Source organism: Streptomyces sp. NPDC088923 (assembly GCF_044749745.1).
In the GTDB taxonomy this organism is placed as follows: Bacteria; Actinomycetota; Actinomycetes; order Streptomycetales; family Streptomycetaceae; genus Streptomyces.
In genome coordinates this window covers 284,602-342,272 of sequence record NZ_JBIVIO010000007.1, presented here as the reverse complement: position 1 = coordinate 342,272, position 57,671 = coordinate 284,602, and the positions used below count along the sequence as shown (strand labels likewise).

Sequence of the window (57,671 nt, the reverse complement as noted above, 5' to 3'; positions counted from 1 at the left end):
GGAGCGACGGGGGAGGAGCCAGGAGAGTGCGCCGGTGCGCAGCACCGTGCTGTCGGGCGGGGTGACAGGGGCGCCCGCGCCGGGAGGCAAGGCATGGCCGGTGTCGCGCTCCGGCCGGGCCGGTTCGTACGTGCTCATGCCGCACCCGCCGTCGACAGGCGCGGCGAGCGCGCGATCCAGACGAGCAGCGGGCCCCCGACGAAGGCGAGGAGCACGCTCACCGGAGTCTCCCAGGGGCGGATCACCAGGCGGGCGAGGAGATCGGCGAAGAGCAGGATGTTCACGGCGAAGAGCGCCGACAGGACGAGTTGCGCCGCGAGCCGGGGGCCCGTCAGGGTGCGAGCCGCGTAGGGGGCGAGGAGACCGAGGAAGGCGATCGGGCCCGCGAGGGCCACCGCGCAGCCGGTCAGCAGCGAGACCGCGGCGGCGACCGCGAGCCGTACGCGCCCCGGGTGGTGGCCGAGCGCGCGGGCCGTGTCGTCGCCGAGCCCCAGCGCCGAGAGCGGTCGCGCGCACAGCAGCGCGCCGGTGAGACCGAGCGCGGCGAGCGGGGCGAGGAGCGCGAGGTCGCCGAGCCTCACCCCGGCGAGCGAGCCGATCGTCCAGTAGCGGTACGTGTCGAAGGTCGACTGCGTGCCGAGCAGCACGTACGCCGTGAGGCCGTGAAACGTCGCGCCGAGCGCCGAACCGGTGAGCACGAGCCGCAGCGGCGCGCCCGCCGCGCGCCCGCTCGCCGCGAGCAGCAGCACGATCGCGCTCGCCACCGTGCCCCCGAGCAGCGCGCACACCATGAGCCCCCCGGCCGAACCGACCCCGCCCCACGTCAGTCCGAGGACGACGGCGAAGGCGGCACCGGAGTTGACACCGAGAAGCCCCGTCTCCGCGAGCGGATTGCGCGTCGCGGCCTGGAGCAGGCAGCCGGAGACGCCGAGGCAGCACCCGACCACGAGCGCCGCGAGGGTGCGCGGCAGCCGTACGTCGTGCACCGCGAGCCGCACCTGCGCGTCGGCGCGCGCCGCCGGGTCACCCGTGAGGTAGTCCCAGGCGCGGCCCGGGCCCGTCGAGCCCGTACCGAACAGGAGCGACAGCAGTCCGAGCGCGAGTACGAGGACGAGAAGTCCCGCCGCGCTCCACCACACCACCGGCGCGCGGCCCGTGAGCGGTGCGGTGCGCCGGCCGGGGGGAGCCGGACGCCCTTGCGTAATGAACATGAGGTTAGCCTAACCTAAGTAACGCGCCGTCCGGTGGGCGGTGCGGCGGGCTGCTCGCTGCCCGAAAACCCTCCGTACGCAGGGGAAACGGCGCCTTGCGCCCCCTTTGTCCCTGCGGCGGCATGTCCCTCGTCCCCCCTTCACGGAGAACTCGATCCATGGCACACCGCCCGTCCGCCCCTCGCTCCTCCACCCGCCGCACGACCGTGCTCGCGGCGCTGCTCGCCGGGGCCGGTCTGCTGACCGCGACCGCCTGTTCGGGCGACGACTCCTCCGACGCGGCCGGTACGGCGAAAACGGACAAGAGCACCGTCAGCGTCACCGACGCGACCGGCACGGCGGTGAAGACGCCCGCCCACCCGCGACGCGTCGTCGTACTCAGCGAGATGGACCTCGACTCCGCACTCACCCTCGGCGTCGACCCGGTCGGCCTCACCGCCGCCCGCGGCCAGAAGGGCGCCCCCGGCTACCTCGCCGACAAGGCCGCGAAGATCCCGCTCGTCGGCACCGTGACCGGCCCCGACATCGAGAAGGTCGTCGCCGCGAAGCCCGATGTGATCCTCGCCGGGCAACTCGCCGACACCCAAGTGCTCGCCCAGCTCAGAAAGGTCGCCCCCACCCTCGTCACGATCGGGAAGGACAAGGACTGGAAGTCCTCGCTCACCCTCACGGGCAAGGCGCTCGGCAAGAGCAACGAGGCGAAGAAGTTCCTCACCGGGTACGACGAGAAGGCCGCCGCGCTCAAGAAGGACCTCGGCGCCCGCGCGGGCAGCGAGGTCTCCGTCGCCCGCTACTCCGCCAAGGGCACCGCCGTCATGCAGCAGGGAGTCTTCGTCTCCGACGTCCTCGAGGACCTCGGTCTCACCCGGCCCGGCATCCAGGCGGAGCAGGGCGAGGGCCACTCGACGCCGATCAGCAACGAGAACCTCAAGGAGATCGACGGCGACTGGCTCTTCATCGGCACCCTCGACCCCACAAGCGAGTCCGGACTGCTCAAGCAGCTCCAGGCCGAACCCGCCTACCGGGCCCTCAAGGCGGTCAAGGACAAGCACGCGACCGTCGTCGACGGCTCCAAGTGGACCAGCCTCGGTGGCGCCCAAGCCGCCGAATCCGTCCTCGCGGACATCCGGGCGGCGATGGTCAAGTGAGCGCGGCAGAGGGAGAGTTCGCGGGCCAGGCCGTCTTCGTCACCGGTGCCGCGCAAGGGATCGGCGCCTCGGTCGTGGCGGCCTTCGTACGCGAGGGGGCGCGTGTCTTCGCGACGGACGCCGACGCGGACAAGCTCCGCGCCCTCGCCGCCCGCCGTCCGGGCGCCATCACCGCGCACCCGCTCGACGTCACCGACGCGGCGGCCGCCGAAACGGCGCTCGCGCTTGCCGAGGACACCCTCGGCCCGCTCGACGTCGTCGCGTGCGTCGCGGGCATCCTGCGCACGAGCCCCGTCACCGAACTCACCGACGCCGACTGGTCCGCGAGCCTCGCCGTCAACACCACCGGCGTCTTCCACGTCACCCGCGCCGCCGCGCGCCGCATGACCCCGCGCGGCCGCGGCGCCCTCGTCACCGTCGCGTCCAACGCGGGGGGCGTGCCGCGCGCCGGGATGGCCGCGTACGCCGCCTCGAAGGCCGCGACCGTGATGTACATGAAGTGCCTCGGCCTCGAACTCGCCCCGCACGGCATCCGCTGCAACACCGTCTCGCCCGGCTCCACGCTCACCGCGATGCAGCGCGCCATGTGGGGCGAGGACCAGGAGGCGGGCGCCCGCCGCGTCATCGAGGGCCACCCCACCGCGTTCCGTACCGGCATCCCGCTCGGCCGCATCGCCGAACCCGCCGACATCGCGGACGCCGTCACCTTCCTCGCCTCGGAACGCGCACGCCACATCACGATGCACGACCTGTACGTGGACGGAGGCGCGACCTTGCGCGCGTGAGACGCCGCCCCGCTCCCGCGAGACGCCGCCCACCCCCCACACCCACGGCACCCCCCATCCCCAGGAGGCCCCCATGACCGCCCCCGTGCACGAACCCCTCACCCGCGCCCCGGAACCCCCCGCCGTCACCCCCGGCGGCGCCACGGCGCTGCTCGACGCCTATCGCCCGGGCGACCGCTTCCTCGCCACGCCCGGACGCACCCTGCTCGGCTCGGGAACGGCCGCCGAGATACCCCACGAACCGGCCGTCCCCCTCGGCGAGCGCGTCCGCCGGGTGCTCGACGCGCGGCGCGCCGCGGGAGACGCCGCCCCCGTCGTCATCGGGTGCCTCCCCTTCCTGCCCGACGCGCCCCCCGCGCTCGCCGTACCCGCCCGGCTGCGCCGGGGACCCGCGCTGCGCCACGACCCGCTCACCGCGCTCGAACCCCCCGTACCGGCCGCGCCCGGCGGCTGGGACCTGCGCGAGGTACCCTCGGCCGCCGCCTACGCACGCGCCGTCGACGCCGCCGTGGAGCGGCTGCGCGCCGGCGAGTTCGCGAAAGTCGTCCTCGCCCGCACCCTCGAACTCACCGGACGCGCCGCGCCCGGACTGCCCCGCATGCTCGGCCGCCTCGCCCGCCGCGACCCCGGCGGCTACGCCTTCGCCGTGCCCAGCGGCCCCGGACGCACGCTCCTCGGCGCGAGCCCCGAACTCCTCGTCGCCCGGCAGGGCGGCCGCCTCGTCGCCAACCCCCTCGCGGGCTCGGCCCCGCGCGGCACCGACCTCGCGGACGACGTGCGCGCCGCCGCCGCGCTCCTCGACTCGGCGAAGGACCTCCACGAGCACGCCGTCGTCGTCGACGCCGTACGCGACGCACTCGCCCCGTACTGCGCGCGCATCGATGTGCCCGCGCGCCCCACCCTCGTCCGCACCGCCACGATGTGGCACCTGTCGACCACCGTCACCGGAGACCTCGCGTCCCCCGCGACGACCGCGCTCGACCTCGCCCAGGCCCTCCACCCCACCCCCGCCGTGTGCGGAACCCCGACCGCGACCGCGCGCGAGGTCATCGCGGCGAGCGAACCCTTCGACCGCGGCGCCTACACCGGCATGGTCGGCTGGCAGGACGCCGACGGGGACGGCGAGTGGGTCGTGACGCTGCGCTGCGCCGAGGCGGAGGGCGACACGCTGCGCCTCTTCGCCGGGGCCGGGGTCGTCGCCGCGTCGACGGGCGAGGCCGAGGCCGCCGAGACCGCCGCCAAGTTCCGTACCTTCCTCGACGCCGTCGGAGCCGCCCTGTGACCACGTCCGCCACCGCTCGCGCGACCGCGCCGTACGCCACCACCCCCGGCACCGACGCGCCCACCTGGCCCGCCGAGACCGCCGCCCGCTACCGCGCCGCCGGGTACTGGCGCGGCGAGTCCTTCGGCGACCTCCTCCGCGCCCGCGCCGCCGCACACCCCGGGCACCTCGCCCTCGTCGACCCCGCGCCCGAACGCCGCACCTGGACGTACGCGGAACTCGACGCCCGCGCGGACACGCTCGCCGCCGGGCTCGCCGGTCTCGGCATCCGCAAGGGCGACCGCGTCGTCGTGCAACTCCCCAACATCGGCGAGTTCATCGAGACCGTCTTCGCGCTCTTCCGCCTCGGCGCCCTCCCCGTCTACGCGCTCCCCGCCCATCGCGAGCGCGAGATCGACCACTTCTGCGCGCTCAGCGAAGCCGTCGCCTACGTCGTCCCCGACCGCCACGCGGGCTTCGACCACCGCGCGCTCGCCACCCGGATGCGCGCCCGGCACCCCGCGCTGCGCCACGTCCTCGTCGTGGGCGACCCCGGCGGGCACACCGCGCTGCGCGACGTCACGGGCGACCCCGCGGACCTTCCGCCCGGCCCCGAAGCGAACGAACTCGCCTTCCTCCAGCTCTCCGGCGGCACCACGGGTGTCCCCAAGCTCATCCCGCGCACCCACGACGACTACGCCTACTCGCTGCGCGGCTCCAACGAGATCTGCCGCGTCGACGCGCGCACCCGCTTCCTCGTCGTCCTCCCCGCCGCCCACAACTTCCCGATGAGCAGCCCCGGCTGGCTCGGCGTGCTGCTCGCGGGCGGCACCGTCGTGCTGAGCCCGGCGCCCGACCCCGGGACGGCGTTCGCGCTCATCGAGCGGGAAGGGATCACGATGACCGGCATGGTGCCGCCGCTCGCCCTCGTGTGGACCGAGGCGGCGCCCTCGACCCCGTACGACCTCTCGAGCCTCGACCTGGTCCTCGTCGGCGGCGCGAAGTTCGGCGAGCGGGCGGCGCGGCGCCTGCGACCGGCGCTCGGCGCGCGGCTCATGCAGGTCTTCGGCATGGCCGAAGGGCTCGTCAACTACACGCGGCTGGACGACGACGTGGAGACGGTGCTCACGACGCAGGGGCGCCCCATCTCGCCCGACGACGAGGTACGGGTCGTGGACGACGCGGGGGAGGACGTCCCCGACGGCACGGTCGGGCACCTGCTGACGCGCGGCCCGTACACGATCCGCGGCTACTGGCGCGCGCCCGAGCACAACGCGCGCGTCTTCGACGCGGAGGGCTGGTACCGCACCGGGGACCTGGTGCGACGGCTATCGAGCGGGCACCTCGTCGTGGAGGGCCGCGCGAAGGACCAGATCAACCGGGGCGGTGAGAAGTTCGCGCCCGAGGAGGTCGAGAACGTGCTCCTCGGCCACCCGGCCGTGCTCGACGCCTCCGTCATCGGCGTGCCGGACGACTACCTCGGCGAGCGCTCCCTCGCGTACGTCATCGCGCGCGCCGGGGCCGAAGTGCCGCGGGCCGCCGAACTCAAGCGCTACGTGCGCGAGTCGGGACTCGCGGCGTTCAAGGTGCCGGACCGGTTCTCCTTCGTGGACGCCTTCCCGCAGACGGGGATCGGGAAGGTGAGCAAGAGGGGGCAGCGGGAGGGGGCGGGGGGTGGGTGAACAGCCCCCTCCCGCCCGGGGGGCGACCCCAATACCAGTCTCTCGCAACTCCCACCCCCACCCCGCCCCACCACCCAAATCTGTGGATAACTCCGGGAAAGCCGCCACACGCCTCACTCGAAAGGGTGGCAGGCGCCCTGTGGATAACCGCAGCTTTGGCCAAAGGCGGCCCACCTCTTGGCCCGTCCCCCCACGCACCCCCACCCCCACCGAAAGGCCCCCATGCCCCTCCCCACCGCCGTCACCTACCCCCACCCCACCCCCGCCGAGCTGCCCGCCAACCGCGTCGGCTGGCGGCTCGACCCCTCCCGCGCCGCGCTCCTCGTCCACGACCTGCAACACCACTTCCTGCGCTGCTTCCCCCCGGGCACCGAACCCCTCACCGGCCTCATCGACCGCACCGCCCGGCTCATCGAGGCAGCCCGCGCCGCCGGGATGCCCGTCATCCACACCGCCCAGCGCGGCGGCCAGACCCCCGCACAGCGCGGTCTCCAGCTCGACTTCTGGGGTCCCGGCGTACCCGCCGACCCGGCCGCCCACGGCAGCCCCGAGCGCGTCGCCCCCGCCGGGGACGACATCCGGCTCACCAAGTGGAAGTACAGCGCCTTCGCCCGTACCGACCTGGAGGAACGGCTGCGCGCCGCCGGGCGCGACCAGCTCGTCGTCACCGGCGTCTACGCCCACATCGGCGTCCTCATGACGGCGGCCGACGCCTGGTCCAGGGACCTGCGCGCCTTCGTCGCCGCCGACGCGGTCGCCGACTTCTCGCGCGAGGACCACGACATGGCGCTGCGCTGGGCGGCGGGCCGCTGCGCCCGCGTCGCCCCCACCGCCGAACTGCTGAAGGAATTCTGATGCCGCTCCCCACCCTCACCCCCGAACTGATCCGCGCCGACGTCGCCGACGCGCTCGGCGAGGACCCGGCCGACATCCCCCTCGACGAGAACCTCCTCGACCACGGGCTCGACTCCGTGCGCCTCATGAGCCTCCTGGAGGGCTGGCGCCGCGAGCACGGCGTCGAGGCGGGCTTCGCCGACCTCGCCGAGGACCCCGTCATCACCGCCTGGGCCGCTCTCCTGGGGGCACGATGACCACCATGACGAGGCGCGAGGCCGCCGTCCTCCCGCTCACCGCCGCCCAGACCGGCATGTACTACGCCCAGGCCCTCGACCCCGGCAGCCCCGCGCAGAACACCGCCGAGTGCCTCGCGATCGACGGCCCCCTCGACCCGCACGTCTTCCGCACCGCGCTGCGCCGCGTCGCCGCCGAGACCGACAGCCTCCGCCTGCGATTCACCGAGACCCCCGAAGGCCCTCGGCAGCACCTCGCCGCCGAGGTCGAACCCCCGCTGCTCGTACGGGATTTCCGCGACGACGGCGGTGAGGAGGCGGCCCGTGCGTGGCTGCGCGCCGACCTCGCCGAACCCTTCGACCTCGCCACCGGGCCGCTCTTCCGGCACGCCCTGCTCCGCGTCGGCGAGGAACGCTGGCTGTGGTACCAGTGCGTGCACCACCTCGTCATGGACGGCTACGGCTACTCGCTCCTCGTGCGCCGCACCGCCGAGGTGTACTCGGCACTCGCGGCCGGCCAGGAACCGGCACCGCGCTCCTTCGGCACCCTGGCCGAACTCCTCGCGCTCGATGAGGAGTACCGCACGGGACCCGACCGGGACACCGACCGCGCCTACTGGACGGGCGCCTTCGCCGACCGTCCCGAGGCCCCCCTCCTCGCCGGTCGCTCCGCGCTCCCTTCGCGCACCTTCCTGCGCCGTACCGCACACCTCGCCCCCGAGGACACGGCCCGCCTGCGCGCCCTCGCCCGCGAACTCAAGGCCACCTGGCCCGACGTCCTCCTCGCCGCGCAGGCCCTCCACGTCTCGCGCACCACCGCGCGCGAGGACGTCGTGCTCGGGCTGCCGCTCATGGGACGGCTCGGCTCGGCGGCACTGCGTGTGCCGGGCATGGTCATGAACGTCGTACCGCTGCGGCTGCGCGTCGACCCGGCGGAGAGCTTCGCGCGGCTCGTACGGCGTGTCGTCACCGCGGTGCGCGAGGCGCGCCGCCACCAGCGCTACCGGTACGAGGACCTGCGCCGCGACCTCGGACTGCTCGGTGCGGGCCGCGCCCTCACCGGGCCGCTCGTCAACCTCATGCCCTTCGACTACGGCGCGACCTTCGCCGGAGCCCCCACCCGCGCCGAGAACCTCTCGGCCGGACCCGTGGACGACCTCAGCGTGCACGTCTACGACCGCGCGGACGGACGCGGACTGCGCGTCGACCACGACGCCAACCCCGCCCTCCACGACGAGACCGCGCTCGCCGCCCACCAGGACCGCTTCCTCGCCCTCCTGCACCGCCTCGCCACGAGCGACCCCGAAACCCCCACGGCCCGGCACCCCCTCGCCACCGACGAGGAACTCCGCCTCGTCCTGGAGGAGTTCAACGCCACCGAGCGCGCCCTGCCGCCCACCACCCTCATCGGCCCGATCGAGGCGCGGGCAGCGCACACCCCCGACGCACCCGCCCTCGTCCTCGGCGCGACGGTCCTTACGTACGCCGAACTCACCGCGCGCGCCAACCGCCTCGCCCACCACCTCACCACGCTCGGCGCCGCTCCCGGGGCCACCGTCGCCGTCTCGCTCCCGCGCTCGGTGGACCTCGTCGTCGCCCTCCTCGCCGTCCTCAAGACCGGCGCCGCCTACCTGCCGCTCGACCCCGAATACCCCTCCGAACGACTGGAGTTCATGCTCTCCGACGCGGCCCCCGTGTGCGCGCTCACCGACACGGACGGGCGCCTGCCGCAGGACGCCCCGGTGCCCGTACTGCCGCTCGACACGCTCGACACGCGCGCGTACCCCGCCTGCGACCCGCCCCGTGCCCTCACGCGCCACCACCCCGCGTACGTCCTGTACACCTCCGGATCGACGGGCCGCCCCAAGGGCGTCATCGTGTCGCACGCGGCGATCGACAACCGCCTGCGGTGGATGCAGGGCACGTACCCGCTCGCGCCGGGCGACCGCGTGCTCCAGAAGACGCCCTCGTCCTTCGACGTCTCCGTGTGGGAGTTCTTCTGGCCGCTGCGCGAAGGCGCGACCCTCGTCCTCGCCGAACCGGGGGCGCACAAGGACCCCCGCCGCATCAGCGAACTGATCACCCGACACGCCGTCCAGGTGTGCCACTTCGTACCGTCGATGCTCCAAGCCTTCCTCGCCGAGCGGGAGTCCGCGCGCTGCGCGAGCCTGCGGGACGTCTTCGCGAGCGGCGAGGCGCTCTCGCGCGAGTCCGCCGACGCCTTCGCGCGCGCCCTGCCCGGAGCGCGCCTGCACAACCTCTACGGGCCGACCGAGGCGGCCGTCGACGTCACCCACCACACGTGCGTACCCGGCGACTCGGGACCCGTTCCGCTCGGCCGCCCCGTCTGGAACACCCGCCTGTACGTGCTCGACGCCGCAGGGCAGCCCTGCCCGCCCGGCGTGCCCGGTGAACTCCATCTCGCCGGAAGCCAGTTGGCGGATGGCTACCTCGCGCGCCCCGAACTCACCGCCGACCGCTTCCCCGTGGACCCCTACGGCCCGCCCGGCACCCGCATGTACCGCACGGGCGACCTCGCGCAGTGGACGCCCGAGGGCGAGCTCCTTTACCTCGGCCGCACCGATCACCAGGTGAAGCTGCGCGGCCAGCGCATCGAACTCGGCGAGATCGAGGCCGCGTTGAGCGCCCTGCCCGGTGTCGACGGAGCGTGCGCGCTCGTCCGCGAGGACACGCCGGGCGACCAGCGGCTCATCGGCTACGTGACGGGACGGGTCGACCCTTCCGCACTGCGTACCGCACTCGGCCGCACCCTGCCCGCGCACATGGTGCCCGCCGCCGTGCTCCGCCTCGACGCCCTCCCGCTCGGCCCGGCGGGCAAGCTGGACCGCAAGGCACTGCCGGCCCCGGTCTTCACCGGCTCGGGAGGGGAGCGCACCCCGGCGAGCCCCCAGGAGGAGACCCTCGTCCGCCTCTTCCGCGAGGTCCTCGGCGTCCCCGGCGCCGGCCCCGAGGACGCCTTCTTCGACCTCGGCGGCTCCTCGCTCCTCGCGGTCCGGCTCGTCGGGCGGATACGGGACGAACTCGGCGTCGAGCCGACACTCGGCAGCCTCTTCGAGTCCCCCACCCCGGCCGCGCTCGCCGCCCGCCTCACCGCCACCGGCCCCCTCGCCCGCGCCGCGCTCTCCACGGTGCTGCCGCTGCGCACGAACGGCGAGGGCCCCGCGCTCTTCGCGATCCACCCCGCCGGCGGCCTCGCCTGGTGCTACGCGGCCCTCGCCACGCTCCTCGGCCCCGGCCACCGCCTCTACGGCATCCAGGCACGCGGCCTCGACGGGCCCGCTCCGCTCCCGGTGAGCCTGGAGGAGGAGGCCGCCGACTACGTACGCGAGATCCGCGCCCTCCAGCCGCACGGCCCGTACCGCCTCCTGGGCTGGTCCGTGGGCGGCGTGCTCGCGCACACGGTCGCGACGCTCCTCCAGGAGACGGGCGAGGAGGTCGACCTGCTCGCCCTCCTCGACGCCTTCCCAGCCGAGCAGTGGCGCGACAACCCCGCCCCCGAAGAGGGCGACGCGCTCACGGCGGTGCTCCGCATGGCGGGCCTCGAACGGACCGGGGAGCGCACGAGGGAGGACGTCATGGCCACGCTGGCGCGGGGCGGCAGCTCCCTCGCGGGCCTCGCCGACGACACCCTCGCGCGCATCGTCGACATCGTCCCCAACCACGCCCGCCTGATGCGCGCCCACACCCACCGCCGCCCCTACGAGGGAGACGTCCTCTTCTTCACGGCGGCGACCCCGCGCGCCCAGCACTGGCTCCACCACACGGCCTGGCTCCCGCACGTGCGAGGAAGGATCGAGAACCACGACCTGCCCTGCACCCACCCCCAACTCCTCGCGGCGGAACCGCTGGAGGCGATCGCGGAGGCCCTGAGGGAGCGACTGGGCGAGCCGAGGCGCTGAGCAAGCGGGCGACGGCGGAGAAGGGGGACGGGGACGGAGGGCGGCCGGGGGAGCGGGACGCCGCGCGTGCGACGCCCACGCCGGACGCCTCGCGTACCGCCCCGGGAGCGGTCCGCCGCCGGAGCCCGCCGCCGCGCTCCGGACCGCCGCGCTCCGGACCGCCGGGCGGGCCCGGACCGGACGGCGGGCCTATGCCGCCGGTCCCGGGAGCAGCTTCGGCAGCCCCGCCGCCAGTTCGGTGCGCCAACACAGGTAGTCGTGGCCGCCGTTGAACTCGTGGTACTCGGCGTCGTCGTACCCGGCCTCCGCGAGGGCGGCGCGCAGGCGGCGCGCCGCCGGGAGCGCGACCCATTCCTGTCGTCCGGAGGAGAGCCGGAAGCGGACGGGCCGGCGCGGGGTGGTGGCGAGCGTGCGCGTCAGGCACTCGGCCTCGGGGCCGTTGGGCCACCAGAAGGACCCGGACTGGGCGAGGACGTTGCCGAATCGGTGCGGAGCCGCGAGCGCGGCCCACGCGGCGGTGAGGCCGCCGAGGCTCTGCCCCGCGAGCACCGTACGTGCCGGATCGCTCGTGAGCGGCAGCCGCTCGGCCGCCCAGGGGATCAACTCCTCGGTGAGGAAGGCGAGATACTCCGGGCGGCAGGTCAGCTCCGCCCACCGCGTGTCCGCGTCGACGGAATCCGGCAGGAGCGCCGCCATAGGAGGCACGAGACCGGCCGCGATCAGCCCGTCCAGCAGCCCCGCGACACCGAGCACGGGCCCCCAGTGCTCCCCGTCGAGGAGGACGAGCAGGGGGAGCCCGGAGCCCGGTGCGGGCGCGGCACCGGCGGCCGGGCGGCAGGCGGCGGCCGGCGTGTAGAGCCACGTGCGCCGGGTCCCGCCCAGGCGGACGCTCGGCACCGCGTGCTCGCTGAGCGTGCCGCGCGCCCCCACCGGGCACGGGAGCGACCAGGCGCCTTGCCCCGGCGCCTGCGGCAGCGCCGCCCAGTGCAGCGGCTCACCTCCCCAGCGGCGCGGCAGCGTCTGGGAGTTGAAGGGGTCGGGGCGGCGCCTCGTGCGCAACCAGGCCGCGTACTTCGGGGAACCGGGCGCCGGGCCCCCGCCCTCGTCGACCAGCAGCTCGTACGTGCCCTGCCAGTCCGCGCCGAGCCGCAGCGTCACGTGCCACACATCCGTGTCCGGCACGCGCTCCATCGCGGTGGCGCGCGGATCGCGTGGGTCGGCGAGCTTGTTGGGCACGGCCCGCACCGCGCGGGTCGCCGGACTGCCGCGCCACAGGAAGGTGACGCTCCTGTGCCCCGGATCGCCCGCCGGGTCGGGCCCCACGACGGGTGTGCCGCGCCGGGCCACCTCCGCCCAGAAGTCCCCCGTCACCGTCCCGGGCCCGGGCAGCGGGAGGGCGGCACCGCTCACGCGGGGTACCGGGACCGGGCGCGGGGTGCGCGGCGGATGCCGCAGCGCACTGGGCGGGGGAGAGGCGAACATGGAGCTTCCTTTCGGTCCTGGACGCGGCGGACCCGCGGCGGACCCCGTAAAGATCAAGTCAGTATGGTTAGGCTAACCTAAGCACATCTGAGTGCTGTGGGGCCTCCCGTGTTCCGCCCCCGCCTCCTTCTGGGCCGGATGGCCGGGCTGTGTCCGCCTCGGCCGCATCGCCGCCGCGCGCCTCTCGCGTATCCGCAACTCGATGGCGCCGTACGGGGATTGAGATGTGATTTGTGGCGGAGGCCACACGCCCCCCTTGATCGAAGTTAGGTAAGCCTAAGCTAACTTTGAAGAGCGCGCCCCGCTCCGGAGCGCCCTTGCAGAAGGAGACCCGCATGTCCGTTCTCGTCCCCCGGCTGCGCCGCGCCGCCGCCGTGACCGTCGCCTGCGCCGCCGGTGCCACGCTCTTCGCCACGGGCACGGCCCAGGCGCACGGCAAGGGCCACGCCCCGGCGCCGAAGACGACGGTCGCGCCGCTCGCGACCGGCCTCTACCAGTCGGCCTACTCGGAGCGGAACCACGTCCTGTGGGCCACGACCGCCGTGGGCCGGCCCCCCGTCACGCAGTCGGCGCTGCTCAAGGTCGACCCCGTGACCCTCGCGGTGAAGGCCACCTACGAGGCGCCCGTCACCGACACCGCGACCGGCGCCCGCCAGGCCGTCTACGGGGTCGCGGTGGACGACGAGCACAACACGGTGTGGACCACGAACACCCGCGACAACTCCGTCTCCGCCTACAGCCAGCGCACCGGCAAGCTCCTCGCCACCATCGGGGACGTGGCCCACGGCCGCGAGGTCGTCGTGGACGAGGCGCACGACACCGTGTGGGCCAGTGGCAACGGCGCCGGCACCCTCGTGGGCATCGACACCAAGACCTTCAAGGAGAAGAAGCGCGTCACCGTCGAGGGCGCGAGCCCGGCCGGGCTCGCCGTCAACGAGCGCACCGGCGCCCTGTACGCGACGGACCTGGGCAACGACCGCGTCATCGAGGTCGACCGGGGTTCCTCGGTGCCCCGCTTCATCCCCGTCGGCGAAGGCCCCATCTCGGTGAGCCTGTCCAAGGACGGCCGGACCGCGTACACCGCCAACCAGACCGGCGGCGACGTCTCCGTGGTCGACCTGCGCAAGGGCGTCGTGACCAAGTCCGTGCCCACGGGCGAGGGCCCCCTCTCCGTCGCCACCGACACCCGGACGGGCAACGTCCTCGTCGCCAACCGCACCGCCGCGACCGTCTCCGTCGTGGACCCCCGCCAGGGCAGGGTCGTCGACACCGTCGCCGTCAACGCCAACCCCAACCACGTCGAGATCAAGGGCGGTTACGCCTTCGTCGTCGACAAGTCCGGCGCCGTGGACGGCAAGGACACGCTCACCCGCATCCGCCTCGCCCACTGAACGGCGACCGGGCGGCCCGGGGGGAAGCCCCGGGCCGCCCGGCCGGTCAGCCCCTGCCCACCGGGTGCAGCGCCGCGTACTCCAGCGGCGCCGAGGGGTCTACCGAGACGTCGAGCGGCGCGGGCTCGGCTCCCGCCCGCACGAGCAGATCCCCCACCGCCGCGATCATCGCCCCGTTGTCCGTGCACAGCCGCAAGGGCGGTACGCGCAGGGTGATCCCGGCGGCGCGGCACCGCTCCTCGGCGAGCGCGCGCACCCGCGAGTTCGCCGCGACCCCACCGACCACGACGAGCGTGCCCACGCCGTGCTCCGCGCAGGCCGCCACCGCCTTGCGCGTCAGCGTGTCGGCGACGGCCTCCTGAAGCGCCGCGGCGCCGTCGGCGACCGGCAGCACCCCGCCCGCGTGCCGCTCCGCCCAGCGCGCCGCCGCCGTCTTGAGCCCCGAGAACGAGAAGTCGTAACCCCCCGGCAGCGGACGCGGGAAGGCCACCGCCCCGGGGTCGCCGTCGCTCGCGGCCCGGTCGATGGCCGGACCGCCCGGGTAGGGGAGGCCGAAGACGCGCGCCACCTTGTCGAAGCACTCGCCCGCCGCGTCGTCCAGCGTGTCCCCGAGGTGCGCGATCGGCTCGCGCGCCAAGTCCCGTACGAGCAGCAGCGAGGTGTGCCCGCCCGAGACGATGAGCACGACGCAAGGGGAGGGGAGCGGCCCGTGCTCCAGCGTGTCCGCCGCGACGTGCCCCGCGAGGTGGTGCACGCCGTGCAGCGGGACGCCGAGCCCGTACGCGAGGCCCTTCGCCGCCGCGAGGCCCACTTGGAGCGCCCCGGCCAGGCCCGGACCCGTCGTGACCGCGACCGCGTCGATGTCCCGCGCCCGTACCCCCGCTTCGTCGAGCGCGCGTCGGATCACCGGGCGCACCGCGTGCACGTGCGCCCGCGCGGCGATCTCGGGCACGACGCCCCCGTAGCGCGCGTGCGCGTCCATGCTCGACGCCACCGCGTGCCCGAGCAGCTTCCCGTCCCTGACCAGGCCCGCGCCGGTCTCGTCGCAGGAGGACTCGATGCCCAGTACGAGCGGAGCGGCCACCCCGCACCTCTTTCCCGTCGCCCCGGCGGTCTCCCCGCCCGGTTGTGCAAGTGATTTGTTGTTGCGCATAGTGTGCAACAAGCTGGCGACCCCGCACGCACCCCCAGGTCACACCCCCGTAGGCTGGGCGGGCACCGCCCCCGACCCGAGCCCGAGGACCCCGCACGTGACCGCAGCGCCCGCCGCCACCCCGCAGGACGCCGTCACCGTCGTCGGCATCGGCGCCGAGGGCTGGCCCGGAGTCCCCGAGGCGTCCCGCGCCGTCCTGCGCGCGGCCGACGTGGTCTTCGGCGGACCCCGCCAACTGGACCTCCTGCCCCCCGAGTGCGCCGCCGCCCGCGTCCCCTGGCCCTCCCCGCTGCGCCCCGCGCTGCCCGGCCTGCTCACCGCGCACGCCGGGCGCACCCGCGTCGTCCTCGCGAGCGGCGACCCGATGTTTTACGGGATAGGGCGGACCCTCACCGAACTCCTCGGCCCCGAGGCCGTCCGCGTCCTGCCGCACCCCTCGTCCGTCGCGTACGCGTGCGCCCGCCTCGGCTGGGCCCGCGAGGACGTGGACGCCGTCTCCGTCGTGGGGCGTCCCCTCGCCCGTGTCGCCGCCGCGCTCCACCCCCGCCGCCGCCTCCTCGTCCTCGGTTCGGGACCCGGCACACCGGCGGAGGTCGCCGCGCTGCTCCGCGCGCGCGGCTTCGGGCCCAGCCGCATGCGGGTACTCGAACAACTCGGCGGCCCCGCGGAACGTACGAGCCCCGAGGCCACCGCCGAGGAGTGGAACGCGCCGCCCGCCGACCCGCTCCACATCGTCGCCGTCGAGTGCCACCGCGCCCCCGGGGCCCCGCGCCTCGGCGCCGTCCCCGGACTCCCCGACGAGGCGTACGCGCACGACGGGCAGCTCACCAAGCGCTACCCGCGCGCCGTCACTCTCGCCGCGCTCGCGCCCGCGCCCGGAGAAGTCCTGTGGGACGTCGGCGGCGGCTCGGGCTCGATCGCGATCGAGTGGCTGCGCACCCACCCGTCCTGCCGCGCGTTCAGCGTCGAGCGCGACGCCGCGCGCGCCGCGCGCATCACCGAGAACGCGGACCGCCTCGGCGTCCCGGCGCTGCGCGTCGTCACCGGTGCCGCGCCCGCCGCACTCGTCCAACTGCCCACGCCCGACGCCGTGTTCATCGGCGGCGGACTCACCGCACCCGGCCTGCTCGACGCCTGCTGGGCGGCGCTGCCCCCGGGCGGCAGACTCGTGGCCAACACCGTGACGCTGGAGTCCGAGGCCGTGCTGAGCGCGGCGCGCAAGCGGTACGGGGGCGAGCTGGTGCGGCTCTCGGTCGCGCACGCCGTCCCGGTCGGCGGCTTCACGGGCTGGCGCCAGGCCATGCCGCTGACGCAGTGGCTCGTGGAGAAGACCGCACCGGAAGCGACGGAAAAGCCCGCGCCCGCGACGACTGGAGCCGACACCCCATGACCGTGTACTTCATCGGCGCGGGTCCCGGCGCCGCCGACCTCATCACGGTGCGCGGCGCGCGCACCCTCGCCCGCTGCCCCGTGTGCCTGTACGCGGGCAGCCTCGTCCCCGCCGAACTCCTCGCCGAGTGCCCTCCCGACGCGCGCCTCGTCGACACCGCGCACCTCGATCTCGACGCCATCAGCGCCGAGTTCGCCCGCGCGCACGAGGCCGGCCAGGACGTGGCCCGCCTGCACTCGGGCGACCCGGCCGTCTTCAGCGCGGTCGCCGAGCAGATGCGCCGCCTCGACGCGCTCGGCATCCCGTACGAGGTCGTCCCCGGCGTCCCCGCCTTCGCCGCCGCGGCGGCCGCGCTCAAGCGGGAACTGACCGTGCCCACGGTCGGCCAGACCGTCGTCCTCACGCGGGTCTCGCAGGAGGCGACCCCCATGCCCGAGGGCGAGGACCTCGCGACCCTCGGCCGCAGCGGCGCCCTCCTCGTCCTGCACCTCGCCGCCCGCTACGTCGACCGCGTCACCGCCGAACTCCTCCCGCACTACGGGGCCGACTGCCCCGCCGCCGTCGTCGCCCACGCCTCCCGGCCCGAGGAGCTGATCCTGCGCGGCACCCTCGGCACGATCGCCGCCGAGACCAAGGCCGCCGGGATCACCCGCACCGCCGTCATCATGGTCGGCCGCACCCTGGGCGCCTCCGCGTTCCGCGACAGCCACCTCTACTCGGCCGCGCGCGAGCGCCACACGTGCTGAACGAGCCCCATGTCCTGATCCTCGGCGGTACGACCGAAGCCCGCCGTCTCGCCGAGGCGTTGACCGGCGCCCCCTGGCGCGTCACCACCTCGCTCGCCGGCCGCGTCGCCGCCCCGCGCGCCCTTCCCGGCACCGTGCGCGTGGGGGGCTTCGGCGGTACGGAGGGACTCGCCGCCTGGCTGCGCGCGCACGCCGTCAGCGCGCTCGTCGACGCGACCCACCCCTTCGCCGCCACGATGAGCTTCCACGCCGCCGAGGCCGCCGCCGCGACAGGCGTCCCGCTCCTCGCCCTGCGCCGCCCCGGCTGGACCCGTACCCCCGGCGACGACTGGCACGACGCCGACTCGCTCCGCGAAGCGGCCTCCCTCCTGCCCCCGCTCGGCACCCGCGTCTTCCTCACGACGGGCCGCACCGGGCTCTCCGCCTTCACCGGGCACCCCGCCCTGTGGTTCCTCGTCCGCGCGGTCGACCCGCCCCAGCCGCCGCTCCCCGCCCGTACCGAAGTCCTCCTCGACCGTGGACCGTTCACCCTCGAAGGCGAACGTGCCCTGCTGGCCCGCCACCGCGTCGACGTCCTCGTCACGAAGGACAGCGGGGGAGCGGCCACCGCGCCGAAGCTCACGGCGGCGCGCGAGGCGGGCATCCCGGTGGTCGTCGTGCGCAGGCCGCCCGTACCGGACGGGGTGCCGCGGGCGGCGGACCCCGCGGGCGCCCTCGACTGGCTGGCGGCGCTCGCCCCGTAGCCGTGCGCCGCCCGCGTCATCGCCTCCGTGCCGGAGCTTCCCCGACGGCCCCCGCCCACGCCGTACCCCCGTCCTGCGCGGGGAGAACGCCGGGTTCAGGCCGGGTACCGCCTCGGCGTCCACACGATCTCCTCGCCGTCCCCGCGCCGCACCACCCGCGTCCGCGAGGAGCCCACGAGCAGGATCGTGCGCATGTCCACCTCGGCCGGGTCCAGCTCGGCGAGCCGCACGATCCGCACCCGTTCGCCCGCGCCCCCCACATCTCGCGCCACCACGACGGGCGTGCCCGGCGCACGGTGCTCCAGGAGCACGTCACGCGCCGCGCCCACCTGCCACGTACGGCTCCCCGAACCGGGGTTGTACAGCGCGAGGACGAGGTCGGCACCCGCGGCCGCGCGCAGCCGCCGCGCCACCACCTCCCACGGTTTGAGCCGGTCCGAGAGGGAGAACACCGCGTAGTCGTGCCCCAGCGGCGCACCCGCCCGTGCCGCCGCCGCGTTCGCCGCCGTCACCCCGGGCAGGACGCGCACGGGCACGTCCGCGTACTCCTTGCGCGAGGCCACTTCGAGCACCGCCGTCGCCATCGCGAACACCCCCGGGTCGCCCCCCGACACGACCGCGACCCGTCGCCCGCGCGTCGCCAACTGCAAGGCGAACTCAGCCCGTTCGGACTCCACGCGGTTGTCGGACGCGTGCCGCGACTGCCCCGGACGCTCCGGCACGCGGTCGATGTAGGTCGCGTACCCCACGAGGTCGTCCGCCGCCGCGAGCGCGCCCCGCGACTCCGGGGTCAGCCACAGCGGCCCCGCCGGTCCCGTCCCGACCACGACCACCTCACCGCGCCCCGCGCGCGGCTCCGCACGTCCGGCGGCCACGCGGCTCGGCAGCAGGGCGACCGAGAAGTACGGCACCTCGGCGGCGTCCACCTCCGCGAGCGCCGCCGTCCGCTCCCCGTCCATCGTCGCCCGCTCCACGTACCGCGCCTCGTCGAGCCGCCCCGAACTCTCCAGCGCACGGCGCACCTTGGGGAAGGTGCGGCCCAGTTTCATCACGACGGCCGAGTCCGTAGCGGCGAGCCGCGCCGCGAGTTCCTCCTCGGGGAGCGTGCCCGGCAGCACCGTCAGCACCTCCTCGCCCTCGACGAGCGGCCGTCCGAGCCGCGCCGAGGCGGCGGCGAACGACGTGACGCCGGGCACCACCTCGGTCTCGTAGCGGTGCGCGAGCCGCTTGTGCATGTGCTGGTACGAGCCGTAGAAGAACGGGTCGCCCTCCGCGAGCACCGCGACCGTGCGCCCCGCGTCCAGGTGCGCGGCGAGCCGCGCCGCCGCCTCCTCGTAGAACTCCTCCAACGCCCCCCGGTAACCGCCGGGATGGTCCGTCGCCTCCGTCGTCACCGGATAGACGAGCAGCTCCTCGACGTGGTCCTCGCGCAGGTAGCGCGCCGCGATCCCGCGCGCGATCGACCGGCCGTGCCGCGCGCTGTGGTACGCGACCACGTCCGCCTCGCCGATGACCTCCACGGCCCGCACGGTCAGGAGCGAGGGGTCGCCGGGACCGAGCCCGACCCCGTACAGCTTGCCGCTCATTCTTCCTCGCTCGCGATCGCGTTGAGCGCGGCGGCGGCGAGGGCGCTGCCCCCGCGCCGGCCCCGCACCACGAGGTGGGCGAGGCCGCCGTGCGCGGCGAGGGCGTCCTTCGACTCCGCGGCGCCGACGAAGCCGACGGGCACCCCGATCACGGCGGCGGGCCGGGGCGCGCCCGCGTCGACGAGTTCCAGGAGCCGGAAGAGCGCGGTCGGCGCGTTCCCGACCGCGACCACGGCGCCGTCCAGACGGTCGCCCCACAGGTCGAGCGCGGCGGCGCTGCGCGTCGTGCCCAGCTCCTTCGCGAGGGCGGGCACGGCGGGGTCCGGGAGCGTGCACACCACTTCGTTGTCCGCGGGCAGCCGCTTGCGCGTCACACCGCTCGCGACCATCTTCACGTCCGTGAGGATCGGCGCGCCCGCGCGCAGCGCCGCCCGCGCCCGCGTCACCACGTCCGGCGAGAACGCGAGGTCCCGCACGAGGTCGACCATGCCGCAGGCGTGGATCATCCGGACCGCGACCTGCGAGATCTCCGGTGGCAGCCCGTCGAGTTCGGCCTCGGCGCGGATGGTGGCGAAGGACTCCCGGTAGATCGCCGGGCCGTCCTTCTCGTAGGTGTAGCGGGTGCTCACGGGTCTCGCTGCTCTCGGTGTGGTGGTGCGGGTACGGGGCTTGGTCAGGGGGTCGGCGCGGCGATGGCCGCCGCGAGGCGCACGGGGTCCACCGCGTCCACCGGGCGTGGCTCGCGACCCGGGACGGAGAGGAGATAGCCGCCGTCCGGCCCGGCGACGACATCGGCGTGCGGCTCCGCGGGCCGGCCGCAGCGCCGCTCGCACGCCGACCAGTACAGCGGGAGCGGCGAGGCGGCGACGGCGGGCAGCGCCCGCCCGGCGTCGGCGCGCACGTCGGCGCGGGCCCGCGCGCACCCCGGACGCCCCACGCACGCCCCGACGCGCGGCCACGGCGAACCGGGCGCCGTGACGAGCCCGGCCGCGGCGAGCCGCGCGGCGGCGTCCCCGGCGGGTCCGACGACGACGACACCGCGCCACGGGGTGAGCCGCAGCTCCGTCCCCGCGTGCGTCAACTCCCGCCAGGCGGTGGGGGAGAGGCGCCCCAGGGGGACGTGCACGGCGAGCGCGCCCGGGTACGGTCCTGGGGCGGGCGGGGCCGCTTCCGGGAGCGGCGGCCCGGCGACGGCGGTACGGGTCGGCACGCCCTCGTCGGCGAGCCGACCCCGTACCGCTTCCGCGAGGGGCGGGCCGTCCGGCAGCTCGGCGACCCGCCACGCGCGGGTGCCTTCGGGGGCGCGCGCCGCGGCGTCGAGGAAGACCTCGGCCGCGCGCAGGGCCGCGCGCGGGGCGTGCCCGGCGGCTACCGTGAAGCGCTCACCGCCGAGGGACACCAGGGCCTCGTCCCCCGGCAGGGCGCGTACGGTGACGTCGGCCTTCAGCGCGGTCATGTCGCCGCGGCCGTCGTCGAGCGCGAAGAGGAAACGTCCCGAGAGAGCGGCGGCCCGCGCACTGCCGCACAACGCGGCGTCGAGCGCGCCCAGCCAGTCGCGCACGGGACGCGCCCCGCCGCCGTCGAGCCCGGAGAGCGGGGAGGCGGCGATGTTGCGGACGCGTTCGTGGGCGGGCGAGGGGAGCAGGCCCGCCTCCGCGAGGGCCAGGCCGAGCGCGTCCCCGGAGGCGGGGTCGAGGCCGCGCAGCTGCACGTTGCCGCGCGAGGTCAGATGCAGGTCCCCGTCACCGTGACGCAGGGCCAGCGCGCCCAGGACCTCCCACTGCCCCGCGTCGAGGACCCCGCCGGGTATCCGCACCCGCGCGAGCCCGCCGTCGTCGGCGAGGTGCAGCCGCAGCGCACCGGGACAGGCGTCACCACGGCTCCCGGCGGCGCTCGCCGGAGGCGTCGGGGACGCCGGAGGCACGGCGGGGCGCGGAAGAGGGGAGGGCATGGCGGCGAGCATACCGATCCACCGTCCGGTGAGCCCGCCCCGCCCGTCCCCGTACCGCCGACGTCCGTGCCGTCTCCGGCCCGCGCCCGGTACCGCCGGCCCCCGCCGCGCCCCGTACCGCCGACCGCCGGTCGCTGCCGCTCTTGCCCCCTGCCCCGTATCCCCGCCGCGCGACCCCCCGTACTATGACCACTCGGCGGCCCCACCCGGTCCGCCACCGCCAGACGGCGACATGGGAGGAAGCCCGGTGCGAATCCGGCGCGGTCCCGCCACTGTGAGCACGCGCAGCCGCCGCGTGTGAGTCAGGAACTCCCGCCGTCCGAACACCGCCCGGGGCGTGGACACCCCGAGGAAGGGCCGACGCCGCATGTTCCTGCTCCTGTCGACGTCCGACACGGACCTGCTCAGCGCCCGCGCCGCCGCGGGCCCGGTCCCGTACCGCTTCGCGAACCCCTCGCGGCTCGCGCTCGAAGAGCTCCCCGCCCTCCTCGAAGGCGTCGACCTCGTCGTCGTACGGCTCCTCGGCGGCATCCGCGTCTGGCAGGAGGGGCTCGACCTGCTCCTCGCCGACGGCAGGCCCGTCGTCGTGCTGAGCGGCGAGCAGGCCCCGGACGCCCAGCTCATGGCCGCCTCCACCGTCCCGGTCGGTATCGCCGCCGAGGCACACGCCTACCTCGCCCACGGCGGCCCGGCGAACCTCGACCACCTCGCCCGTTTCCTCTCCGACACCGTGCTCCTCACCGGGCACGGCTTCGACGCGCCCGCGCCCGCCCCCTCCTGGGGCCCGCTGGAGCGCACCCCGCGCACCACCACCGGGCCCGTCGTCGCGGTGCTCTACTACCGCGCCCACCACATGAGCGGCAACACCGGCTTCGTGGACGCCCTGTGCGAGGCCGTCGAGGACGCGGGCGGCCAGGCGCTCCCGCTCTACGTGGCCTCGCTGCGCACCCCCGAGGAGGGGCTGCTCGACACGCTCCGCACCGCCGACGTCCTCGTCACCACCGTCCTCGCGGCGGGCGGGACGCGCCCCGCCGAGGCGAGCGCGGGCGGCGACGAGGAGGCGTGGGACGCGGGCGCGCTCGCCGGGCTCGACGTACCGATCCTCCAGGCCCTGTGCCTCACCGGCTCGCGCGCCGACTGGGAGGAGAACGACGAGGGCGTCTCGCCGCTCGACGCCGCCAGCCAGATCGCCGTGCCCGAGTTCGACGGCCGCCTCATCACCGTCCCCTTCTCCTTCAAGGAGATCGACGCCGACGGCCTCCCCGCCTACGTCGCCGACCCCGAGCGCGCCGCACGCGTCGCCGGGATCGCCGTGCGCCACGCCCGCCTGCGCCACATCCCCGCCCCCGACAAGCGCCTCGCGCTCGTCCTGTCCGCTTACCCCACCAAGCACTCCCGGATCGGCAACGCGGTCGGTCTCGACACCCCGGCGAGCGCCATCGAGCTCCTGCGCCGCCTCCGTGCCGAGGGCTACGACTTCGGCACGGACCCCATACCCGGCGTCGAGTCCGGCGACGGGGACGAGCTGATCCGCGCGCTGATCGACGCGGGCGGCCACGACCAGGAGTGGCTCACCGAGGAACAGCTCGCGGCCAACCCCGTCCGCATCCCCGCCGCCGACTACCGCCGCTGGTTCGCGACCCTGCCCAAGGAGCTGCGCACGGCGGTCGAGGAGCACTGGGGGCCCGCGCCCGGCGAGATGTTCGTCGACCGGAGCGCGAACCCCGAGGGCGACATCGTGCTCGCCGCGCTCCGCTTCGGGAACCTCCTCGTCCTCATCCAGCCCCCGCGCGGCTTCGGCGAGAACCCCATCGCGATCTACCACGACCCCGATCTGCCGCCCTCGCACCACTACCTCGCCGCCTACCGCTGGATCGCCGCGCCCACGGCCGAGGGCGGCTTCGGTGCCGACGCGATGGTGCACCTCGGCAAGCACGGCAACCTGGAGTGGCTGCCCGGCAAGAACGCGGGGCTCTCCGCCGCCTGCGGCCCCGACGCCGCGCTCGGCGACCTGCCCCTCGTCTACCCCTTCCTCGTCAACGACCCCGGCGAGGGCACCCAGGCCAAGCGCCGCGTCCACGCGACCCTGGTGGACCACCTCGTCCCGCCGATGGCCCGCGCCGAGTCCTACGGGGACATCGCGCGCCTCGAACAACTCCTCGACGAGCACGCGCAGATCGCCGCCATGGACCCGGCGAAGCTCCCCGCGATCCGCGCCCAGATCTGGACCCTCATCCAGGCCGCGCGCCTCGACCACGACCTCGGCCTGGACGACCGCCCCGACGACGACGGCTTCGACGACTTCCTCCTCCACGTCGACGGCTGGCTCTGCGAGGTCAAGGACGCCCAGATCCGCGACGGCCTCCACATCCTCGGCAAGGCCCCGGCCGCCACCGACCGCGTCAACCTCGTCCTCGCGATCCTGCGCGCCCGCCAGATCTGGGGCGGCACCCAGGCACTCCCCGGGCTGCGCGAAGCACTCGGCCTCGACGAGTCCGCCGCGACCCTCGCGAGCGCCGACGCCGCCGAGGAGCGCGCCCGCGCGCTCGTCCAGGCGATGGAGGACGCGGGCTGGGACCCGGACGCCGTGCCGCGGGACGAGAACGAGGACGTCCGCGCGGTCCTCGCCTTCGCCGCGCGCGAGGTGGTCCCGCGCCTCGCGGCGACGACCGACGAACTCGACCACACCCTGCGCGCCCTGCGCGGCGGTTTCGTCCCCGCCGGGCCCTCCGGCTCGCCGCTGCGCGGCCTCGTCAACGTCCTCCCGACCGGCCGCAACTTCTACTCCGTCGACCCGAAGGCCGTCCCCTCGCGCCTCGCCTGGGAGACCGGGCAGTCCCTCGCGACCTCGCTCCTGGACCGCTACCGCGCCGACCACGGTGAGTGGCCCACCTCGGTCGGGCTCTCGCTGTGGGGCACGAGCGCGATGCGCACGGCCGGGGACGACATCGCCGAAGCCCTCGCGCTGCTCGGCGTCCGCCCCGTGTGGGACGACGCCTCGCGCCGCGTCACCGGGCTCGAAGCGATCCCGTACGGGGAACTCGGCCGCCCCCGCGTTGACGTGACCCTGCGCATCTCCGGCTTCTTCCGCGACGCCTTCCCGCACACGGTCGGTCTCCTCGACGACGCCGTCCGCCTCGCCGCCTCGCTCGACGAGAGCGCGGACGTCAACCACATCCGCGCTCACGTACAGCGCGACGTGGCCGAGCACGGCGACGAACGCCGCGCCACGACCCGTATCTTCGGCTCCCGGCCGGGCACCTACGGCGCGGGACTCCTCCAGCTCATCGACTCGCGCGACTGGCGCACCGACGCCGACCTCGCGGAGGTCTACACGGTGTGGGGCGGGTACGCGTACGGGCGCGGCCTCGAAGGACGGCCCGCGCGCGAGGAGATGGAGACCGCGTACCGCAGGATCGCCGTCGCCGCGAAGAACACCGACACGCGCGAGCACGACATCGCCGACTCGGACGACTACTTCCAGTACCACGGCGGCATGGTCGCCGCCGTGCGCGCGCTGCGCGGCACCGCGCCCGAGGCGTACATCGGCGACTCGACCCGCCCCGAGACGGTCCGCACCCGCACCCTCGTGGAGGAGACCTCGCGCGTCTTCCGCGCCCGCGTCGTCAACCCCCGCTGGATCGAGGCGATGCGCCGCCACGGATACAAGGGCGCCTTCGAACTCGCCGCCACGGTGGACTACTTGTTCGGCTACGACGCGACGACGGGCGTCATCGCCGACTGGATGTACGACAAGCTCACCGAGACGTACGTCCTCGACGAGACCAACCGCGCCTTCCTCCAGGAAGCCAACCCCTGGGCCCTGCACGGCATCGCGGAACGCCTCCTGGAGGCCGAGTCGCGCGGCATGTGGGCCGAGCCCGACCCGGCGGTGCTCGACGCGCTGCGCCAGGTCTACCTGGAGACGGAGGGGAATCTGGAGGGCGAGGCGGGCTGAGCGGGCCCCGGCGGGGGGAGGTACGGGGCAGGGGTGCCGTCCGGGCGCGGCGTCCCGCGTGATCGACTGGCCCGCATGCCGGTTCGCCCCCACACCCCCCGGACTCGCGGTGCCCTCCTCGCCCTCGCGGCGTGCCTCGCCGGGGTGGTCCCTCTCACGACCACCCCGGCCGCGGCGGCGGACCCGCACCTCAGCGCCCCCGCCACGTACCACGTCGCACCACCAGGGGGCCCCAAGCGCCCCGCGCGCGACAAACGCCTGCACGTCCTCTACGACGCCGACGTCGCGACGGGCGAGAAGTCGGGGCGCCTGATCATGGACGTGCGCGGGGCCGAAAAGGTCCTGCATCTCAAGAAGTTCGGCAACGGCTGTTCGGGCGACGGTACCCGGATCGTCTGCGCGGTCGGCGCGAGCTACAACAGCTGGGCCGACTGGGCCGGCGCCCTCCCGTACGCCGCGCCGGGCAGCACGGCCGGGGACACGGGGGACCTGCACCTGCGCTACGAGGCCCCGGGCGGCCGCGTGAGCGAGGCCACCACGCGCGTCGTGGTCGGCGGGCCCGTCCTGGAGATACGCCGCCCCGAACAGGTCACCCACCTGCGCCCCGGCGCCCGTACGCACTTCGCCCTCGTCGTGCGCAACGCGGGCGAGACCCCCGCGCACGGCCTCGGGCTCACGTACACCACCGACACCGTGACCTCCGTGACGGAACGCTTCTCGAACTGCCGCTACCACGGCACCACCGCCACCTGCCGCTTCCCCTCGCTCGACCTCGCCCCCGGCGAGAGCGTCGACCTCGCGCCCGGTCTCGACCTGCGCGCCCCCGAGGTGGAGACCGGCGGAGGCCTGCACCAGTCCGCCTGGCCCCTCGACCTCGGCCCGTACGACGGCGTCGTCGTCCCCGAGCGGGGCGAGCCGGGCAAGGGCCCCGCCCTGCGCCCGCAGCCCGGCACCGGGACCACGGGGACCTGGAGTCGCGAGGCCACCGCCTGGACCCGGTTCTCCGTCGACAACCCCTCCGACTACGCGGCGGTGGGCGCCCGGGTACGCGGTCACGAAGGCGAGGAGCGGGACGTCCGGGTGGGCGCCGCGAACAAGGGCCCGGGCGACCCCGGCGGATACCCGTCCGTCAAGGTCGAGTTCACCCCGCCGAAGGGCTCGCGTGTGCTGAAGGAGCCCATGGAGGAGCTGGACGAGGACTACTTCGAGCCCCTGTGCGAGCACGACAGGACCGGCGTCTACACGTGCCCCCTCACCGTCCACGAACCGGGCGACACGCAGCTGCTCACCTTCCGCCTGCGTCTGGGCGCCCTCCCCGCCGAGGGCTCGGTGCGGCTGCGCGGCAAGGACGGCGAGGAGTACCCGGCCGACCCGGAACCCGCGAACGACACGGCGCGCGTCGCGGCCGAGGCCGGCGAGGGGCCGCGCGCGAGCGGCGGCGGGCAGGCCGCCGGGTGGGGAACGGCCGGGGGAGTGGTGGTCGTCCTGGCCGGGGCGGCTTTCCTGGTACGGGCACGCAGGCGGCGCTCCCGCGCGCGGTGAGGCGCCCCGCACCCCGCTCCACGCGCTGACGCGGCCCTCAGCGCACCCCGTCCGACCTGCGGCTTTCTCGACGCCCTCGTGCGGAGGCTGGATTTACTAGGACGTCCAACTATATAGTCCGGGCAGTTCCGGGGCGCGGTGATCCGGGATCGGTGACCGCCCGTGGGACGATCCGTGCTGCCCTGACAGCCCGATATATCCGTGAGGGGTGAGTCGTCCGCACTCGTCCGGCCTCGTACCGGCCGGCCCGCACCGCCCGGTCCCGAACCGCTGGGTCCCGTATCGCCCGATCCCGTACCGCCCGATCCCGTACCGCTCGCCCTCCGCACCGCCCGACGAGAGCAGGCCCCCATGGTCAGTGCGCCCCACCGCGCCCCCGTACGCGAACTCACCCACTTCATCGGCGGCAAGCACACCCCCGGCACCTCCGGGGCCTTCGCCGACGTCTACGACCCCAACACCGGCGAGGTGCAGGCCCGCGTGCCGCTCGCCAGCCGCGCCGAGACCGAGGCCGCGATCGCCGACGCGGCCCGCGCGCAGCGGGAGTGGGGCGAGTGGAACCCCCAGCGCCGCGCCCGCGTGCTGCTCAGGTTCCTCCAGCTCGTCGACCAGGAGAAGGACGAGATCGCCCGTCTCCTGTCGAGCGAGCACGGCAAGACCATCGCCGACGCGCACGGCGACCTCCAGCGCGGCCTCGAAGTCGTCGAGTTCGCCGCCGGTATCCCGCACCTGATGAAGGGCGAGTTCAGCGACAACGCGGGGACCGGCATCGACGTGCACTCGCTGCGCTCCCCGCTCGGCGTCGTCGCGGGCATCACGCCCTTCAACTTCCCCGCGATGATCCCGCTCTGGAAGGCCGCCCCCGCCCTCGCCTGCGGCAACGCCTTCCTCCTCAAGCCCTCCGAGCGCGACCCCTCGGTGCCCCTGCGCCTGGCCGAACTCTTCCTCGAAGCCGGACTGCCCGCCGGGGTCCTCAACGTCGTCAACGGCGACCGCACGGCCGTGGACACCCTGATCGAGGACCCGCGCGTCCAGGCGCTCGGCTTCGTCGGCTCCACGCCCATCGCCGCGCACATCTACGCGAGCGCCGCCGCGAACGGCAAGCGCGCCCAGTGCTTCGGCGGCGCCAAGAACCACATGATCGTGATGCCCGACGCCGACCTCGACCAGGCCGTGGACGCCCTCGTCGGCGCCGGGTACGGCTCGGCGGGCGAGCGCTGCATGGCGATCTCCGTCGCCGTGCCCGTCGGCGAGGAGACCGCCGACGCGCTCGTGGCCCGCCTCAAGGAGCGCATCGCCGGACTCAGGATCGGCACGAGCGACGACCCCGAGGCCGACTTCGGGCCCCTCGTCGGTCCTGACGCCCTCGCCCGCGTCCGCTCCTACGTCGGCATCGGCGTCGAGGAGGGTGCCGAACTCGTCGTGGACGGCCGGGGCTTCACCCTCGCCGGGCACGAGAAGGGCTTCTTCGCCGGTGCCTCGCTCTTCGACCGCGTGACCCCTGACATGCGGATCTACCAGGAGGAGATCTTCGGGCCCGTCCTCTGCGTCGTACGCGCCGCGGACTACGAGGAGGCCCTGCGCCTGCCGAGCGAGCACCCCTTCGGCAACGGTGTCGCGATCTTCACCCGCGACGGCGACACCGCCCGCGACTTCACGCGCCGCGTCAACACCGGCATGGTCGGCGTCAACGTGCCGATCCCGGTGCCCGTCGCGTACCACACCTTCGGCGGCTGGAAGGCGTCCGGATTCGGCGACCTCAACCAGCACGGGCCCGACTCGATCCGCTTCTACACCCGCACCAAGACCGTCACCTCGCGCTGGCCCAAGGGACTGCGCGAAGGGGCGAGCTTCACCCTCCCGACGATGGGCTGAGGGCACCACCATGAGCACCACCACACACGGCACCACCACGTACGACACACAACTGACCGAGGACCAGCGGGCCCTCGTCGAGACGACACTCGACTTCGCGGGGGACCACCTCGCCCCGCACGCCCTGGAGTGGGACCGGGAGAAGCACTTCCCCGTCGACGTCCTGCGCAAGGCCGCGGGGCTCGGCCTCGGCGGCGTCTACGTCCGCGAGGAGTCCGGCGGCTCCGGCCTCAGGCGCGCCGACGGCGTCCTCGTCTTCGAGGCGCTCGCCACCGGCTGCCCCTGCGTCGCCGCCTACCTGTCGATCCACAACATGGTCGGCTGGATGGTCGACACCTACGGCGACGAGGCCCAACGCGCCCGCTACCTCCCGGGGCTGTGCGCGATGGACGACCTCGCGAGCTACTGCCTCACCGAGCCGGGCGCAGGCTCGGACGCCGCAGCGCTCTCCACCCGCGCCGTGCGCGACGGCGACGACTGGGTCCTCACCGGCGTCAAGCAGTTCATCTCCGGCGCGGGCGCCGCCCGGCTCTACCTCGTCATGGCCCGTACGGGAGGCGCCGGACCCGACGGCATCACCGCCTTCCTCGTCGACAAGGACGACCCCGGGCTCGGCTTCGGGCCCAACGAGCACAAGATGGGCTGGAACGCGCAGCCGACCCGGCAGGTGATCCTCGACGGCGTGCGCGTGCCCGCGGACCGCGTACTCGGTGAAGAGGGACAGGGTTTCCGCATCGCCATGAACGGCCTCAACGGCGGCCGGCTCGGCATCGCGGCGTGCTCGCTCGGCGGCGCCCGCTCCGCGCTCGACCGCTCGCTGACGCACCTCAGCGAGCGCGAGGCGTTCGGGCAGCCGCTCATCGAGTCCGAGGCCCTGCGCTTCCGCCTCGCGGACATGGCCACCGAACTCGCCGCCGCGCGCGCCCTGCTCCACCAGGCCGCCGACGCCTTGGACCGCAAGGACCCGCAGGCCCCGCAACTCATCGCGATGGCCAAGCGCTTCGCCACCGACACCGGCTTCCGGATCGCTGACCGCGCGCTCCAACTCCACGGCGGCTACGGCTATCTGCACGAGTACGGTATCGAGAAGATCGTCCGGGACCTGCGGGTCCACCAGATCCTCGAAGGGAGCAACGAGATCATGCGCGTCATCGTGGCCAGGGGTCTCACCGGAGCCGCCCGGTGAGCGGCGCCCAGGAGCGCGGCGCCGAGGAGGGTCCCGTCCTCACGTCGGTCGTGGGACGGGCCGCCCACCTCGTCCTCAACCGCCCCCGCGCCCTCAACGCCCTCACGCACGAGATGGTCGGCCTCATCGACGCCGCCCTCACCGCCTGGGAGGAGGACGACGCGATCGAGACCGTCGTCCTCACCGGCTCAGGGGAGCGCGGCCTGTGCGCGGGCGGCGACATCCGCGCCATCCACGAGGCGGCGCGCGGCGGCGACGGGCAGGAGGCCGCGGACTTCTGGCGCGACGAGTACGTGCTCAACGCCCGCATCCCGCACTATCCCAAGCCGTACGTCGCCGTCATGGACGGCATCGTCATGGGCGGCGGCATCGGTGTCTCCGCCCACGGCTCGGTCCGGATCGTCACCGAGCGCACGAAGGCGGCGATGCCCGAGACGGGGATCGGCTTCGTACCCGATGTCGGCGGTACGTGGCTCCTCTCGCGCGCCCCCGGACACCTCGGCACCCGCCAGGCCCTCACCGGCACGGTCGCGGGGCCCGGGGACGCGCTGCGCCTCGGCCTCGCCGACCACTACGTACCGTCGAGCGCCCTGCCGGAACTCCTCGAAGCGCTCGGCACCCTGCCCGCGAAGGAGGCCGTCGGACGGTACGCGACCGAGGCGCCGCCCGCCGCGCTCGACGCCGACCGCCCCTGGATCGACGCCTGTTACGCGGCGGACACCGTCGAGGAGATCATCGCGCGGCTGCGGGCCCGCCCCGAGGAGGCCGCGCACGCCGACGCGGCGGCCCTCGAAGGCCGCTCCCCGACGAGCCTCAAGGTGACCCTCGAAGCGCTCCGCCGCGTCCGCGCGCTCGGCACGCTGGAGGAGGCGCTCGACCAGGAGTACCGCGTCTCGCTCGCGTGCCTCGCCACGCCCGACCTCGTCGAGGGCGTCCGCGCGCAGGTCATCGACAAGGACCGCGACCCGCACTGGAACCCGGCCTCGCTGGCCGAGGTCGGCGCCGCCGACGTCGCACGCTTCTTCACACCCCTGGGCGAGCGGGAACTCGGGCTCGCCCCGACACCGGAGGTGACACGGTGAGCAGTACCGACAAGAAGGTCAGCACCGTCGCGTTCATCGGGCTCGGACACATGGGCGCTCCCATGGCCGCGAACCTCGTGCGCGCCGAGTACACCGTGCGCGCCTTCGACCTCGTGCCCGCCGCGCTCGAAGCGGGCGTCGAGGCGGGGGCCGAGGCCGCGGTGAGCGCCGTCGAGGCCGTTACCGGCGCCGACCTCGTGATCTCCATGCTCCCCGCCGGGCGCCACGTCCTCGGCCTGTACGAGGACATTCTCGGCGCCGCGCGTCCGGGCACCCTCTTCGTCGACTGCTCCACGATCGACGTCGCGGACGCCCGCGCCGTGCACGCGCTCGCCGAAGGGCGCGGGATGCGCTGTCTCGACGCGCCCGTCTCGGGCGGCGTCGTCGGCGCCGAGGCCGGGACGCTGACCTTCATGGTCGGCGGGGGAGAGATGGAGTTCGCCGAGGCGCTGCCGCTGCTCGACGTCATGGGCAAGAAGGTCGTGCACTGCGGCGCGGCGGGCGCCGGGCAGGCCGCGAAGATCTGCAACAACATGATCCTCGGCGTCTCGATGATCGCCGTGAGCGAGGCGTTCGTCCTCGCCGAGAGTCTCGGCCTCTCCCACCAGGCCCTCTACGACGTCGCCTCGACCGCCTCGGGCCAGTGCTGGGCGCTCAGCGTCAACTGCCCCGTCCCCGGACCCGTTCCGGCGTCCCCGGCCAACCGCGACTACCGGCCCGGCTTCGGCGCCCCGCTCATGGCCAAGGACCTCGGCCTCGCGGCCAACGCGGTCCGCGCGGGCGGTGTGCACGCCGAACTCGGGCTGCGCGCCGCGGAGATGTACGCGGCGTACGCCGAAGGGCGCGGCGCCGACGAGGACTTCTCGGGCATCGTGCGGGTCCTGCGGGACGACTCGGGGAAGGCGGCGGAATGAGTACGTACGAGACGATCCTCGTCGAGCGCAGGGGCCGCGTCGCCCTGCTCACCCTGAACCGCCCGAAGGCGCTCAACGCCCTCAACGCGCGGCTGATGGAGGAACTCGTCGGCGCGGCGGAGGGGCTGGACCGGGACCCGGACATCGGCTGCCTCGTGATCACCGGCTCCGAGCGGGCCTTCGCGGCCGGGGCGGACATCACCGAGATGGCGCCGCGCACGTCCGTCGAGATGTACCTGCACGATTGGTTCTCGGCCTGGGACCGGCTCGGCAGGCTGCGCACGCCCACGATCGCGGCCGTCGCGGGGCACGCGCTCGGCGGGGGGTGTGAACTCGCCATGCTGTGCGATCTGTTGATCGCCGCGGACACGGCGCGGTTCGGGCAGCCCGAGGTCAAGCTCGGCGTGATCCCGGGGATCGGGGGCTCGCAGCGGCTGACCCGCGCGGTCGGCAAGGCGAAGGCGATGGACCTGTGCCTGACCGGGCGCACGATGGACGCGACCGAGGCCGAACGCGCGGGCCTCGTCTCGCGGATCGTCCCCGCCGCCGACCTCCTCACGGAGGCGCTCGCCGCCGCCGAGACGATCGCGGACCTCTCGGCCCCGGCCGCGATGATGGCGAAGGAAGCGGTCAACACGGCGTTCGAGACGACCCTCGCGGAGGGCGTCCACTTCGAACGGAGGCTCTTCCACTCGGTGTTCGCGTTCGCGGACCAGAAGGAGGGCATGGCGGCGTTTACCGACAAGCGGAAGCCGGAATTTCGGCACCGTTGAGGGTGGGAGCACCCTCTGTCGGGGCCGGCGGCCAGGGCTCCGCCCCGGACCCCGCTCCTCAAACGCCGGAGGGGCTGGATATGCCCCTCCGGCGTTTGAGGCGTCAGCTCGCCACATACTTGTCGTACCCGTACTGCGTGAAGAACAACGGCAGTTCAGCCCCCAACGCCGTCGCCGCGAACAACTCCCGCACTGCGGCAGGATCACTGCAGCCTCCCTCCGCGGCCAGCGCGTTCAGCTCCTCGTCGAGGTGCCGCTCCACCGTCTCGCGGCGCACCGCGCCATGCCGCAGCCACTGCCAGATCTGGGTGCGGGCGATCTCGGCGGTCGCCGCGTCGGCGATGAGGCCGCCCTGGTCCAGCAGCCCCGTACCGCCGAGCCAGCGGTCGAAGTAGCGGACCGCGAGCGTCACGCTGCCGCGCACCCCCTCGGGACCGGGCGCCCCGGTCAGGCGTGGCACGGCGAGCAGTTCCGCGGCCTGGACCTCGACGTCGTCGCGCGTACGGTCGAGCTGGTGCGGCCGCTCGCCGAGGACGCCCCGGAAGACCTCGCGGCCGACCGGGACGAGCCCCGGGTGCGCGACCCACGAGCCGTCGAAACCGTCCTCGGCCTCCCGCTCCTTGTCGCGCCGCACCTCGGCGAGCGCCGCCTCGATGGCCGCCGGGCCGCCCTCGGGCGCCTGCGCGGCCATGCCGCCGATCGCGTGCGCGCCGCGCCGGTGGCACGTGCGCACGAGGAGTTCGGTGTACGCGCGCAGGAAGGGCGCCGTCATGGGGAGCCGGGCGCGGTCGGGCAGGAGGAAGTCGGTGCGGTGACCGAAGGTCTTGATGAGGCTGAACAGGTAGTCCCAGCGCCCGGCGATCAACCCCGAGCTGTGCTCGCGCAGTTCGTGGAGGATCTCCTCCATCTCCATCGCCGCGGTGATCGTCTCGATGAGCGCGGAGGCCCGCACGGTCCCGGCCGGGAGGCCGACCAGTTCCTGGGCGAGCAGGAAGACGTCGTTCCACAGCCGCGCCTCGTACCGGTTCTCCAGCTTCGGCAGGCAGAAGTACGGTCCGTGGCCCGCGTCGAGGAGCGCCTTGGCGTTGTGGAAGAAGAAGAGCGCGAAGTCCGCGAGCGCGGCGGGCACCGGCTGCCCGTCGTACTCCAGGTGCGCTTCGTCGAGGTGCCAGCCGCGGGGGCGCACGACGAGGGTGGGGCGCTCGCCGGCGCGCGGGGTGCGGGCGAGGTCCTTGAGGAGGAGGTGCCCGTCGAGGACGGCGTGCCAGGCCGGTGAGGTGGCGTCCTCGAAGTCGGCGGTCCACGTCGAGGCGCCCGAGCCGTACGCGGCGGCGGCGGCCCCCGGCGTGGGCGGGCCCACGAGTTCCACGTGCCGCTCCGCGAGCCCGGGCGCCGGGGGCGCGACGCGCCAGGAGCGGTCGGTGCGCACCGGCGTCGTGACGAGCGGGAAGTCGAGCCGGATTCCGGCGGCGAGGCGGTGCGCCTGGCGGCGCCGCTCGCGCAGCAGCCACTGGCGGCGCTCGCCGAAGGCGGCCACGAGAGCGCCGAGGAAGTCCAGTGCCGCAGGCGTGAGGATCTCTTCGTGACGCGCGCCGGGGGCGGCGATGACCCGGACGGTACGGGCCGGGGCGAGGGTGGGCATCGGGGACCTCCTGAAGCGGGGCCGGGACGGCGGATCACTCGTGATGCGCGGGCCCCAGGGACCGGGTGAGGGTGCGAGGAACGGGGGCCGGACGGAGACGGGTGCCCGGCCCCCGTTCGACTCGGGGGGTACGGGGACGCGCGCCGACGCGAAGGCGCGCGCCCCCGGTGCGGCGGCGCACCCGCACAGGTGCGCGCCGCGAGGAGAGGACGAGGGCGGGCGAGGAGTGGGGCCCGCCTTCGTCCCGGTCCGGCTAGTGGAACTGCTCGGCCTCGGTGGAGCCGGCCAGCGCGGTGGTGGACGAGGCCGGGTTGACGGCCGTGGAGACGAGGTCGAAGTAACCCGTGCCGACCTCGCGCTGGTGGCGCACGGCGGTGAAGCCCTGGGCCTGCGCGGCGAATTCGCGCTCCTGGAGGTCGACGTAGGCGGTCATGCCCTGCTCGGCGTAGCCGCGCGCCAGGTCGAACATCCCGTGGTTGAGGGAGTGGAACCCGGCGAGGGTGATGAACTGGAAGCGGTAGCCCATCGCACCCAGCTCGCGCTGGAACTTCGCGATCTGGTCGTCGTCGAGCGCGGCGCGCCAGTTGAAGGACGGCGAGCAGTTGTACGCGAGCATCTGGTCCGGGTGCTCGGCGTGGATCGCCTCGGCGAACTCCCTGGCCTGCGCGAGGTCCGGGGTGCCGGTCTCGACCCAGATGAGGTCGGCGTACGGGGCGTAGGCGAGACCGCGGGCGATGACCGGAGCCATGCCGCCTCGCACGTGGTAGAAGCCCTCGGAGGTGCGCTCCCCGGTGACGAAGGGCGCGTCGCGCTCGTCGACGTCGCTGGTGAGCAGGGTCGCGGCGAGCGCGTCGGTGCGGGCGATGACGAGGGTCGGCGTGTCCGCGATGTCGGCGGCGAGACGGGCCGCGTTGAGGGTGCGGATGTGCTGCGAGGTCGGCACGAGGACCTTGCCGCCGAGGTGGCCGCACTTCTTCTCGGAGGCGAGCTGGTCCTCGTAGTGGATACCGGCCGCACCCGCGGCGATCATCGCCTTCGTCAGTTCGAAGGCGTTGAGCGGGCCGCCGAAACCGGCCTCCGCGTCGGCGACGATCGGCGCGAGCCAGTCGGTCGTGTCGCCCTCGTCCTCGGCGGTCGCGATCTGGTCGGCGCGCAGCAGCGCGTTGTTGATGCGGCGCACGACCTGCGGGACCGAGTTGGCCGGGTAGAGGCTCTGGTCGGGGTACGTCTGCCCGGCGAGGTTGGCGTCCGCCGCGACCTGCCAGCCCGAGAGGTAGATGGCCTGGAGCCCGGCCTTGACCTGCTGGACGGCCTGGCCTCCGGTGAGGGCGCCGAGCGCGTGGACGTAGTCGCGCTCGTGGAGCTGGCGCCACAGGCGCTCGGCGCCGCGCCGGGCGAGCGTGTGCTCCTCGCGGACGCTGCCGGCGAGACGCACGACGTCCTCGGCGGAGTAGGTCCGCTCGATGCCCTTCCAGCGGGGGTCCTCGGCCCAGCGGCGGGTCAGTTCGGCTGCGCGGTCGGTCGTCTTGCCCATGAGGGTCACCGTCTCCCTGAAGGTGTCGCAGTGATGTCGCTGTGGTGAGGTGTCACGGTTGTGAAGCTGGGGGAGGGGACTCAGCCCTGTGCGGCACGGAGTGTCGCACTAAGTCCTCTGGAGCAATCCGCCCCGCCGTGACGCCCTTGTTTCCCTTGCGGGATCGGGGCGATGACTCGACTGTGGCACTGGCACTGAGTGCCATCAAGGGGGGAAATCTGTGAAGTCTGTGAATCTTCCCCCGCCACCTTTGCGAAGCTTGCCAATCCCCGAGCGGCCGCTAAGGTGGCTCCCACTCTCGCCGGGAGTGACGTGGAGTGACGGAGGAGGCCTGTCATGGCCAGGACTTATGCGGGCGCGCGACTGCGCCGGCTGCGCGAGGAACGCCGCCTGAGCCAGGCCGAACTCGCCCGCACCCTCGGCATCTCGCCGAGTTACCTGAACCAGATGGAGCACGACTCGCGACCGCTCACCGTCCCGGTCCTGCTCAAGATCGGCGAGACCTTCGGCATCGACGCGTCCTTCTTCTCCGCCCGCGACTCGACCCGCCTCCTCGCCGACCTCCGCGAAGCCCTCGCGGCGCCGCTGGACGAGGGCCGGGTCCTGCCCGGCGAACTGGAGGAGATCGCCACCCGCACCCCCGGCGCCGCGCGTCTCCTCCTCGACCTCCAGCGCCGCTCCCAGCGCCTCGCCGAACAACTCTCCGGACGCGGCGGAGGCCCCGAGGACCACCAGGAGACCCCCGGCTCACCGCACGAGGAGGTACGCGACTTCTTCTACGAGCGCCGCAACTACTTCCACCCCCTCGACCTCGCCGCCGAGGACCTCGCCGGCGAACTCCGTGTCCGCCCCGGCACGGCGGGCCAGACCCTCGCCGAACACCTGGAGGCCCAGCACGGCGTCCACGTCGCGACCACGGCCGGCCCCCACCTGCACCGCTACGACGCCGCGAGCCGCACCCTGCACCTCTCGCCGCGCCTGCGCCCGGGCCAGCAGACCTTCCGCATGGCCGCGCAGCTCGCCCTCCTGGAGTACGGCTCCGAACTCGACTCCCTCGCGGCCGAGAAGTTCCCCCGCCAGTCACCCGCCCACGCGCTCACCCGCATCGGCCTCGCACACTACTTCGCCGGTGCTCTCGTCCTCCCGTACCGCGAGTTCCACGCGCGCGCCGAGGAGTACCGCTACGACATCGAACGCCTCGGCGACCACTACGGCCTCGGCTACGAGACCATGTGCCACCGCCTCAGCACCCTGCAACGCCCCCGCCTGAGCGGCGTCCCGCTGTCGTTCGTCCGCGTCGACCGTGCGGGGAACATGTCCAAGCGCCAGTCCGCGACCGGGTTCCCCTTCTCGCGCTCGGGCGGCACGTGCCCCCTGTGGAACATCTACGAGGCGTTCACCGCGCCAGGGCGCGTGCACGTCCAGCTCACCCGTATGCCCGACGGCAGCCGCCACCTGTGGACCGCGCGCACCGTCACACGGCGCGGCGGCGCCTGGGGCGAGCGCGGCAGCACGTACGCGATCGGCCTCGGCTGCGAGGTCCGCCACGCGGGCCGCCTCGTCTACTCCGAAGGGCTCGACCTCGACAACCCCGCCTCGGACACCCCCATCGGCATGGGCTGCCGCGTCTGCGAACACCTCGACTGCCCCCAGCGCGCGACCCCGCCGGTGGGTCACACCCTCACGATCGACGAGCGCAGCAGCACGTTCGTGCCGTACCGGGTGCGAGGGGAGCGGGGGCGCGGGTGAGGGGCGGGGCCGGGAGCGCGGCAGGGCGTCAGAGGGAAAACGTTCCACAACATGGGAAGCGGCCCGCGTGCATGTGCAGAGGGGTCTCGACAGCGCCGGAGTAAATCGGTATACCTGACCGGCGAGACCTCCCACCCCCACCGAAGGACCCACCCGGTGAAGATCCACGCAGCGGACGTCGTCGTCACGAGTCCCGGCCGCAATTTCGTCACTCTCCGCATCACCACCGAGGACGGTCTCACCGGCCTCGGCGACGCGACCCTCAACGGCAGGGAACTGGCCGTCGCCTCCTACCTCGGCGACCACGTCGCCCCGCTCCTGACCGGCCGGGACGCCGACGCGATCGAGGACACCTGGCAGTACCTGTACCGGGGCGGGTACTGGCGGCGCGGACCCGTCACGATGGCCGCGATCGCCGCCGTCGACATGGCGCTGTGGGACATCAAGGCCAAACGTGCCGGGATGCCGCTCTACCAACTGCTCGGCGGCGCCTGCCGCACCGGCGCCCTCGCCTACGGCCACGCCTCCGGGCGCGACATCCCCGAACTGCTCGACTCCGTCCGCGCCCACCTGGAGGCCGGCTACCGCGCGATACGGGTGCAGAGCGGCGTACCCGGTCTCGACTCCGTCTACGGCGTCGCCGCCTCCGCCAACGGCGCGGGCGAACGCTACGACTACGAACCCGCGCGCCGCACGACCCGCCCCACCGAGGAACAGTGGGACACCCCCGCCTACCTGCGGCACATCCCCACCGTCTTCGAGGCCGTACGCGCCGAGTTCGGCCCCGAACTGACCCTCCTGCACGACGGCCACCACCGCATGACACCGCTCCAGGCCGCGCGCCTGGGCAAGAGCCTCGAACCGTACGACCTGTTCTGGCTGGAGGACGTCACGCCCGCCGAGGACCAGGCGGCGCTGCGCCTGGTGCGGCAGCACACCACGACGCCGCTCGCGATCGGCGAGGTCTTCAACTCCGTGCACGACTACACGACGCTGCTCGGCGAACGCCTCATCGACTACGTCCGCTCCTCGGTCACGCACGCCGGCGGCGTCACGGGCATGCGCCGCATCCTCGACCTCGCCGCCGTGTACGGCGTCAGGTCGGGGATGCACGGACCCACCGACATCTCCCCGGTGGGCATGGCCGCCGCCCTCCACCTGGACCTCGCCGTGCACAACTTCGGCATCCAGGAGTACATGCGCCACTCCCCGCACACGCTGGAGGTCTTCCGCACCTCCTACCGCTTCACCGACGGCCTCCTGCACCCGGGCGAGGAGCCCGGCCTCGGCGTCACGCTCGACGAGGAGGCCGCCGCCCGCTTCCCCTACGCGCCCGCCCACCTCCCCGTGAACCGGCTCGCGGACGGCACCGTGCACGACTGGTGACCAGGGCGCAGGCCCACAGCGCGGCCCCGCGCCCGGCCCTCCCTCAGCGCTCCCGCCCCCGCGGCTTCAGCGGCACGGGCGGCAGCGCGGGCGCGGGCAGGCGTGTGCCGTCGTAGCCGTGGACCTCGCCGAAGCGGTCGCTCGTCATCCAGTCCTCGCGGGCCCGCTCGATCTCCTCCTGCGTACGGCCCACGAAGTTCCACCACATGAGCAGCTTCTCCGCGAAAGGCTCCCCACCCAGGAGCATCGCGCCCGCGTCCGACAGGGCCCGCAGCGGCAGGCTCGTGCGCCCGCAGCCCAGGTACAGCATCGACCCCGGCGTCACGGGCACCCCGTCCACGGACAGCTCGCCCGACATCGCGAGGACCCCGTACTCGAAGTCCGGGTTCAGCGGCAGGTCCGCCTCCGTGCCCTCGCGCAGCGCGAGATCCGCGCCGACGAGCGGGGAGTACGTCGTACCGGGCGACGTCGCCGTGTCGAGCGTGCCGAGGACCACGGTCGCGTCGAGTCCCGGCGCCGTGACGTGCGGAAGGTCCGCGTGGTGCTCGAAGTGCGCAGCTTGGTGGCGCGCCTCGTCCGGCAGCGCCACCCACAGCTGGGCCCCGTGCAGGTAGCGCGCGTGCGGGCGGGGGCTCTCCTCGGAGTGCGAGATCGCGCCGCCGGAGGTCATGAGGCCCAGCTCGCGCGGCCTGATCGTCTGGAGTGAGCCGAGCGAGTCGCGGTGCAGCACCTCGCCCTCGTGCAGCCAGCTCACCGTCTGGAGCCCGATGTGCGGATGCGGCGGCACCTGCATCCCGGGCTCGTCCGCGATGTCGTCGGGCCCGTAGTGGTCGACGAAGGCCCAGGCGCCGATCATGCGGCGGCCGAGGTTCGGCAGCAGCCGCCGTACCTCCGTCGACTCGCCGAGCGGCACCCGACGGGGGCTCAGCAGCTCGCGCACGGGCGCCGCGAGGACGTCCTCGCGGCCGCCGCACGGCTTCGGCACGGGGTGGGTGTCCAGATTGCTCATGCCGCTCAACCTAGCGCTCACCGTCGCACGCCACCCGGACGGTCCGTCCGAACGTGCCCGCACCCCGTGTCGCCGCTGGAATGGGGAGGTGAGCGCCAGCCCAGCCACCCCCGACGACTGCCTCGCCCGCAACGAGTGGATCTGCGGCACGTACCTGACCACCCGGCGGCACGTGCTGCTCGACGCCGTCGCGCAGCACGTCGAGCTGACCGCCGCCGCCGTCGGCATCGCCCTCGTCATCGCCGTCCCGCTCGCCGTCCTCGCGCGCCGCCTGCGCTGGACGGCCGGGCCGCTGCTCGCGCTCACCACGGTGCTCTACACGATCCCGTCGCTCGCGATGTTCTCGCTGCTGCTGCCGGTGTACGGGCTCTCGGCGACCCTCGTCGTGGCGGGGCTCGTCCTGTACTCGCTCACGCTCCTGGTCCGCAACCTCCTCGCCGGGCTGCGCGCCGTGCCCGAGGAGACCCGGCAGGCGGCGCGCGGCATGGGGTACGGGCCGCTGCGGCTGCTCCTCGCGGTCGAACTGCCCCTCGCGCTGCCCGCCGCCTTCGCGGGCCTGCGCATCGCGATGGTCTCGGCCGTCTCGCTCGTCACCGTGGGCGCCATCGTCGGCTTCGGCGGCCTCGGCAACCTCATCTACCAGGGCATGAACACCTACTTCAAGGCCCAGGTGCTCACCGCCTCGGTCCTGTGCGTCCTCCTCGCCATCGCCGCCGACCTGCTCCTGCTTCTGATCGGCCGCCTCCTCACCCCCTGGACCCGCGCGTGAACGTACTCGGCGACACCTGGGACTGGCTGAGTGACCCCGCCCACTGGTCGGGCGAGAACGGCATCGCGCACCGCCTTGCCGAACACGTCCTGCTCACCCTCGTCTGCCTGCTCGTCAGCTGCCTCGTCGCGCTCCCCGTCGCCCTCGTCCTCGGCCACATCGGGCGCGGCGGCGCCCTCGCCCTCAACCTCGCGAACATCGGCCGCGCCGTCCCCACCTTCGCCGTCCTCGTCCTCCTCCTGCTCACCCCGGTCGGCAAGCTCAGCGAGGGCCCCACCGTCATCGCGCTCGTCCTCTTCGCGGTGCCGCCGCTGCTCACCAACGCCTACGTCGGGATGCGGGGCGTGGACCGCGAGGTGGTCCGCGCCGCGCGCGGCATGGGCATGACCGGGCGGCAGCTCCTGTGGCGCGTCGAACTGCCGCTCGCGGCCCCGCTCGTCCTCACCGGCGTCCGCATCGCCGCGGTCCAGCTCGTCGCGACGGCCACGATCGCCGCGCTCGCGGGCGGCGGCGGCCTCGGCCGCATCATCACGGCCGGGTTCAACCTCGCCTCGACCCCGCAGGTCGTCGCCGGCGCCGTCCTCGTCGCAGTCTTCGCGCTCCTCGTCGAGGGCGCCTTCGCGCTGGGGGAGCGGTGGCTGCCGGTGCGGGAACAGGAGGCCGCCCGGTGACCCGCGCCCCGGGCGCCGCCCGGCCCCGTACCCGTCGCGCCGCCGCGCTGCTCACCGCGGCGCTCCTCCTCACCGCCTGCTCCACCGGCCCGTCCCTGGAGAACCGGAACGAGGTCACCGCGCCCCCGGGCGACAGCGAGCAGCTCACCATCGGCTCCGCCGGCTTCACCGAGAGCGACCTGCTCGCCCACATGTACAAGCTGCTCCTCGACAAAGCCGGCTACCGCACCCGGCTGCTCACCGTCTCCAACCGCGAGCTGTACGAGCCCGCGCTCGAATCCGGGCAGATCGACGTCGTCCCCGAGTACGCCGCCACGTTCGCCGACTGGCTGAACGCCAAGAAGAACGGCGCCGACGCGAAACCCGTCGGCTCTCCCGACCTCGACCGCACCATGCGCCACCTGCGCGCCCTCGCCGCCGCACGCGGACTCGACGTCCTCGACCCGGGCAGGGCGGTCGACCAGAACGCGTACGCCGTCACGCGCGCCTACGCGAGGAAGCACGGGCTGCGCACCCTCTCCGACCTCGGCCGCGCGAAGCTCCCCGTCCGCATCGCGGCGGGCGACGAGTGCGCGACCCGCCCGTACTGCGCCCCGGGCCTGAAGAAGACGTACGGCATCGACCTCACCGCGATCGACCCCAAGGGCCTCGGCACGACGCAGGCGAAGAAGGCCGTGCAGGACGGCCGCGACCAGCTCGTCGCCACCACCACGACCGACGCCACGCTCGACGAGTTCGGGCTCGTCCTGCTCCGCGACGACAAGAAGCTCCAGAACGCCGACTACCTCGTCCCCGTCGTCAACCGCTCCCGGGCCGGCTCGCGCCGCGTCGCCACCGCGCTCGGCCGCCTCAACAAGGTCCTCACCACCGCCGACCTCGCCGACCTCAACCGCCGCGTCGACAGCTGGCGCCGCCTGCCCGAGGACGTCGCCCGCGACTACCTCGACCGTCACCACCTGCTCTGAGCCCGTCAGGAAGGCAGCCCGATGACCGAGGAGACCCCCGAGCCGCGCGGCCGCGGCGCCGCACTCGCCGACCTCGCCCGCACCCTCGCGGGCGGCCTGTGGTTCCCGCTCCTGTTCTTCTTCGGCTTCCTGCTCTGCTACGCGCTGCCCTTCCACAACCCGACGCCGCACGACGTGCGCGTCGCCGTCTCGGGCCCGCAGGCGGCGCGCGAGATCCGCGCGGGATTCGACAAGGCGTCACCCGGCGCCTTCGACATCGTCACCGCCGACTCGCCCGCCGACGCGCGCCGCAAGGTCCTCGACCGCGACACCGAGGCCGCCTTCGCCGCCGACGCCCGCCGCCCCACCCTCTACCTCGCCAAAGCCGAGGGCGCCCTGCTCGAACAGGCCGTCACGACCGCCTTCCGCGCGCTCGTCGAGCGCCAGGGCGGACAGCTCGACACGGTCGAACTCGTCCCCACCGCCTCCGGCGACACGAGCGGCACCGGCCTCTTCTACCTCACGATGTCCCTCAACATCTCCGCCTACATCTCCGTCATGATGCTCATCCGCGCCCACCTCACCCGGCGCGGCAAACTGCTCACCCTCGCGGGCCTGTCCGCCTTCATGAGCCTCGTCGCCTACTTCATCGGGCGCGGCCTCGACATCGTCCCCGGCGAACCGCTCGGCATCCTCTACCTCTTCCTGCTCTCGCAGGCGGTCGCCTGGGTCACCTACGGGCTCGTCCCCTTCGTGAGGCAGTTCATCCCCGGCGTCGCCATCACGCTCTTCGTGCTGCTCTCGATCCCGTCGAGCGGCGGCGCCATCCCCTACCAGATGGTCCCCGCCTTCTTCCGCGCCCTGCACCCGGTCTTCCCGCTCGGCAACGTCATCGAGGCACTGCACGGCATCTTCTACTTCGACGGCAAGGGCGTCCTGCGCCCGACGCTCGTGCTGTGCGCGTGGCTCGTGTTCGGCCTGCTGCTCGTCGTCGTCGGGGCGGTGCTCGCCCGGCGCAAGGAACACGAGCGCGCCGGGGCGGCGGCGCCCGAGGAACCCGTCGAGGACCCGGCCCTGGAGGCCCCCGTGCCCCACGCCGTCACCCCCGGCGCGCACGACCCCTTCGGGGAGCGCACGGCGGTGCTCGGCGGCGAGGTCTTCTACGACGACGGCCGCCCCGTGCCCGGCGTCTTCATCACCGTCCTCGGCCACGACGGCCGTCAGCTCCTGAAGACCGTCACTGACGAGGAGGGCCGCTGGGGCGCGGCGGGCCTGCCCGAGGACTGGGTCAGCGTCCTCGCCCTCGCCAAGGGCCACCGCCCCGCCGCGAGCCGCGTCCTGCCCCGCGAGGGCCACGTCACGCGCCAGGACTTCGTCCTCGCGGCCCCGAGCGCCCACGCGGTGCCGAGCACCTGACGGCTCGGGGGGACGGCACGGGGCAGAGCGGTCGCGGTACGGCGGAGGGGGCGCCGCCCGCCGGGAGGCCGTCCCGTCCCCGTACCGCCCCTCAGGCGTCCGCCACCGACTCGAAGTCCACGTCCCCGCGCCCCACCCCGCGCGCGTCCGCGTCCACCGAGCGCCGCAGCGCCTCGTGGAGCTTGCCGGGGGTCAGTACGCCCAGGAAGCGCGCCCCGTCGAGGACCGCGACCCAGCCCGCGTCGTGCTGGAGCATCTCGCCGAACGCCTGCTTGAGCGGGGCGCCCACCGGGACCCACGCGTTCATCCGGTGCGCCAGCTCACCGACGGCCCGCTCCCCGCCGCCGCTCACCTCGTCCACGCCCACCCAGCCGTGCAGCTCGCCCGCCCCGTCGAGCACCACCGCCCAGCGCGCCCCCTCGGCCCGCAGCCGCTCCGCCGCCCGCGCGGCCGGCTCGGACTGCCGCACGAGCGGCGGCTCCTCCAGGTCCTCGGGCCTGATCTCGGTCACCGAGAGCCGCTTCAGGCCCCGGTCCGTGCCGACGAACTCCGCGACGTACGGGGTCGCGGGCCGCCCGAGAACGGCCTGCGGCGTGTCGAACTGCTCGATGCGGCCCGGCCCGTACACCGCCATGCGGTCCCCGAGCCGCACCGCCTCCTCGATGTCGTGCGTCACGAACAGCACCGTCTTGCGCAAGCGCCGCTGGAGGTCGGTGAACTGGTTCTGGAGCCGCTCGCGCACCACCGGGTCCACGGCGCCGAAGGGCTCGTCCATGAGCAGCACGGGCGGATCGGCCGCGAGCGCCCGCGCCACCCCGACCCGCTGCCGCTGCCCGCCCGAGAGCTGGTGCGGATACCGGGGACCGTACGTCTTCGGGTCGAGCCCCACGAGGTCGAGCAGCTCCCGCGCGCGCTCCCTGGCCCGGCCCCGCTTCGTACCGAGCAGCGACAGCACCGTCGCCGTGTTGTCGAGCACCGTGCGGTGCGGGAAGAGCCCGACCTGCTGGATGACGTAGCCGACGCGGCGGCGCAGCGCGACCGGGTCGACGTGCGCGATGTCCTCGCCGTCCACCTCGATGCGCCCCGAGGTCGGCTCGACGAGCCGGTTGACCATCATCATGGTCGTCGTCTTGCCGCACCCCGAAGGGCCGACCAGGGTGACCAGCTCTCCCTCGGCCACGTCCAGGGAGAGGTCGTGCACCGCGACGGTGCCGTCCGGGTACCGCTTGCCGACGTTCTCGAAGCGGATCATCGGGCGGGGCCGGGCGGCCGTGGCGCTCACCTCCCGCCGGGCACTACGACATCCAGGCGGCGCGGCCCGAGCACCCCCTCGACCCGCGACCGGGCGGCGCGCACCGCCGTGCGCGCCGGGCGCGGGAAGGGAGGCACCCCGACGCGGGTGCCTCCCGGTCCTCTCGGGACGGGCTGAAGGGTACTCATCCCAGCGGCTCCTCTCGTGTACCGGCCAGCATCTCCGCGAGGTGGCCGGGGCGCATCCCGGCGTCCATCCGGCGCAACGTGCCGCCGCGGCGGCGGGGCTTCCCGGGCCCGCGGCACCTCCCGATGCGGGTCCCGTACGGACCGAGCCGGGGCGCAGGCCTCCCGGGCCGTGTGCTCCACTGGGAAGCGACCAGGCACGACCCACCCCGGCAGGAGCACCATGGCCGCCACGTACCGCCAGCCCGGCGTCGTCCTCACGGACCGCATGTTCACCGTCCCGCTCGACCACGAGCGGCCCGACGGGGAGCAGATCGAGGTCTTCGGCCGGGAAGTGGTCTCGACGGAGCGCGGCGGCGGCGAGCGGCCCTGGCTCCTCTACCTGGAGGGCGGTCCGGGCAACGCGGCCCGCCGCTTCGTGGGACGCGAGGCGTGGCTGGAACGCGCCCTCAAGGACTACCGCGTCCTCCTCATGGACCAGCGCGGCACCGGCCGCTCCACCCCGGCCAACCGTCAGACCCTGCCACTGCGCGGCGGCCCGCGCGAGCAGGCCGACTACCTCGCCCTCTTCCGCGCCGACTCCATCGTCAAGGACGCCGAACTGATCCGGCAGAACCTCACCGGCGGCACCCCCTGGACCGTCCTCGGCCAGAGCTTCGGCGGCTTCTGCGTCACGCGCTACCTCTCCAGCGCCCCCGAGGGCCTGAGCGCCGCGCTCGTCACGGGCGGACTGCCCTCGCTCGACGCCCACGCGGACGACGTCTACCGCGCCGCCTACCCACGCGTCGAACGCAAGGTCGCCGCGCACTACGCCCGCTACCCGCAGGACGTCGACCGCGTGCGCCGCGTCGCCGAGCACCTCGCCGAGCACCGCCCCGTGCTCAACGGCGGCTACCGGCTCACCGTGGAGGCGTTCCAGTCGCTCGGCATCGCGCTCGGAGGCGGCTCGGGCAGCCACACGCTGCACTACCTCCTGGAGAACGCCTTCGCCCGCACCCCCACCGGGCTCCAGCTCTCCGACGCCTTCCAGGAGGCCGCGCAGGCCGCCCTCTCCTACGCGGCCCACCCGCTCTACGCGATCCTGCACGAGTCGATCTACGCGCAGGACCACCGCCCCACCGGCTGGGCCGCCGAGCGCGTACGCACCGAGTTCCCGCAGTTCGACGCCGAGCGCGCGCTCGCGAGCGAGGCCCCCGTCCTCTTCACGGGCGAGTCCGTGCATCCCTGGTCCTTCACGTGCGACCCCTCGCTCTCGCCGCTGCGCGAGACCGCCGAACTCCTCGCCCAGCGCACCGACTGGACCCCGCTCTACGACGCGGGCCGGCTCGCCCGCAATGAGGTCCCCGTCGCCGCCGCCGTCTACCACGACGACATGTACGTCGACACCGCGCACTCGCTGCGCACCGCGCACGCGATCAAGGGCCTGCGCACCTGGGTCACCGACGAGTACGAGCACGACGGACTGCGCCAGGGCCCGGTCCTCGACCGGCTGCTCGCGCTCGTCCGCGGGGACGCGTGAGCGCCGGACGGGCGGGGGCCGGGGACGCCGGGGCCGCCGCCGAAGCCCTCGCCGGGGCCGGTGACGAGGGCTCCGAGCAGATCCTCGCCGGGGTCGGGGAGCGGCTGCGCGGGCTGCGCAAGGAGCGCGGCATGACCCTCGCCGCGCTCTCCGCGAGCACCGGCATCTCCGTCTCGACCCTCTCCCGGCTCGAATCCGGGCTGCGCCGCCCGACCCTCGAACTCCTCCTCCCGCTCGCCCGCGCCCACCGGGTCGCCCTCGACGAACTCGTCGGCACCCGCCCCGTCGCCGACCCCCGCGTCCGCGCCGAGCCGATCGTCCGCCACCACCGCCGCATGTACCCGCTCAGCCGCCATCCCGGTGGCGTCCAGGCGTACCGGATGGTCATCGAGGGCGGCTCGCTCGATCCCGAGCCGCGCACGCACGAGGGCTACGAGTGGATGTACGTCCTGCACGGCAGGCTCCGTCTCGTCCTCGGCGAGCACGACCTCGTCCTCGAACCGGGCGAGGCCGCGGAGTTCGACACCCGCGTCCCGCACTGGTTCGGGCTGCTGGACGACCGCCCCGTCGAACTCCTCGTCCTCTTCGGGCCGCAGGGGGAGCGCATGCACGTGCGGGCGAGGCCGAAGCGGAGGAAGACGGACTGACGCCGCACCGCCGTGGCGGGGGGCGCGGGGCTTCCACTCGCCCTTACCGACCGCTTAGTATGCCGCTCGACGGGGCCGTTCGACGGCGCGGGCGCACAAGCGCGGTGCCGGCCGGGCGGCCGAGGCGCGAACAGGCGGGAGCGAGCCATGCGGGCATGGCAGGTGGCGGAGACCGGCGAACCCGAGCAGGTGATGAGGCTCGCCGAGACGGAACGGCCCGAGCCGGGCCCGGGGCAGCTCCTCGTCGAGGTGCTCGCGGCGAACGTCAACTTCCCCGACGCGCTGCTGTGCCGCGGCCAGTACCAGGTCAGGCCACCGCTGCCGTTCACGCCGGGCGTCGAGCTGTGCGGGCGCACCGCGGACGGACGCCGCCTCATCGGCACGCCCGTCCTGCCGCACGGCGGCTTCGCCGAGTACGCGCTCCTGGAGGAGGCGGCGAGCCTGCCCGCGCCCGACGCCCTCGACGACGCCGAGGCGGCGGCGCTGCACATCGGCTACCAGACCGGCTGGTTCGGGCTCCACCGCCGGGCCCGTCTCCAGGCCGGCGAGACGCTGCTCGTGCACGCGGCGGCGGGCGGCGTCGGCAGCGCGGCCGTCCAGCTCGGCAAGGCGGCGGGGGCGCGTGTCATCGGCGTCGTCGGCGGCCCCACGAAGGCTGAGGTCGCCCGCGAGCTCGGCTGCGACCTCGTACTCGACCGGCACGCGGACGACATCATCGCGCGGGTCAAGGAGTTCACGGGCGGCCGGGGCGCCGACGTCGTCTACGACCCGGTCGGCGGCGACTCGTACGCGAAGGCCGCGAAGTGCGTCGCCTTCGAGGGCCGCGTCATCGTCGTCGGCTTCACGAGCGGCACCATTCCCGCGCCCGCGCTCAACCACGCGATGGTGAAGAACTACGCGATCCTCGGCCTGCACTGGGGGCTCTACGCCACGTACGCGCCGCAGACGATCGCCGAGTGCCACCGGGAGCTGACCCGCCTCGCGGCCGAGGGCACCATCAAGCCCCTCGTCTCGGAGCGCGTCCCGCTGGAGGGTGCGGCATCGGCGGTACGGCGTGTGGCCGAGGGGCGCTCGACGGGGCGGATCTGCGTGCTTCCCTGAGCCGGGACGCCGGCGCGCGGTGTGCGCGTCTGAGCCCGGTGCGGTGCGTACCTCTCGGCCTGGTGCGATCCGTGCGTGTCGGCCCGTGTGATGCCTGTCCGCGTGCCTGCCTGCCGGCCGTCCCGCCACGCTTCAGCCGCGCCGTCTCCCCAGCCGTCCGCGCAGCCGGGCGGCGCGGGGGCGGGGGCGCGGCCGCTCCGGCGTGGCGGGGGCCGGCACGCGTAAGCCGAAGTACGAGTTGGCGCCCCGGCTGCGGGCCTCGATCTCGACGGCCGCGAAGCGCAGCGTGGCGGCCTCGGTGATCTCGGTGCGCACGACGGGCAGGGCCAGAGTGCCCTCGTCGTCCACGACCGGGTGCCCCGCGGCCTGCGGAGCGGACACGTCCACGCGCCGCATCCGGGCCGCGTCGACCGACTCGGCGAGCAGTTCGTACTCGGTCGCCTCGTCGTGCCAGCGCACCTCGACGAGATCCCCCGCGAGGAGTTTCTCCGCGAGCAGGAGGTGGCCGTTGATGTCGTTGCTCCACGCGCGGACCGTCTCCGGCACCGCCCACGCCCGCTCGGCCGACTCCACGAGCGTGCCGGGCGGCAGCCAGGGCGCCTCGGGGCTCGGATCGAGCATCCGCGAAAGCCATTCCGCACGCTCACGCAGCCAGTTCACGGCGAGCGGCAGTGAAGGGGCGCGGTAGGTGCCGAGCGGGACGCCGACCCTGGCCCCCGCGCTCATGCCATAAGCGGTGAGATGACACACGAACTCTTCGTGCACAGCAGGCAGTCCTCCGCGTCGGCAGCCGCGATTCCCTCGCCGTCTGTGATTATTCCGCCTCCCGACGTCCTCATTCCGCTCAATTCCCGCCACATTTTCACGGCAATTGCCGAGTGGCGTGAATGATGCGGAGAGCCGTGAAAACCGTTGACGTTCGCCTCGCTGACCAGGCGTTACGTGTCGGTCGATCGGGAATCCGGGTGGCGGATTCCCGCATTCCGCCGCTGCCCGATTCTCCTGGAGCGCGAAAACGCGCCCTTGATCTTGAAATCCGCACCCTGTGCGATGCGACTCTGTGTGAAACAGTGAGGACGCGTCATTCTGCATTGTGCAGAGTGCAGAATTCCTTGGCCTCCGCGCCCGCGCGCGGCCCGCTATTTCCCGGCCTTTCCGGAAGCACCGCCACCAGTACGTGACTCGTCCCCACCTGCCACACGGGACCCGCGTGCGCGAACCCCGCCGCGCGCAGCAGTTCGACGTGGGTGCCCAGGCTCAGCCCGCTCGTCCCGCCGAACCGGCTCGGCTCCCGGCGCGCGCACAGCTCGCCCAGCTCGGGATCATCCGCCGCCGCCGCCCACCAGCTCTCCCAGTCCTCGCTGTCCACGGCCCCCGCGCGCCGGGCCCGCCGCGCGCCCACGTGCGCGGCGATCCCGGCGAGCGCGGCCGAACCGCAGCCGAGGTGGTCGGCGTTGACGAGCACCCCGCCGGGCCGCAGCACCCGCGTCAGGTCCGCGTACGCGCGCCGCAGGTCCTCCTTCGGCAGGTAGTGCAGCGCCGTCGTGGACACCACCGCGTCCACCGGGCCGCTCAGCCCGAGCTGCCCCGTCCACCCCTCCTCGCCGATGACCGCCTGGACGTACCGCGCCGCGCGGGGATGGCGGGTGCGGGCCAGTTCGAGCAGCAGCGGGTCCATGTCCACCGCGACGATCCGGGCCTGCGGCAGGCGCGCGCTGAGCCTGGCGGGCAGCGACCCGGGACCGCAGCCCAGATCGAGCACGTACGGGCGCGCCTGGCCCTCCGTCACGTGCTCCACCACGTCCGTGACGACCGTGAAGCGTTCCTCGCGGTCCACCGCGTACCGCTGCTGCTGCCGTTCCCAGCGGTCCACCCACCGCTCGGCCGTGGGCAGAGAGAGCCCCATGCCGCACCACCCTTACCGTCTGTTCCTGTTGAGGCCCCCGAATCTACAGGTGAAAATGGTTCCCATCAGCTCGACGTCAAGCCGCGCAGCGTCACCAGGAGCCGGTCGATCTCCTCAAGGGTGTTGTACACATGCAGGCTTACCCGCACTGAGCTGCGCTTTTCCCCGCCACGCGCCTGGCACAGGCCGTCCGCCCGCACCATGAACCCTTCACTGAAGAGGATGAATCCCAGATCGACCGACTCGATGTCCCGATGGCGGAACGTGACGATGCTCTGCCGCTGCTGCACACGCGTCCCCCGCGCGAGGCTCAGCGGGCAGCCGAGCACCTCGTACGCCGGCAGCGCGCTCAGCCCGTCGGTGAGCCGCGCCGCCAGGCCCCGCGTCCAGCGCTCGATCCGGTCGAGACCGGCGTCCTCCAGCCAGGCGAGCGCCGCGCCCAGACTCGCGATCCCCACCGTGTTCGGCGTCCCGTCCCAGCCTCCCGGCTCCAGGGGGGCGCCGCGCAGGCCGCGCGACCACACCGCGCCCGTGCCGGGCAGGGCGAGCGCCTTGTGCCCCGAGAAGACGAGGAAGTCCACGTCGAGCGCGCCCAGCGAGATCGGCAGGTGTCCCACGCTCTGCGCCGCGTCGAGACACAGCACCACGTCGTCCCCGGCCAGCGCGCGTATCCGGTGCACGTTCATGTCCGCGCCGTAGACATGGTGCACGTGGGTCAGTGCGAGGAACCGGGTGCGCGGGGTGAGCAGCGCGGCGAGCGCCGTCAGGTCGTAGTCGCCCGAGCCGCTCTGCACCGGCATCTCGCGCACCGTGATCCGCACGCCGCGCGCCGCGAGCAGCTCGCGAGCCTCCAGCCACGGCGAGGCGTTCGCCTCGTGGTCCGCGAACGGCACCACGATCTCGTCCCCGTCCCGCAGGTACCCCGGCAGCCAGTCCCGTGCGATCGTCCGCAGACCCTCGCTCGTGCCGCTCGTGAAGTGCACGCGCGAGCGCGCCGGTTCGGGATCGCCGAGAAAGGACTTCACCCGCTCGCGCACCTCCTCGATCATCCGCGTCGTGCGGTTGGCCCACGGGTACGTGCCGCGCGCCGCGTTGGCGTTGCTCGTGGTGAGGTACGTCGTGACGGCGTCGAGCACCGCGCGCGGCTTCTGCGCGGTCGCCGCGCTGTCGAGATACGCGAGACGCGGTTCCGCCGTGAGGATCGGGAACTGCTCACGTATCTCCCGCTGCCAGACTGCCAGTTGCTCCCAGTGGTCCTTCTCCTCGGCCATGACCGCCCCCCTCACTCCCGCACCAGCGGCGCGCCCGCGTCGCGCCACGCGATGACCCCGCCGTCCAGGCTGCGCACGTCCGGGTGTCCCATCCGGCTCAGCACCGCCGCGTACCCCACCGACTTCTCGCCGACGGGACAGGCGAGGAGCACCGGGCGGCTCTTGCTGAACGGCAACCCGCCGCGCAGGAGTTCGGCGAACAACTCGTCCGCGATGTTCACCGAGCCCTCGATGTGCTGCGCCGCGTACGCGTGCGGGCCGCGCAGGTCGACCACGAGCGGCTGCTCGTGCAGCAGCCACTTCTGGGCCTCGGCGACCGGCATGCGGTGCACCCCGGCCCGCTCCTCCTCGCCGACCGAGGCGGCCGTGCGCGTGGCCAAGGACGTGGTGGCGCCGAGGAGTTCGGGACGTCGGGCCCGCACGTAGCTCAGGTAGCTCTCGACGCGGTCGCACACCACGAAGACCGCCGTCCGCCGCCGCTCCGGCTCGCTCGCCTCGACCTCGCGCAGCCGCCGCACCGCGCCGTGATAGGCCGCGCCGCCGGTCGGGCCGGCGAGGATGCCGCAGCGCCGGATCAGCTCGACCATCCCGTCGATGGCGTCGAGCGAGCCGACCGCCTCGATGAGGTCGTACGTCGCCGGGTCGAAGAGACCCACCTCCTGCACCTCGTCGAGATTCCTGATCCCCGGCACGAAGTCCGACTTCTCCGCGACGAGGCCGAGCACCCGCACGTCCCCCTCGGCGGCCCGCAGTGCCCGCGCGACGCCGGAGGACGAGCCCGCCGTGCCTACCCCCGCGACGAACCAGTCGGGTGCCCGCCCGCCGAGGTCCGCGATGATCTCGGGACCCGTGCCCTCCTCGTGCGCCCGCGCGTTCGCCGGGTTGAAGTACTGGTCGGTGTGGAGGAACGAGCCGCCGGGGGTGCTCAGTTCGCGGTGGAAGCGGGTGAGCGGGTCCTCGGTGTCGGTGGGGTCCAGGCACTCGCTCTGCCCGGGGAGTTCCTCGATCTCGGCCCCGAGTAGGAGCAGCAACTCCTTGACCTCGGGGATCTTCATGCGGTTGGTGACGCTGCGGAAACCCAGGCCGTGCATCGAGGCGATGACGGCGAGCGCCTTCGCCGTGTTCCCGCTGGACAGCTCGACGACCTCGGCGCCGCGCTCGGCCGCCTCGGCGATCGCGGGACGTGCCATGCCCCAGGCCGCGCGGTCCTTCACCGAGCCGAAGGGGTTGAAGAACTCCAGCTTCGCGTACAGCTCGGTGGAGCGCAGCCCGTGCACCGCCGGGTCGATCCGTACGAGCGGGGTCTGCCCGATGGTGTCGAGAATGCTGTCGTACTTCATACCCGTCCCTTGGTCGTGCCGGGCAGCGGTGGGACGCCCTGCGCCCGTACCGCCGTCGAGCCCGGTGTGCCGCCCGGTCGGGCGGCCGGAGTGCTCGTCGTGGGGGTGGTGGCCGGGGGCGTCGTGTCCGGGTCCGCCGTCGTGGGCCACCACTGCTCGTCCAGGGTCCAGCGCCAGCCGCCGTCCCGCGCCTGCTCCAGCGCCACCTTCCGTGCGGGCGGGCGGCGTTCGGCGTACTGGGCGCTGAAGTCCATGGCGTATCCGGCGGTATTGGCGAAGGCGAGCAGTTCACCGGGTGCCGGGAGCCGGGGAAGCTGGACGAGTCTGCGCGTGATCAGGTCGGACTCCAGGCACAGGTTCCCGTGCAGGTACACGCCGGTCGCCGCGCCCGGGCCCGGGTCGGGCACCGGGGCGCCGCCGGGCCGCGGCAGCAGCAGCGGGTCCACGAGGATGCCGTGCTCCTCCAGGGCACAGTCGTCCGCGTTCATCGCGAGGCGCACCTGCGGGATTCCGTCCGCGCCGGGGCGCACGTCGAGGACGCGGGCGAGCGTCGCCCCGCACTGGTCCATGAGCGCGCGGCCCGGCTCCACCGCGAGGTCGTACAGGCCGTCGAGCAGCAGCTCGCCGAGCGGGCGGCCGAAGGCGGGGGAGTCCTGGCGCAGGAGCGCGTCGAGGTAGTCCGCGCCGGCGAGCGGGCGGTGGCCGGGGTAGAGGTCGAGTGCACCGCGCAGCGTGCCGCCCTCGTTGGCGAGCCCGTAGCCGTGCCCGCGCCAGGTCAGCGGCGGGCGGCGGCCGAGCGCCGCGAGCGTCAGCTCGGTCGTGTACGCCTCCCACTCGCGCGCGTCGGCCAGGTGGCTCACGCCGAATCCGCCGCCGATGTCCACCGTCGCGGGGCGCAGCCCCCGCTCCAGGCAGAGATCGAGAGCGCGCAGGCAGCCGTCGAGCGCGAGCGCCTTCTCGGGCAGGCCCGTCGTGTCGATGTGGTAGGCGACCCCGACGACCTCGATCCGCTCGCGCACCCGCCCGACCGCGTCGAGCAGCGCCGGCAGCCCCGCGTACGGCGTTCCGAACCGGCTCGGGCGGCTGAGCTGCCGAACCCCCTGCGAGGGGAAGCCCGACAGGCGTAACTGCACTTTGACGCGCGGCAGTTCGTACCGTGCGACGAGGCCGGCCAGCCGTTCCAGCTCGCCCTGGTCCTCGACGGTCACCGTCACTCCCGCGCGGGCCGCGAGCCACAGGAACTCGGGCTCCTTCGGGCCCGTGGCGCCGATCCGGTCCGGCGTGAAACCGCTGCCGAGCCCGTGCCGCAACTCCTCCAGCGAGGCCACGTCGAGCCCGGCGCGGCTCGTGGCGAGCGCGCGCACCAGGGCGCTGGAACGGTTCGCCTTGTGCGCGAAGTACACCGTGCCGCGCAGGTGGTGGCGGTCGCGCGCCGACTCGAAGCGCCGCACGTTCTCGACAGCCTGCTGCGGCAGCACGACGTTGAGCGGGCTGCCGAGGCCCTCGACGAGCGGGTACAGGACCTCGGGCGCGCGCAGCAGCGCCCCGAGCCGCGCCTCCAGCCTCGGCGTCAGGAGCAGGGGGGACGGCGGCAAGGCGGGCGCCCTCACCTCGCGGACCCGGCGCCCCGCGCGGGCCACCCCGGCAGGCCCTCCGCACCCGGAACCGCCCGCGCCACCTTCTCCGACATGATTGTCATAACGCCATGAGTCATGCCGTCATGCTGTCCACCCGGCCCCCACTCCATGCCTTCCCCCGCGCGCTACCCGGAGCAGGCCGCACCACACCCGGCGCACGGACGCGCGGGGGCGCGCGACCGGGCGGGGCAGAGGGCACGGGGCCGAGTCTGCGGGACGGGGTGCTGTGCGGGCTCCGGAGCGGCAGAGAGCGCACGGGGCCGAGTCTGCGGGACGGGGTGCTGTGCGGGCTCCGGGGCGGGGCCGTCCCTCCCGTCCTCAGCCCGTCGTCGGCGGGATCTCCCAGCTGAGCGCGCTCCCCGGGTCCCCCACCGTCAGCTGGCCCTCCGCCGTCGCGCGCAGCGCGTACGTGTCCGGAGCGCCCGCCGCCTCCCACGCCTGCCGCACGGCGCGCGTCGCCGCCGCGCCGCCCTCGCGCGGCAGGTGCGCGGCGGCGAGCCGCAGCCCGGGAGCGGTGCCCCGGGGCCCTGGGACGGCGGCCCGGGGGAGCGGCAGCAGCGTGCCCGCGCAGTCGCCCCCCTCGCGCGGGCGCCGCAGCACCGCCACCGCGGGCCACGCCGTGCCGGGCGCGAGGAGCGCGGCGACGAGAACGCCACCGGGCGAGAGCCGTCCCGGAGCCCCGGCGGGCAGCCCCGTGGCGAGCCGTGAGACGAGTACGCGATCCCAGCGGAGATCGGGAGGCGCGCAAGAGGTCACCCCGGCGCGCAACCCCAGCGCCGTGAGCCCGTCGTGCGCCCCTACGGCGAGCAGCGGATCGGGTTCCACGGCGTGGACGCGCCCGCTGAGCGCGCAGAGGAGCGCGGTCGTCGTCCCCGCCCCGTACTCCAGCACCCTCGACCCCGCTTCCGCGCCCAGGTGCTGGAGCAGGACGAGCGCGAGGTACGGCGAGGCGGCGAGGCCCAGCGGCCCGTGAGCCGGTACGACACGCCCCGCCGGGCGCTCGCAGGGGCGCTCGTCCCCGTACCGCACGACGAGCGGTGCCTCGCCGTGGACGAGGCCGAGCCACTCGGCGAGTTCGCGCGGCACCTGGCAGTCGATCAGCTGGAGCATGCCGTCGTGTCCGCGCGGCCCCGGGCGGGGCGCGTAGACCTGCGGGAGCAGGAGTTCGACGGGCGTCGCGACGAAGACCTCGCGCAGCCGCTCGCCGCTGAGCAGCCCGCGCTCGGCCAGTCGCTCCGCGAGGGCGAGGCGGGCCCCGCGCGCCTGCGTGGCGAGCCGCTCGGCGGGCGCCGTGCGCGGCACGCCGTCGTGGAGTTCGGCGAGTTCCCCGTCGCGCTCGGCGACGAAGGCGGCGGCGAGCCGCTTCGCCAGTTCCTCGGGAACGCGCCGCAGCGCCTCCTCCTCGCTCACGAACTCGGCCGCCGCGATCTCGCCCGGGTCGAGCCGCAGCGCCTCGATCCGCACCTCGTGCGGCGGGTGCCCGGCGTAGATCCGCGCGACGATCGAGCGGCCCCAGCGCCCGCGCGGCACGGTGTCCTCGACCAGGAGTCGCCCGGCGAACACCTCGATGCCCAGTTCCTCGCGCACTTCGCGCACCGCCGCGTGCGCGGGTTCCTCGTCCTCCAGCATCCCGCCCGGCAGGTCCCAGCCGTCCTTGTACGTGGGCTCGACGAGGAGCACCCGGCCGTGCGCGTCCCTGATCAGGAGATCGGCGCAGCCCGCGGGAGCGGCGTGCTCCGCGAGATAGCCGCGCAGGTTCTCCGCGCTCAGCACGAGCCTGCCCGCTCCCGTCACGTGCGCCGACCAGCTCACCCCCGCGTCGCAGGCCCCCTCGCTCAGCGCCTTCTCCAGCGCGGCGGCGAGCCGCGAGCCCTCGGGCCCCGTCCAGGCCGCGCCCGCCTGCCAGGTTCCCTCCCCGCCGTCCTCGTCAGGGCGCACGACGAGGTAGGCGAGCGAGTCGCCGGTCGCGAGCGCGGGAGTCGTGGCGGGCCCGGCGGGTGCCAGCAGCCCGGGCCCCGTACCGAGGGCGTGCAGCGCGCACGCGCGGGAGTCCGTCGCGGCGAGCCGCAGCGCGAGCGCGTCGAGCCCGGCCGTGTCCCGCAGCGTCGCGCGCGTCCACACCGCCTGCCCGCCGGGGGCGAGCCCGGCGGCGATCCCGCTGCCCGCCGGGGGCTGCTCCGCGTCCCGTACGAGCCGCACGAGGCCGTCGGCCGTGCAGGCGGCGCGCTCACCGGCGACGAGCGGCACGGGCTCGCGGTCGGGCAGTGCCCGTACCTCGTCCGCGCGCAGGCCGCCGTCCGCGAGCCGCGTCCAGCACAGCTCGTACGTGCGGCCCCGCAGCCGCTGCCGGGTCAGCAGCCGTCCTCCCGGGCGCAGCGCGGCGGCCCAGGCGGCGGACGGCACGTCTGTGACGGGCTCCGGCACCACGATCCAGTCCCAGGGCCCGGCACCGGGGCCCGCCTCGGGCGAGCGGAGGCAGAGCGCGGCCGCCGCGAACCCCTGCGGGGGTTTATCGCCGTCCGCCGACAGGAGGCACACCCGCTCGCCCCCGCCCGGCCGTCGGGGGGCCGGGGAAGCCGGCGCCCACGGCAGCCGGGCGGGGCGCTGCGCCGCGAGCGGCGGGACGGGGGAGACGAGGGGCGCGGTCATATGGGCGACTCCGGGCCCGCGCGCGCTGGCGCGGACGTGCTGGGGAACAGGGGAGGGGCGCCGTGCGGGCCCCGTACCGGAGAACGCGCGGCGCCCTCCGCGCGTCACGGGGCGTCACGGGGGCAAAGGCGTACGACGCGCGCGGGCCCGCGCCGCACCCCTGCCCGCGCCCCCGGGGTGATGGGATGGCGGCGC

The 57,671-nt window shown here is 74.4% G+C and carries 44 protein-coding genes and 1 riboswitch (1 of these 45 running past the window's edge); of the genes, 27 read left to right on the top strand and 17 right to left on the bottom strand.

The window, feature by feature from the left end; translation table 11 throughout:
• Together ACIP4O_RS25185 and ACIP4O_RS25180 are read right to left on the bottom strand one after the other, a co-directional pair.
• Positions 1 to 138, bottom strand: the 5' portion of a protein-coding gene (locus tag ACIP4O_RS25185) for a FecCD family ABC transporter permease (protein ID WP_401577750.1). It extends 981 nt beyond the left edge of the window; the window shows 138 of its 1,119 coding nt (coding positions 1-138); its start codon is at positions 136 to 138; its stop codon lies beyond the left edge, outside the window.
• On the bottom strand, positions 135 to 1,142 hold the full coding sequence (locus ACIP4O_RS25180; protein ID WP_401577796.1) for a FecCD family ABC transporter permease: 1,008 nt from the start codon (positions 1,140 to 1,142) through the stop codon (positions 135 to 137). Before ACIP4O_RS25180 ends, ACIP4O_RS25185 begins: the two co-directional genes overlap by 4 nt.
• 227 nt (positions 1,143 to 1,369) lie before the next feature.
• Between ACIP4O_RS25180 and ACIP4O_RS25175 the strand changes: the two genes are divergently transcribed.
• The 7 genes from ACIP4O_RS25175 (at position 1,370) to ACIP4O_RS25145 (ending at position 11,077) form a co-directional block, all read left to right on the top strand.
• Positions 1,370 to 2,359 (top strand): ABC transporter substrate-binding protein, encoded by a 990-nt coding sequence (locus tag ACIP4O_RS25175; protein ID WP_401577748.1) that lies wholly within the window; start codon positions 1,370 to 1,372, stop codon positions 2,357 to 2,359.
• Complete coding sequence (locus ACIP4O_RS25170; protein WP_401577746.1) at positions 2,356 to 3,144, top strand: 2,3-dihydro-2,3-dihydroxybenzoate dehydrogenase; 789 nt, start codon at positions 2,356 to 2,358, stop codon at positions 3,142 to 3,144. The genes ACIP4O_RS25175 and ACIP4O_RS25170 overlap by 4 nt, the downstream gene beginning before the upstream one ends.
• A 73-nt stretch (positions 3,145 to 3,217) precedes the next feature.
• A complete protein-coding gene (locus ACIP4O_RS25165; RefSeq protein ID WP_401577744.1) occupies positions 3,218 to 4,426 on the top strand; it encodes an isochorismate synthase in 1,209 nt (402 codons plus the stop codon).
• Positions 4,423 to 6,087, top strand: a complete 1,665-nt coding sequence (locus ACIP4O_RS25160; RefSeq protein ID WP_401577742.1) for a (2,3-dihydroxybenzoyl)adenylate synthase — start codon at positions 4,423 to 4,425, stop codon at positions 6,085 to 6,087. Before ACIP4O_RS25165 ends, ACIP4O_RS25160 begins: the two co-directional genes overlap by 4 nt.
• 222 nt (positions 6,088 to 6,309) lie before the next feature.
• The gene (locus tag ACIP4O_RS25155; protein WP_401577740.1) at positions 6,310 to 6,942 is read left to right on the top strand and encodes an isochorismatase family protein; all 633 of its coding nucleotides are present in this window, start codon (positions 6,310 to 6,312) and stop codon (positions 6,940 to 6,942) included.
• On the top strand, positions 6,942 to 7,178 hold the full coding sequence (locus ACIP4O_RS25150) for a phosphopantetheine-binding protein (protein ID WP_401577738.1): 237 nt from the start codon (positions 6,942 to 6,944) through the stop codon (positions 7,176 to 7,178). The genes ACIP4O_RS25155 and ACIP4O_RS25150 overlap by 1 nt, the downstream gene beginning before the upstream one ends.
• A gap of 5 nt (positions 7,179 to 7,183) precedes the next feature.
• Positions 7,184 to 11,077 (top strand): amino acid adenylation domain-containing protein, encoded by a 3,894-nt coding sequence (locus tag ACIP4O_RS25145; protein ID WP_401577736.1) that lies wholly within the window; start codon positions 7,184 to 7,186, stop codon positions 11,075 to 11,077.
• A 189-nt stretch (positions 11,078 to 11,266) separates the two neighbouring features.
• Here ACIP4O_RS25145 and fes read toward each other — a convergent pair whose 3' ends face one another.
• Positions 11,267 to 12,559, bottom strand: a complete 1,293-nt coding sequence (gene fes / locus ACIP4O_RS25140) for an enterochelin esterase (RefSeq protein WP_401577734.1) — start codon at positions 12,557 to 12,559, stop codon at positions 11,267 to 11,269.
• Positions 12,560 to 12,894: 335 nt separating this feature from the next.
• Between fes and ACIP4O_RS25135 the strand changes: the two genes are divergently transcribed.
• Positions 12,895 to 13,950: a YncE family protein gene (locus ACIP4O_RS25135; protein ID WP_401577732.1), complete on the top strand. Its 1,056-nt coding sequence runs from the start codon at positions 12,895 to 12,897 to the stop codon at positions 13,948 to 13,950.
• 46 nt (positions 13,951 to 13,996) lie between these two features.
• Here the strand turns inward: ACIP4O_RS25135 and tsaD are convergent, their stop codons facing one another.
• Complete coding sequence (gene tsaD / locus ACIP4O_RS25130; RefSeq protein ID WP_401577730.1) at positions 13,997 to 15,034, bottom strand: tRNA (adenosine(37)-N6)-threonylcarbamoyltransferase complex transferase subunit TsaD; 1,038 nt, start codon at positions 15,032 to 15,034, stop codon at positions 13,997 to 13,999.
• Positions 15,035 to 15,200: 166 nt separating this feature from the next.
• On the opposite strand from tsaD, the gene cbiE reads away from it, so the two are divergent.
• From cbiE to ACIP4O_RS25115, 3 genes are read left to right on the top strand one after another with little or no spacing between them, the layout of a single operon-like run.
• Positions 15,201 to 16,493 (top strand): precorrin-6y C5,15-methyltransferase (decarboxylating) subunit CbiE, encoded by a 1,293-nt coding sequence (gene cbiE / locus ACIP4O_RS25125; RefSeq protein WP_401577727.1) that lies wholly within the window; start codon positions 15,201 to 15,203, stop codon positions 16,491 to 16,493.
• Positions 16,490 to 17,239 carry a precorrin-4 C(11)-methyltransferase gene (gene cobM, locus ACIP4O_RS25120; protein WP_401577725.1) on the top strand — a complete coding sequence of 250 codons (750 nt, stop codon included), beginning with the start codon at positions 16,490 to 16,492 and terminating at the stop codon, positions 17,237 to 17,239. The genes cbiE and cobM overlap by 4 nt, the downstream gene beginning before the upstream one ends.
• The gene (locus tag ACIP4O_RS25115) at positions 17,236 to 17,982 is read left to right on the top strand and encodes a cobalt-precorrin-6A reductase (protein WP_401577794.1); all 747 of its coding nucleotides are present in this window, start codon (positions 17,236 to 17,238) and stop codon (positions 17,980 to 17,982) included. Before cobM ends, ACIP4O_RS25115 begins: the two co-directional genes overlap by 4 nt.
• Positions 17,983 to 18,077: 95 nt before the next feature.
• Here the strand turns inward: ACIP4O_RS25115 and ACIP4O_RS25110 are convergent, their stop codons facing one another.
• Genes ACIP4O_RS25110 through ACIP4O_RS25100 form a run of 3 tightly spaced genes read right to left on the bottom strand, consistent with a single transcriptional unit; the run spans position 18,078 to position 21,531 of the window.
• Positions 18,078 to 19,568, bottom strand: coding sequence for a precorrin-2 C(20)-methyltransferase (locus ACIP4O_RS25110; RefSeq protein WP_401577723.1), 1,491 nt, complete (start codon positions 19,566 to 19,568; stop codon positions 18,078 to 18,080).
• A complete protein-coding gene (locus ACIP4O_RS25105) occupies positions 19,565 to 20,197 on the bottom strand; it encodes a precorrin-8X methylmutase (RefSeq protein WP_401577721.1) in 633 nt (210 codons plus the stop codon). The genes ACIP4O_RS25110 and ACIP4O_RS25105 overlap by 4 nt, the downstream gene beginning before the upstream one ends.
• A 44-nt stretch (positions 20,198 to 20,241) precedes the next feature.
• Positions 20,242 to 21,531, bottom strand: a complete 1,290-nt coding sequence (locus ACIP4O_RS25100) for a cobalamin biosynthesis protein CobG (protein ID WP_401577719.1) — start codon at positions 21,529 to 21,531, stop codon at positions 20,242 to 20,244.
• Positions 21,532 to 21,755: 224 nt separating this feature from the next.
• Positions 21,756 to 21,831, top strand: a riboswitch (cobalamin riboswitch).
• 55 nt (positions 21,832 to 21,886) lie between these two features.
• Here ACIP4O_RS25100 and cobN point away from each other — a divergent pair.
• The 7 genes from cobN to ACIP4O_RS25065 all read left to right on the top strand — a co-directional run bounded on the left by cobN (position 21,887) and on the right by ACIP4O_RS25065 (position 32,849).
• On the top strand, positions 21,887 to 25,477 hold the full coding sequence (gene cobN / locus ACIP4O_RS25095; RefSeq protein ID WP_401577717.1) for a cobaltochelatase subunit CobN: 3,591 nt from the start codon (positions 21,887 to 21,889) through the stop codon (positions 25,475 to 25,477).
• Positions 25,478 to 25,552: 75 nt separating this feature from the next.
• A complete protein-coding gene (locus ACIP4O_RS25090; protein ID WP_401577715.1) occupies positions 25,553 to 27,019 on the top strand; it encodes a hypothetical protein in 1,467 nt (488 codons plus the stop codon).
• 351 nt (positions 27,020 to 27,370) lie between these two features.
• On the top strand, positions 27,371 to 28,894 hold the full coding sequence (locus ACIP4O_RS25085; protein ID WP_401577714.1) for a CoA-acylating methylmalonate-semialdehyde dehydrogenase: 1,524 nt from the start codon (positions 27,371 to 27,373) through the stop codon (positions 28,892 to 28,894).
• A 10-nt stretch (positions 28,895 to 28,904) separates the two neighbouring features.
• A complete protein-coding gene (locus ACIP4O_RS25080) occupies positions 28,905 to 30,080 on the top strand; it encodes an acyl-CoA dehydrogenase family protein (protein ID WP_401577712.1) in 1,176 nt (391 codons plus the stop codon).
• The gene (locus tag ACIP4O_RS25075; RefSeq protein WP_401577711.1) at positions 30,077 to 31,162 is read left to right on the top strand and encodes an enoyl-CoA hydratase/isomerase family protein; all 1,086 of its coding nucleotides are present in this window, start codon (positions 30,077 to 30,079) and stop codon (positions 31,160 to 31,162) included. Before ACIP4O_RS25080 ends, ACIP4O_RS25075 begins: the two co-directional genes overlap by 4 nt.
• A complete protein-coding gene (gene mmsB / locus ACIP4O_RS25070; RefSeq protein ID WP_401577709.1) occupies positions 31,159 to 32,076 on the top strand; it encodes a 3-hydroxyisobutyrate dehydrogenase in 918 nt (305 codons plus the stop codon). Before ACIP4O_RS25075 ends, mmsB begins: the two co-directional genes overlap by 4 nt.
• A complete protein-coding gene (locus tag ACIP4O_RS25065) occupies positions 32,073 to 32,849 on the top strand; it encodes an enoyl-CoA hydratase (RefSeq protein WP_401577707.1) in 777 nt (258 codons plus the stop codon). Before mmsB ends, ACIP4O_RS25065 begins: the two co-directional genes overlap by 4 nt.
• Positions 32,850 to 32,952: 103 nt before the next feature.
• Here the strand turns inward: ACIP4O_RS25065 and ACIP4O_RS25060 are convergent, their stop codons facing one another.
• Both ACIP4O_RS25060 and aceA read right to left on the bottom strand, forming a co-directional pair.
• A complete protein-coding gene (locus tag ACIP4O_RS25060; protein WP_401577705.1) occupies positions 32,953 to 34,491 on the bottom strand; it encodes a malate synthase in 1,539 nt (512 codons plus the stop codon).
• Positions 34,492 to 34,744: 253 nt separating this feature from the next.
• Positions 34,745 to 36,025, bottom strand: coding sequence for an isocitrate lyase (gene aceA / locus ACIP4O_RS25055; protein WP_401577703.1), 1,281 nt, complete (start codon positions 36,023 to 36,025; stop codon positions 34,745 to 34,747).
• A gap of 336 nt (positions 36,026 to 36,361) precedes the next feature.
• Between aceA and ACIP4O_RS25050 the strand changes: the two genes are divergently transcribed.
• Positions 36,362 to 37,774, top strand: coding sequence for a short-chain fatty acyl-CoA regulator family protein (locus ACIP4O_RS25050; protein ID WP_401577702.1), 1,413 nt, complete (start codon positions 36,362 to 36,364; stop codon positions 37,772 to 37,774).
• A 51-nt stretch (positions 37,775 to 37,825) separates the two neighbouring features.
• Positions 37,826 to 39,160: a D-mannonate dehydratase ManD gene (gene manD / locus ACIP4O_RS25045; protein ID WP_401577700.1), complete on the top strand. Its 1,335-nt coding sequence runs from the start codon at positions 37,826 to 37,828 to the stop codon at positions 39,158 to 39,160.
• 43 nt (positions 39,161 to 39,203) lie between these two features.
• On the opposite strand, the gene ACIP4O_RS25040 is transcribed toward manD, so the two are convergent.
• Positions 39,204 to 40,169: a pirin family protein gene (locus ACIP4O_RS25040; RefSeq protein WP_401577698.1), complete on the bottom strand. Its 966-nt coding sequence runs from the start codon at positions 40,167 to 40,169 to the stop codon at positions 39,204 to 39,206.
• Between the two features lie 88 nt (positions 40,170 to 40,257).
• Between ACIP4O_RS25040 and ACIP4O_RS25035 the strand changes: the two genes are divergently transcribed.
• The 4 genes from ACIP4O_RS25035 to ACIP4O_RS25020 are packed head-to-tail and all read left to right on the top strand — an operon-like array spanning position 40,258 to position 43,969.
• Positions 40,258 to 40,938 (top strand): ABC transporter permease, encoded by a 681-nt coding sequence (locus ACIP4O_RS25035; RefSeq protein WP_401577696.1) that lies wholly within the window; start codon positions 40,258 to 40,260, stop codon positions 40,936 to 40,938.
• Entirely contained in the window at positions 40,935 to 41,609 is a 675-nt protein-coding gene (locus tag ACIP4O_RS25030) for an ABC transporter permease (RefSeq protein ID WP_401577694.1), read from the top strand. The genes ACIP4O_RS25035 and ACIP4O_RS25030 overlap by 4 nt, the downstream gene beginning before the upstream one ends.
• Positions 41,606 to 42,574, top strand: coding sequence for an ABC transporter substrate-binding protein (locus ACIP4O_RS25025; RefSeq protein ID WP_401577692.1), 969 nt, complete (start codon positions 41,606 to 41,608; stop codon positions 42,572 to 42,574). The genes ACIP4O_RS25030 and ACIP4O_RS25025 overlap by 4 nt, the downstream gene beginning before the upstream one ends.
• A gap of 21 nt (positions 42,575 to 42,595) precedes the next feature.
• Entirely contained in the window at positions 42,596 to 43,969 is a 1,374-nt protein-coding gene (locus ACIP4O_RS25020; RefSeq protein ID WP_401577690.1) for a carboxypeptidase regulatory-like domain-containing protein, read from the top strand.
• A gap of 91 nt (positions 43,970 to 44,060) precedes the next feature.
• Here ACIP4O_RS25020 and ACIP4O_RS25015 read toward each other — a convergent pair whose 3' ends face one another.
• A complete protein-coding gene (locus ACIP4O_RS25015; protein WP_401577792.1) occupies positions 44,061 to 45,221 on the bottom strand; it encodes an ABC transporter ATP-binding protein in 1,161 nt (386 codons plus the stop codon).
• Between the two features lie 408 nt (positions 45,222 to 45,629).
• Between ACIP4O_RS25015 and ACIP4O_RS25010 the strand changes: the two genes are divergently transcribed.
• From ACIP4O_RS25010 to ACIP4O_RS25000, 3 genes are all read left to right on the top strand, one after another.
• Positions 45,630 to 46,925 (top strand): alpha/beta fold hydrolase, encoded by a 1,296-nt coding sequence (locus ACIP4O_RS25010; RefSeq protein ID WP_401577688.1) that lies wholly within the window; start codon positions 45,630 to 45,632, stop codon positions 46,923 to 46,925.
• An 80-nt stretch (positions 46,926 to 47,005) separates the two neighbouring features.
• Positions 47,006 to 47,572: a helix-turn-helix domain-containing protein gene (locus tag ACIP4O_RS25005; protein WP_401577790.1), complete on the top strand. Its 567-nt coding sequence runs from the start codon at positions 47,006 to 47,008 to the stop codon at positions 47,570 to 47,572.
• A gap of 147 nt (positions 47,573 to 47,719) precedes the next feature.
• On the top strand, positions 47,720 to 48,673 hold the full coding sequence (locus ACIP4O_RS25000; protein WP_401577686.1) for an NADPH:quinone oxidoreductase family protein: 954 nt from the start codon (positions 47,720 to 47,722) through the stop codon (positions 48,671 to 48,673).
• Between the two features lie 132 nt (positions 48,674 to 48,805).
• Here ACIP4O_RS25000 and ACIP4O_RS24995 read toward each other — a convergent pair whose 3' ends face one another.
• From ACIP4O_RS24995 to ACIP4O_RS24970, 6 genes are all read right to left on the bottom strand, one after another.
• Positions 48,806 to 49,438: a hypothetical protein gene (locus ACIP4O_RS24995; protein WP_401577684.1), complete on the bottom strand. Its 633-nt coding sequence runs from the start codon at positions 49,436 to 49,438 to the stop codon at positions 48,806 to 48,808.
• A 316-nt stretch (positions 49,439 to 49,754) separates the two neighbouring features.
• The gene (locus ACIP4O_RS24990; RefSeq protein ID WP_401577682.1) at positions 49,755 to 50,579 is read right to left on the bottom strand and encodes a class I SAM-dependent methyltransferase; all 825 of its coding nucleotides are present in this window, start codon (positions 50,577 to 50,579) and stop codon (positions 49,755 to 49,757) included.
• A gap of 65 nt (positions 50,580 to 50,644) precedes the next feature.
• Positions 50,645 to 51,850 (bottom strand): aminotransferase class V-fold PLP-dependent enzyme, encoded by a 1,206-nt coding sequence (locus tag ACIP4O_RS24985; RefSeq protein ID WP_401577680.1) that lies wholly within the window; start codon positions 51,848 to 51,850, stop codon positions 50,645 to 50,647.
• Positions 51,851 to 51,861: 11 nt separating this feature from the next.
• The gene (locus ACIP4O_RS24980; RefSeq protein ID WP_401577679.1) at positions 51,862 to 53,190 is read right to left on the bottom strand and encodes a pyridoxal-phosphate dependent enzyme; all 1,329 of its coding nucleotides are present in this window, start codon (positions 53,188 to 53,190) and stop codon (positions 51,862 to 51,864) included.
• Positions 53,187 to 54,785 (bottom strand): Y4yA family PLP-dependent enzyme, encoded by a 1,599-nt coding sequence (locus ACIP4O_RS24975; protein WP_401577677.1) that lies wholly within the window; start codon positions 54,783 to 54,785, stop codon positions 53,187 to 53,189. Before ACIP4O_RS24975 ends, ACIP4O_RS24980 begins: the two co-directional genes overlap by 4 nt.
• 360 nt (positions 54,786 to 55,145) lie before the next feature.
• Entirely contained in the window at positions 55,146 to 57,476 is a 2,331-nt protein-coding gene (locus ACIP4O_RS24970) for an NUDIX domain-containing protein (protein ID WP_401577676.1), read from the bottom strand.
• Positions 57,477 to 57,671: the final 195 nt, after the last annotated feature.

Excerpts from the sequence above, each read along its gene's own strand:
- ACIP4O_RS25175 (WP_401577748.1), top strand. The coding sequence starts at position 1,370 with ATGGCACACCGCCCGTCCGCCCCTCGCTCCTCCACCCGCCGCACGACC.
- ACIP4O_RS25165 (WP_401577744.1), top strand. The coding sequence starts at position 3,218 with ATGACCGCCCCCGTGCACGAACCCCTCACCCGCGCCCCGGAACCCCCC.
- ACIP4O_RS25155 (WP_401577740.1), top strand. The coding sequence starts at position 6,310 with ATGCCCCTCCCCACCGCCGTCACCTACCCCCACCCCACCCCCGCCGAG.
- ACIP4O_RS25150 (WP_401577738.1), top strand. The coding sequence starts at position 6,942 with ATGCCGCTCCCCACCCTCACCCCCGAACTGATCCGCGCCGACGTCGCC.
- ACIP4O_RS25145 (WP_401577736.1), top strand. The coding sequence starts at position 7,184 with ATGACGAGGCGCGAGGCCGCCGTCCTCCCGCTCACCGCCGCCCAGACC.
- fes (WP_401577734.1), bottom strand. The coding sequence starts at position 12,559 with ATGTTCGCCTCTCCCCCGCCCAGTGCGCTGCGGCATCCGCCGCGCACC.
- ACIP4O_RS25135 (WP_401577732.1), top strand. The coding sequence starts at position 12,895 with ATGTCCGTTCTCGTCCCCCGGCTGCGCCGCGCCGCCGCCGTGACCGTC.
- cobM (WP_401577725.1), top strand. The coding sequence starts at position 16,490 with ATGACCGTGTACTTCATCGGCGCGGGTCCCGGCGCCGCCGACCTCATC.
- ACIP4O_RS25110 (WP_401577723.1), bottom strand. The coding sequence starts at position 19,568 with ATGAGCGGCAAGCTGTACGGGGTCGGGCTCGGTCCCGGCGACCCCTCG.
- ACIP4O_RS25100 (WP_401577719.1), bottom strand. The coding sequence starts at position 21,531 with ATGCTCGCCGCCATGCCCTCCCCTCTTCCGCGCCCCGCCGTGCCTCCG.
- cobN (WP_401577717.1), top strand. The coding sequence starts at position 21,887 with ATGTTCCTGCTCCTGTCGACGTCCGACACGGACCTGCTCAGCGCCCGC.
- ACIP4O_RS25090 (WP_401577715.1), top strand. The coding sequence starts at position 25,553 with ATGCCGGTTCGCCCCCACACCCCCCGGACTCGCGGTGCCCTCCTCGCC.
- ACIP4O_RS25085 (WP_401577714.1), top strand. The coding sequence starts at position 27,371 with ATGGTCAGTGCGCCCCACCGCGCCCCCGTACGCGAACTCACCCACTTC.
- ACIP4O_RS25080 (WP_401577712.1), top strand. The coding sequence starts at position 28,905 with ATGAGCACCACCACACACGGCACCACCACGTACGACACACAACTGACC.
- ACIP4O_RS25065 (WP_401577707.1), top strand. The coding sequence starts at position 32,073 with ATGAGTACGTACGAGACGATCCTCGTCGAGCGCAGGGGCCGCGTCGCC.
- ACIP4O_RS25060 (WP_401577705.1), bottom strand. The coding sequence starts at position 34,491 with ATGCCCACCCTCGCCCCGGCCCGTACCGTCCGGGTCATCGCCGCCCCC.
- aceA (WP_401577703.1), bottom strand. The coding sequence starts at position 36,025 with ATGGGCAAGACGACCGACCGCGCAGCCGAACTGACCCGCCGCTGGGCC.
- ACIP4O_RS25050 (WP_401577702.1), top strand. The coding sequence starts at position 36,362 with ATGGCCAGGACTTATGCGGGCGCGCGACTGCGCCGGCTGCGCGAGGAA.
- manD (WP_401577700.1), top strand. The coding sequence starts at position 37,826 with ATGGGAAGCGGCCCGCGTGCATGTGCAGAGGGGTCTCGACAGCGCCGG.
- ACIP4O_RS25040 (WP_401577698.1), bottom strand. The coding sequence starts at position 40,169 with ATGAGCAATCTGGACACCCACCCCGTGCCGAAGCCGTGCGGCGGCCGC.
- ACIP4O_RS25020 (WP_401577690.1), top strand. The coding sequence starts at position 42,596 with ATGACCGAGGAGACCCCCGAGCCGCGCGGCCGCGGCGCCGCACTCGCC.
- ACIP4O_RS25015 (WP_401577792.1), bottom strand. The coding sequence starts at position 45,221 with ATGATCCGCTTCGAGAACGTCGGCAAGCGGTACCCGGACGGCACCGTC.
- ACIP4O_RS25010 (WP_401577688.1), top strand. The coding sequence starts at position 45,630 with ATGGCCGCCACGTACCGCCAGCCCGGCGTCGTCCTCACGGACCGCATG.
- ACIP4O_RS25000 (WP_401577686.1), top strand. The coding sequence starts at position 47,720 with ATGCGGGCATGGCAGGTGGCGGAGACCGGCGAACCCGAGCAGGTGATG.
- ACIP4O_RS24990 (WP_401577682.1), bottom strand. The coding sequence starts at position 50,579 with ATGGGGCTCTCTCTGCCCACGGCCGAGCGGTGGGTGGACCGCTGGGAA.
- ACIP4O_RS24985 (WP_401577680.1), bottom strand. The coding sequence starts at position 51,850 with ATGGCCGAGGAGAAGGACCACTGGGAGCAACTGGCAGTCTGGCAGCGG.
- ACIP4O_RS24980 (WP_401577679.1), bottom strand. The coding sequence starts at position 53,190 with ATGAAGTACGACAGCATTCTCGACACCATCGGGCAGACCCCGCTCGTA.
- ACIP4O_RS24970 (WP_401577676.1), bottom strand. The coding sequence starts at position 57,476 with ATGACCGCGCCCCTCGTCTCCCCCGTCCCGCCGCTCGCGGCGCAGCGC.